The sequence below is a fragment of the Streptomyces sp. NPDC046870 genome, assembly GCF_040704595.1.
Classification (GTDB): domain Bacteria; phylum Actinomycetota; class Actinomycetes; order Streptomycetales; family Streptomycetaceae; genus Streptomyces; species Streptomyces argyrophylli.
In genome coordinates, this window is sequence record NZ_JBEYXM010000031.1 from 1 (window position 1) to 57,671 (window position 57,671).

Below are 57,671 nucleotides of genomic sequence, written 5' to 3' on the forward strand. Positions count from 1 at the left end.
CCAATGTGCGCCGGGTGCTCGCACGGGCGGTGACCGGGGTGCAGTACCCGCCGAACGCGACCACGGCCGCCGAGCGGCGCCTGGCGCGGCACCTTGGCAGGGGTCCCCACGTTGATCATTCGCGGAGGACGGTCCGGCTCAGAACCTGTGCGGGTGACCGGCGCTGGAGGATGGCCGGAGCTGTACCTGAGGGTTGAGGAGGAAGGGAAGGGTGATGATTGACTTTCGCTCTTTTGAGGAACAGTGCGCAGACGACGCGGCACGCCTGGCGCACCTCAAGGAGGTCGTGCGGACAGACCCCATTTCCGGTGCGGCCGAGGTGACGAAGGCACTCGCCTGGAACTGTCTCCTGGGCCGAGAGGCCTACGAGCCGGACATCGACGATCTGCTGAACGAGATCGTCCTTCCTCGCGGAGGACGCCTGCTGAGCCTGGCCACCTGGCTTGCGGAGCATGTGGAACACGACCATGGCGGTCACCAGTTGTGGGGTGCGCTCTCCCGTGCAGGTGTCCCTCTGCGGCCGCCCGGCCTGGCCCGCGTGCCGGACGACATCGACCAGCTGGCAGAGGTGCTCGTCGGGTGTACCGGAATGCCGATGCAGATCCGTCTGAGAGCGGCACTCCAGGTGCTGACGCAAGGTGGGGATGATGCAGCCGACCTGGTCAGGTCGTACATGGGCTACTTCGAGGTGAGCCATCTATGGACGGGAAACGCCGACGCTGACCACCTTGAGTCGTTTGCTGATGATGTGTCGACTCTCGTGAAAGTAATTGCTGCAACGCCTGGATGGCCGCTGAAAGAGAGAGTGGAAGCTGTCGTTCACCTCTGGAACGACGGGACGGCTGACGACCTTCCGGCGGAACTCCTGGCACAGACGGAGCAGGGCAGTGAAGAACGACGGATGCTCCTCGAACTCCTCCAAGCAGACGAGAGCGAGTACGGCGAAATGGAAACGCAGCCTCCCTCTTGTTCTGATGGGTGTCGCGGCGCGCTGTTCACAGTGGAAGCGGCGGAGAAGGCATGGGGGGTGGGCGCTGTGGATCCGTACCTGACGGCCGCCGTCCGCCGGCAGTTGACCGAGTCCCGCGGACCGAGCGCCTTTGAGGAGACGGACAGCCAGATCGCCGACAGCGCCCTGGTGACGGCTCGGCTCGGCGTCGCCTACGGTGAACTGCGGAAGTCGCTGCTGCGGGACAGTGAGCAGACCGATGACGAGCCCCCGTGGCGCGCGCTCCGGGGCGGGGACATCGCCGTTCGCATCCGTAGGCGTCTTCGGCATTGTGTGGCGCTCGTACTGGCCCCGGACGGCGATGACCGCTCCTCGCCGCCGCAACGATGGGTTTTCACCGTCCTTTCGCGCCCATTCGATTCGGATAGTCGAGCAACACGCTACGGAGTCACTCTCCATCAGAGGCGCGACGGTACCGAGAGCGATCGGTACCGCATGGACGCCGAACGGGAGCTGCTGGCTGATGAGGAGCTGGCCCAGCAGGCGCTTTACGGGTTCTCATCCTTGGGGCTGAACCTTGACTCGGAGGTGGGGAGGCAGTGCCCGGGCGTGGGGCAGCGGGGAAGGACGATCTTCCTGGAGCCAAGTGATGAATGGCATGTCCAGTGTCATGTGTGCGGGGTGAGATGGGCCGGGGGGAGTGACATCCTCTCGGAGCACGAGGACCGACGGTACGGCTTCTATTAGACCGCCCGGTGGTGTTCCGCAACCACTGATCAGGCACGGGCCGTCCGGCGGTCAACGCCGCAACCCTCTGACCGACCGCCCGGCGGTGGTCGGCCGCGGGACGGCGGCCCTGTTCCGGGCCACCGTGGCCACCCTGTACTCGGCCCAGACCGTCTTGCCGGACCCGTCCGGGCGCGGGGCGCGGCCCCAACGGTCGGCGAGCGCCTCGACGACGAGCAAGCCGCGCCCGCTGGTAAGCGCGGAGTCGGCGGCGGGATCGGTGGCAGGGGCGGGGGCAGGCTCGGGGAGCCTGTCACCCCGCGTGTCGGTGACCTCGACGCGGACGGTGAGGGAGTCGGCGGCAGGCGCGGAGTGGGCGAGGAGGTGGACGCGGAAGTCGCGGCCGGTCACATGGCCGTGGGTGACGGCGTTGGTGGCGAGTTCGGAGACGAGCAGGCTCAGCACGTCGTGCCCCTCGCTGCCGTACGGCACGCCCCAGGAGTCGAGCCGTTCCCCGCAGAGCCGACGGGCCAGGCGCGCGCCTCGGGGCGTGGAGCTGAAGCGGAGGGTGAAGCAGGAGTGGACGGGGGTCGCCGGTGCGGGTTGTTCCGTTCGGTTCATGCACGCAGCGTTTCCGGGTGTGGCATACGGTGACCAGGGGTGATGCGCCGACGCGGTGGGGAGTACCCGCGGGCGCACATCGAGTACGGGGTGGTACGGCCGTGTGAGCGGGAAGTGGGTGTGGGGTGCTGGACAATAGGGAGAGCGGCGTCGACGCCGAGGTGCCGGGGCAACGGCGCACCGAGGAGGAGTCCGCCAAGGGCCTGGTCGGGGCGTTCGGGCGGCAGTTGAAGCTGCTGCGGACGCGGGCGGGCATGGAGCGGGCCGAACTCGGCCGACTGGTCGGGTACTCGGCGGACACCATCGCCTCGTACGAACAGGGACGGAGGGTTCCGCAGCCCCGCTTCATCGAGCGGGCGGACGAGGTGCTGGGCGCGGGTGGACTGTTGGTGGCCATGAAGGGAGAGGTCGGTCGAGCGCGGTATCCGGCCTTCTTCCGGGATATGGCCCAGCTTGAGGCCGAGGCTGCTGTGCGCCTATGACACGGTGGTGATCAACGGTCTCTTGCAGACCGAGGAGTACATGCGGGCAGTACTGGCCATGCGTCGGCCATTGCTGGACGAGGCAACCATCGAACTGCGTGTATCCGCTCGGCTGGACCGACAGGAAATTTTCAACCGCTGGCCGGCTCCGTTGCTCAGCCTCGTGATGGAGGAGTCCGTACTGCGCAAGCCCTTGGGCGGCAAGGCGGTGCTGCGAGGACAGCTTGAGCATCTCCTGCTCGTTGGCCGCCGACGAAACGTAGAGATCCAAGTGATGCCACTGGACCGCGAGGACAACGCAGGAATCGATGGACCCTTCACAGTGGTCAGACGCAAAGGCGGAGAGCAGGTCGTCTATGCGGAGGTGCAGGGACGCAGCACCCTGGTGACGGAGAACGACGAGACGGCTCTGGCCGCTGCCCGCTATGGAATCATCAGGAGCCAGGCTCTTACTCCGCAGCAGAGCCTGGAACTCATCGAGGAGTTGCTGAGGGAGCTATGAAGACGGCAGAGAACGCTACTTCAGGGGCCGGACTCGCCTGGTGCAAGAGCAGCTACAGCGGAGCCGAGGGTGGCCAGTGCGTCGAGGTCGCTGCCGCTCCCAATGCTGTCCTGGTCCGGGACTCGAAAGACTCCGCCGGGCCCGTCCTGTCGGTCGGGCCGAAGGCCTGGGCCGAGTTCGTGAAGCGGGCCGCGCGCGGCTGAGGCGGGCAGGCGCGTCCTGGAGGCACCGGCGTCCACGCGGCGCCGGGCCCCAGGCGCTGTCAGAAGTCATCCAGCCCTTCTTGAAGGCGGATCTTCCGCCATACCACGCATGGCTCGTTGCCGTGGCACGTCTCAGACGTCAAGGCGTTCCGCGCACGGCTGGCGGACAAGGCGCGCGCTACGGCACCCCCGTGCCTATTCTTGTTCGGCCTGCTCATCGTGCAGTGCTCGTGCGAGATCAGAGAGGGTGGCGTTACCGTCCAACGTCCACCGTGCCGGCCCTTGTACTGCCACGGGTGCCTCCTGCCAGCCGGCGAGTTCGTAGAGGTTCAGGACCAAGCGAGTCGGCGAGTAGGCCTTCCCATCGACCGCCCACACGAGGCACCGCGTCCGGTCGTTCACCCAGGTGGCTTCACCGCGTCGGGGATCCTCTGCAAGCCAAGGGGTGAGCGCTTCGATCTCGGGCTTGTTCCACAGGCGTAGTCGGACTGGGGTGCCGTTCTTGATCCTTCCGCTGTCTACAAGAGTGGGCACAGCGTTGGGGCGGCGTGGCTTGCGTTTACTCCCGTTAGTGGCCTTGTAGATCGCCGGCAGGTCGGGGATGACGCCTTCGCGTTGGGCGTCACGCAAAACCAACTCCGCGAGCTGCTTGCAACGCCCCGCGTCAGTGAGCGTTCCACTGAGGAAGGAGGTGGGCCCGTACTCCGTGTCGATGTGGTGGATCAACCAGGACAGGACCCGATTGGTGAGCGCAGGCACTTCTTGCAGTACCGCGTCCCAGTCATACTCCGGATCATCGATGCGATCCTGGTCGAGAAGCTGAAAGACCAAGTGGGTGATGAGTAGGTCACCTCGCTGGCTCACGTCGGCGGCGCGCTTCTGGAACCGCTTGCGTTCTTCATTGAGAGCGGTGCCCACAGCGCGGTGCACAAGCACCGAACGCCAGATCTGGAAGGCGGTGGGACGCTCTTCGAAGAGGCGAGGGTAGGCGCCCTTGCTGCCACGCTCCCAGAGGAGGTCTGTGTCCCGCTTTGCCCGTACGGCGAGTTCGGTATTGCGGTGCGCACAAGCCAGGGCGATGGCGGCGTGCACAACAGAGCAACCTTCGTCCGGTGCCGGGTCGGGCTCCCCACGCTTGAATACGTAGGACTTCTGAAGGGACAGCATGAAGTCTTCACGGATCATCGCCTGTACCTCGTCCAAGGCAATGAAGTCGCGCTGCTCCACGTGGTTTTGTGTATTGGTTGTCTCGGTAATGCGCTGCGCGAGATCCAGCATGCTCTTGTCAACGACGATCACCTTGACCGTTACCTCAGCGTCTTCCACCGTTTCGGGAGACGCCTCCATGGCGCGATGTGCCGCCGCGACGGTTTGTGCGCCGTTTACGACGCTGACTCCTGAGATATGCAAATGCACAGGCTCGTCTGGTCGGCGGCGCCCTGGCCACTCCTCTTCAAGCTCATCGCACAGCACGGTCACGCCATTGTTGAAAAGCCAGAAGTTCTCCGGCTCATTCGCCAGAGTGCTGAGCATGCCGGAATTAACTCGGGTAGTGCCGAGTGACTGGCGCAAGTTCTGCTCATACAGTCGGCTTCCGTGCGCCAGGTACCACTCGGCAAGGTTGCTGGCCGGAACCGTGCCCTGGTAAGCGGTGAGCGGAGTGTTCCGTCGGAGCCAGTTTGTCATCCGAACGGTTACCTGTACCGGCTCGGGTGCGAGATCCTCACGGATCTGTCGGAGGATGTCCGCAGCGTGGACTACGCGATACTCAAGGACCGGCCCAAGGCCGTTGAACTCGCTCCGGGCGTCTTCCAGGATGTTGGTGGTTTCCTTGCTGAGTGTTCCCACACCCATGACAGCGATGACCAGAGTTACCTTCAGTCGGGCATCGTGCATCGCTGCGTTGACACGAGCGGCGATTGGCTCCAGACGGTCGTTGAAGCGGTCGAAACTTCGCTGCTCGATGAGACGGAGACCAGCGATGAGCTTATGCGCCGCATTGGTGTCGAGCTTGCCCTTGCCCTCGTCACTCCACTTGGCCTGAACAAGCCAGACCTCCTGTGTGCCCTCAGTGACTGCCACGCCGTCGATGCCTTGATCGTCTTCGCCGTCGATGACAGAAGCGCCGGCGGTCTTGTGGTCACAGCCGGTCACCTCGCGTACTGCGGCCGCCGTTAATGCGCGGGAGAGGAACCGCTGTTCATAGCCGTTCTGGTCGTATCCCTTGAGGTCCTCGTCGTAGATGAGTCCCTTGTACTGCTGCAGAAGTGCAGTGCGGATCTGGTGGATATGGATAGGTGCCGTCGCGGCCTTGCGTTCTGTCTCGTCCAACTTAACTTTGCCCCCAATACCACCAGCTGCGTCTCCCTGACGCAGTGTAGCGTTGATCTTTCGCGACTATCGGCCGACGGAGTAGGCGGATGCTTCATGTGCTGTCGGTCGGGCGTGGGCAGCTCCGCGGCGTGAGCGGTGCCTCGGGGATGCGACGGATCCCACTGGTCAAGGCGTTGAGTGCCGTCGCAGGGCGGCGACTCCGCTGAGCATGGAACCTGGCGCAGCCTGCAAGCCCGTTCATGCTCGACAGGCGCGTCCTGGTGCACCGGCACCGAGCGGGTGCCGGTGCACCAGGCGCTGTCAGAAGTCGTCCAGCCCCTCCTCCTGGCGGATCATCCGCCAGGCCGCGCGGCGGGCGCTGCGGTCGAGGTTGGACTTGAAGTCCCGGTCCGTTCCGAAGTACCGCTTGCCGAGCGTGTCGATCGTGGAGACATGGTCCATCATGTTCTCCTCGAACTTCTTGTCGAAGACGACGCCGAAGTTCTCCTCGTCGTTGACGAGGGCGGCGGCCCGGACCTTCGGGTCCTTCTTCGTGGCGTTGAAGGCCGGGAGGACGTCCTCCTCGGTGAACTCCGTGCCGAACTTGGCGTTGAACCTCTCGATCAGCTCCGACAGCAGGGACTTCTCGGCGTCCTTGCCGCCGCCGATCCCGTCACCGAACCCCTTGAGTTCGGCCGGGCCATCGGACACGAGGGACTTGTCGTACTCGCCGGTCTTCTCGACGCGCAGGTGGCTGAGGTCGACCTCGCCTATGTCGACGCCGCCGTCCGCGAGGCGGGGCAGCCGGTTGAGCAGGTAACGCCCGTACAGGTACAGCCGCTCCAGGTCGGCGTCCTGGTAGGGGACGATCTGCGCGAGGAAGCCGTACTTGCGCACGTAGTCGTTGAGGTGGGCCCGAAACTCCTCGGCCGTCTCGACGTCGTCCTCCTCCTCGCTTTCCAGGAGGGCGCTGAAGCGGGTGACGGCAGGGGAGAGGAGCCGGTAGAGCTCGGCGTGCAGCTTCTCCCACTTGGCCTGGGAGCCGCCGGCCTTCTCCTGCGCCTCGAAGTACGCGGCGACGAACTCGTCCATGTCCTGCTCCGAGATGATCGGCGCGGACATGACGCGGCTCTGGGCCGTGTAGAGCAGGTTCGGGTCGGAGGGCAGGGTATGCGCCTCCTCGAAGTACGGGCGGAACGCGTCCTGGATGTCCTCGGCCTCGTTGACGAAGTCCAGGACGGCCAGGTCGGCCTGCGACTTGCGGTCGGCGGTGCGGTTGAGGCGCGAGAGCGTCTGCACGGCGGCGATGCCGGTCAGCGTCTTGTTGACGTACATCGTCGTGAGCAGCGGCTGGTCGAAGCCGGTCTGGTACTTCTCGGCGACGACCAGGATCCGGTACTCCTGCTGCCCCTTGCCGCCGGCCTTCGCGGCCTTGTCGTCGGCGCGGGTGTAACCGAACGCCTTCGGTAGTGCGCTCTCCGGCAGACCGCCGTTCTCCTTGCTCTCGGTGGTCTCCTCGCCGTCGATGGTGAGGGAGCCGGAGAAGGCGACCAGGACGCCGAGGTCCGGGTACTTCGTGTCGTACTCGCGGTCGGCGATGTAGCTCTTGATGGCACGGGCCATCTGTACGGCGGACTGGCGGGACGCCGTGACCACCATGGCCTTGGCCCGGCCGCCGAGTCGGCCGCGGGTGTGGGCCACGAAGTGCTCCACGATCACCTGGGCGTGCTGGGACACCGTGTGCTCGTGCATGAGCGCGAACCGGGCGAGCAGGCTGTTCGCCTTGGAGGGGTCGACCTCCTTCTCGTCGCGGTTGAGGTTCGCGAGCTTCCAGTAGGTGTTGTAGGTGACGTAGTTGCGCAGGGGGTCGAGGATGAAGCCCTCCTCGATGGCCTGGCGCATGGAGTAGGTGTGGAAGGGGCGGTAGACGGTCTTGCCGTTCTCCACCGTTTCCGTGCCGAAGAGTTCGAGCGTCTTGGCCTTGGGGGTGGCGGTGAAGGCGAAGTAGGAGAGGTTGGAGGCGTGCGACCGCTCGACCGCCTTCGCCTTCAGCTTGTCCTCCACGGTCACCGTGGTTGCGCCCTCGTCGTCCGAGTCGGCGTCCAGGCCGAGGTCGCGCAGCGCCGACTTCACGGCGGTCGCAGCGTCGCCCGACTGGGAGGAGTGCGCCTCGTCGACGATGATCGCGAAGCGGGTGCCCTTGATCTCGGTGGGGTTGCGCTTGATGTAGTCCAGCAGCGCGGGGAACGAGTGCAGGGTGACGGTGACGATCTTGCCGGTGTCCCGGGAGAGGGCACGGGCGAGCTGCTCACTCTTCGCCCCGTGCTTCTCGTCGATCTTCACAACCAGGCCGTCGGTCTGCGAGAAGCTGCCGACGGTCGCCGAGAGCTGGGCGTCCAGGGCGCGGCGGTCGGTGATGACGATGACCTTGTCGAAGACGGGCTCGCCGGGCTTGATACGGCCGTCGGCGAGTGCGTCGGGTCGCAGAATGGCGGGATCCCGGCGGGCGTGCAGGTCGCTGAGGCGGTGGGCCAGCCAGCCGATGGTGTTCGACTTGCCGGAGCCGGCGGAGGCCATGATCAGGTAGTTCTGGCCGGCGCCGTGGACCGACGCGTGCGCGGTGAGCTTGCGGACCACGTCCCACTGGTGGAAGCGGGGGAAGATCGTCGACTTGGTGGTGCCGCCGCCGGGCGTCTTCTCCTTCTGCTGGTGCACGAACCGCTGGAGGAGGTCCAACCAGTTGTCCCGCTGCCAGACCTCTTCCCAGAGGTACGACGTGGCGTACTTGCCGGGGGCGGTCGGGGCCGGGTTGCCGGCGCCGCCGGGCTGGCCGGGGCCGTTCGAGCCGGTGTTGAACGGCAGGAAGCGGGTGCTCTTGCCGCGCAGTTGGGTGGTGACGAAGACCAGGTCCGGGTCGACCGCGAAGTTCGCGATGACTCGGCGCGTGAAGATCAGCTCGGTCGGGTCGCGGTCGGTCCGGTACTGCTCCTTGGCCTGCTCGACGCCCTGACCCGTGAGCGGGTTCTTCAACTCGGCCGTGGCGACCGGGATGCCGTTGAGGAACAGGGTCAGGTCGAGGCGGTGTCCCCAGTCGGCCTGCTTGGTGGCGTAGGGGAGTTCCCGGACGACGGTGAGGCGGTTGGCCCGGTAGCCGTCGAGGACCGAGTCCGCGGAGATGAGGTTGGGCTTGAAGTAGGCGACGCGGAGGCGAACTCCACGGTCCTTCACGCCGTTGCGGAGGACGTGGAGCAGCCCGTCATCGGCGATGGCCCGGTCGAGGCGCTGCGCGAAGCCGCGCTGCGCCTCGTTGGGGTTGCCGCCGTAGACGGTGAGGAGTTCGTCCCACTCGTCGGGCTGGGTAGCCCCGATGAAGGTGAACAGCTCGTTGGTGTCGAGGCCGAGATCGGCCCGGTAATCCTCGGGATTCGCCTCCTGCCAGCCTCGCTCGCAGAGGGCGGCGACGATGGCGGAACCGAAGGAGGACTCGTCGTGCACGGGGCTCATGCGGAGACTCCTTCGGTGACGTTGCGGCCACTGGCGGTGGAGACGTCGAACTGGCCGGTTACGGCGGCGGTGATGAGGGCTTGGCGGCGTTCGGCGAGCAGCTGTCCGAGTTTCTCGATGCGCTCGTGCGTAGCTTGGAACTTAGCCATGTCAGAGTTAAGAGTGTGGCACGCCGACTCCTGGAGTGAAGATGGCAGGACTGCTACTTGCAATCTGTGGAGGTCGTTGCGATTGACTCCCGGGATCGCTGACTTGGCTTGCTCCATTTCGAATGGCAAGCTTCGCAGAAGGTGATAGCAGTAACGGCGGTTGTTTCCGTTGAAGTTTTTTACGTAGAGTGTCGTGTTGTGGGGCCAGAAATCGCGGTCAACCCAGTGCACGTTGCCTCGCGAGCCGTATCTGCGGATAACTACGCCGGGGCCATCGACGATTGCCCGATTGTGCCAGCCACTTAGGCCAGCCGTGGTGACGACCGGGACTGTGCCGTCGACACGTTCGCTCTCTGCGAGGTCAACGCCACGTTGAAGTTGCAGCACCCTCGCCAATGGAACTACTTCTGCTTTTGGATGCATCAGGGGCATCCAAGGCACACCCGTCCTTACTGGTTGTGGGTGCAACAGTGCTCCAGCAACCGTGAGAGGGATTGACGCTTCCTCTCTTTCGGTGACCAACTTGCGCTGGCTCTGCAGCTTACCCAAGAGGTGATCGATGCGGCGGGTCTCGGCGTCGAGGAAGTCGGCGATGCGGCGCTGCTCCTCCAATGGCGGAAGCGGAACCAGCAGATCGCGTAGGAATTCGTCCGGCACACGCTGCTGGCCAGCCACGCCGTACATTTCCGCCTTCCCGAGCTTCAAGAAGCTGTGGGTGTTGACGGTGTAGAGAAGGAACCTCGGATCGATTTCCTTGCCGGGGCGCACCACGTGAAGTTCGGTGGTCCCGGCGCCGACGCCTCCGTGCAGTCCTTGAATCAGAACCGCACGGCCAGCCTCGAATGTGGGGGTGATTTTCGGAACTAGGACGTCGCCATCTTGAAAACGTGTATAGCCGGTCGAAACGGCTTTCTTGGTGCGGCGTTGTGAGATGTCCAGGCGGCTGCCCGGCCACACTGCCTCCATGGGAAGAAAGGTCAACTCGTCGTCGTCCTGCAACGCGTCGAAGGCAGGAGTGCTGGGGTTGATTTGCGCGAGGTGGCGCAGTCGAACGGCGTTGTTCATTCCGTAACCTCCCCCAGAAGCCCCTGAATCTCCGCCTCCAGCGCCTTCAACTCCGCGTCGATCTCCGCCAACGGCCGCGGCGGCTCATACACATAGAAATGCCGCGTGAACGGAATCTCGTACCCGATCTTCGTCTTGCTGTGGTCGATCCACGCATCCGGCACATGCGGGTGCACCTCCCGCGCCAGGTACTCCTCGACGTCCTCGCCCAGCGGAACGTTCTCGTAGTCCCGTAGCTCCGCGTCCGGCTCGGGCTGGCCCTTGACGCGCTGGACCTCGCCCTCCGGATCCCGCACCCCGATGACCTCCCGCAGCGCCTTGTTGAACGGCGCCCCCGTCGGCCACGTCCCGCCGGCCTGCACCACCGCGTCCTTCAGCGCGAGCCAAGCCTCCTGTTTCGTGCCCCAACTCGAGCCCATCAGAGACTTGAAGGCGTCCGCCAGGAACGGAGCCTGCGGCAACTTCTGGATGGCCTTCGACGCTTCCAGCGCCGCCAGCGTCTCCTCCGTGATCTCGAACCGCAGCTTCAGCGGGCGTTCCACCGTGATCCGCTGGTATCCGAAGTCCTCGTTCCAGAAGACCTTCACCTTGCCGTGCAGCGGGTGCTCCGCGTCCCCCGCGACCGCCAGGGCCTCGCCGTACAGCTTGACCACCGTGGCGATGTGGTCCTTGCCCAGCTCCTTGCGCTTGTCGCCCAGCGACTTGCGCATCTTCTGCCACTGGTCGCGGGCGTCCAGCAGCACGACCTTGCCCTTGTGGTCGGGGCTCTTTCGGTTCGTCAGGATCCAGAAGTACGTCGAGATGCCGGTGTTGTAGAAGAGCTGGTCCGGCAGGGCGACGATGCCCTCAAGCCAGTCGTTCTCCAGGATCCAGCGGCGGATCTCCGACTCGCCCGAGCCGGCCGCGCCCGTGAAGAGAGGCGAGCCGTTGAAGACGATCGCGATGCGTGAGCCGCCCCCGCCATCGACGTCGACCGGCTTCATCTTGTCGATCATGTGCTGGAGGAACAGCAGCGAACCGTCGTTGATGCGCGGCAGGCCCGCGCCGAAGCGGCCGGCGTCACCGAGCTGCCTGTGCTCGGCCTCGACCTCGTCCTTGACCTTCTTCCACTCCACACCGAACGGCGGGTTGGCCAGCATGTAGTCGAAGGTCTTGCGCTTGTGGCCGTCGTCGGAGAAGGAATTACCGAAGGCGATGTTTTCCGGATCCTGGCCCTTGATCATGAGGTCGGACCGGCAGATCGCCCAGGATTCGGGGTTGAGCTCCTGCCCGTACACCTCCACCGTGGCGTCCGGGTTCAGCTCCGTGATCAGGTCGTCCATCGCGGAGAGCATGCCGCCCGTGCCGCAGGCCGGGTCGAGGACCGTGCGCACCGCGCCCGGGAGCTGGAGCGCGTCGCCGTCGGGGGCGACGAGCAGCCGCACCATGAGCTGGATGACCTCACGCGGCGTGAAGTGCTCACCGGCCGTCTCGTTGGACTGCTCCGCGAAGCGGCGGATGAGTTCCTCGAAGATGTAGCCCATGTTGTGGTTGGGCACGACCTCGGGACGCAGGTCCAGGTCGGTGAACTTGCCGATGACCTGGTAGAGCAGCCCGGCGCTGTCCAGCCGCTTGATCTGCTGGGCGAACTCGAAGCGGTCCAGCACGTCCCGCGCGTTGTCGGAGAAGGCCCCCACGTACACCGCGAGGTTCTTCGCCGCGTTCTGCGGGTCCGCGGCGATCCTCTTGAGGGTGAGGCGGGAGCGGTTGTAGAAGGAGTGGCCCGAGGCCCGGCGCAGGAAGCGGTCCGGGTCGATGTCGCTGCCCTCGTGCTGCTCCGCGATCTCCGCGACCTTGTCGCGGGTCGGCCCCAGCACGCACTCCAGTCGCCGCAGCACCGTGAACGGCAGGATGACCTTGCCGTAGTCGGACTGCTTGTAGTCCCCCCGCAGGAGGTCGGCGACGGACCACGCATGGTTCGCCAACTCCGTGTGCTTGCTGCTGTTCAAGACTTCTTCCGCTTCCCTTCCGGGGCTGATACGGATGACTGTGGGTGCGGCGGGACGGAGACGATGGGTCCTCATCCATCCGCATCTGGAGTGGGGGTAATGCCAGAGCCTAGGTGGGTTCCGGCACCAGCTGCCCGCCCGTGAGCCCCCCGCTCACGAGCCGCGCCGTCTCCTCGGCCAAGTCCCGTGCGCGCCGCGCCTGTTCGCGCAACGCCTCCACGTGCCGGAAGGCCTCACCGTACCGGCGCTGCTCCTCCAGCGGCAGCAGCGGTACACGCAGTCGTCCTGGCGTGAGGTGGAGTGTGGAGCTGCCGGTCGAGGCGCCGGCCAGGTTGGCCTCGGAGCTGAGGAAACCGAGGAGGAACCAGGGGTCCAGTCGCGCCGGGTCCGGGCGGAACAGGTGGACGCCCGCCCCCAGCAGGGCACCGGCTTCCGCCTCGCCCGCGACCCGGGCCACGGGGCCGGTGCCGCCGACGAGGTTGCGGACCAGGACGTCGCCCGCGGCGATCTCCGGCATCTGCTCGGCCTGCATGTCCGAGGCCTGCCCTGTCGGTCCGGTGCCGCCCGCGATGTCACCGCCCGTCAGAACAGGGCGACGCTCGTTGTCGTGGGCGCCCGCCTCCACTTCCTCCGCCTCGGCGGCCACCGCCCGGGGCGAGACCGGAACCGCACGCAGCACCTTCAGCGCCCCGCCCCGGGCCAGGTCCGACACCGTGGCCGTGCGCCAGTCGCGGGCCGAAGCCCCCGCGGCGTCCCACGCCGTGGTGCCGGCCAGCTCGGACACCGTCCGCACCGCCGTCGCCAGCCCCTCGCGGGCCGTCGCCGCCTCGTGGGCCAGTTCCCGTGGGTCGACCTCCGCCTGCGAGGCACGCACCTGTCGGGCCGGGGTCACATCGACCACCTCGTCCAGCAAGTCGACCACGCTCACCGCCCGCGCCACACCGGCCTGCGTCTCGAACCCGTCCGGGTCCGCGGCGTACGCCGTCCACGCGGAGAGGATCTGCTCCGTCACCCGCGCCCAGTCCACCGAACCCGAACGGGTTGCGCCGCGTCCTGGCGCTGACGGCTCACTCACTGTGTCGACGAAGAGAACCGTCTGGTAGGCCTGCCGCGTCGGCTCCGGGCGCTGCAGCACCCACACCTGCAAGCCGATGTGGAGGGGGATCGCCGCCCCCGGTGGCAGGGCCGCCACCGCCCGCAGCGCGCCGCTGCGGATCAGTTCGGCGCGGATGCGGCGGCCGGAGGAACGGGACGCCGTGGCCGGCGGAAGGAGGAGCACGGCGTGGCCGCCCGGTTCGAGGTGGGCCAGCGCGTGCTGGACCCAGGCCAGTTCGGACTCGGCGCGGGGCGGGAAGCCGTACGCCCAGCGTGAGTCGTAGGCCAGTTCGTCGTGGCCCCAGTCCCGGTCGCCGTAGGGCGGGTTGCACAGCACGGCGTCGACGGTGAGGTCCGGGAAGGCGTCGGCGCGCAGGCTGTCGCCCGTGCGTACGGTGACGTCCGCGCCCTCCCCGGCCGTCAGAGTCAGGCCGACCGCGGTGCGCCGGGCCTGGACGGGAAGGCTGTCCTGTCCGTACAGCTCGCGCGCGCCACGCGCGGCGGCGGCCGTCAGCAGGGTGCCGCTGCCGCAGGCGGGATCGAGGACACGGGCGGGGGAGCCCGGGATCAGGCGGGCCAGCAGGTCGGCGAGCGGGGCCGGGGTCCGGTAGGCGCCGCTAGCGGCGCTGTCCTCCAGTTCCCGCTCCGCCAGGACGCCCAGCGCAGTCTGCGCGCCCTCGTCGCGGACGCAGAGCAGCAGGGCGCGCAGCACCGTGGTGTCGGCGGTGGTGAAGCGGACTGGTTCTGTGTCCGGCACCACGTCCGCGACCTCGACCGCCGCGTCGTTCGCCTGCTTCACCAGGTCGTCGTCGGGCAGCGCGAGCAGACCGGTGAGGTCGTCGGCGGGGCGACGGGCCGCCGCGAGGACCAGCAGGAGCAGGTCGGAGGTACCGGCGTCGGCCCGCTCACGCAGGCGCAGGGTGGTGCGCAGTTCGCCGCTGGGCGTGGCCGCCGTGTGCTGTCCGCGGGAGGCGAGCCAAGCGCGGACCTCCTCCAGGTCGTACAACGGGCTGCTGTCCGTGCCGCCCGAGGGCGCCGGGAAGTCGTCGTGCCGGCGTCGCCAGTTGCTGACGGTGGCGCGCGTGACCCCCGCGATGCGGGAGATCTCGGCGGCTGTCACCTGGGCGGATGGTGCGGGTGGCTGCGGCATGGGTGTGGTCCTGGTTCCGATGGTCGGCGTGGTCATACCCTACAGCACCAGTCAACTCCTGCAAGCTGTTGGACAATGCTTTCACGGTCATGCTTACATGTCATTGCTTCCGCCGGTGAGCGTGGCTCCACGGCGTGAAGCGTCACTTGCCTTGCCACAGCCATGTCCTTGCGCGGGCGGCGGCTGATCGACCACTTCCCAGGGGGGATCCATGCGCCTGACCATGCCGAGCGGCGTCCCGGAAGGAATCCCGCTCACCGTCATGCCGTTCCGCGAGGACGCGGTCATCGGCACCATGTCCCTCGCGACGCTGGTGCGCCTCGTGCCGTCACCGCGTCAGGAGGAGGACCCGCGTGCCCTCAAGACCGCGTCCGGGCACGACCGGCGCCACGCCGAGCTGCGCGCGACCGTGCAGCGGACCCTGAAGTCCCAGAAGGGCAGGAACATCCCGGACTACGCCGAGTACATCGCCGCAGGCATCCTCGGCAAGCACGGCTCCGCCTGGTCCACGCCCCCGATCACGCTCTGGCACGCGAGCGAGATCGCCGCGATGAGCGACGAGCTGATCCCCGGCTCGGGCCTGCGAACGCTGACCGTCGCCCCGGACGCCATGGTGATCGCCATCGACGGCGAGACCCAGACCACCGCCTGGCACGACATCTACCAGGACCCGGAGTCCTTCGGCCTGACCTACACCGAGCTCGGCCGACGGGTCCGCATCCCCTTCGAGCTCTACCTGGGGATCTCCCCGGCGGACGCGCGGCAGATCTTCTACGACCGGAACGTCAAGGGCGTCGACGTGGCCAAGAACCTGGCCATGTCCATGGACCAGCGCGACCTCGCCACCCGCCTCTCCCACATCGTCGGCCAGAAGCTCGAGGTCGAGTCGGGCGGACAGCGGATGCCGTTCGCCCGACTGGTCAACGCCGGAAAGCGTCAGCTCACCAGGACCGACAAGGAGGTCGTGACGCTGTCCGCGCTGCGGGCGCTGATTCTCACCACCGTCTTCGGGAGCAAGGGTGTGGAGTACTCGGCGGCCAACGTCCATGAGGGCGATCTGCCGTCCCACACCGACGCCGACGAGGTCGAGACGGTCGTCGTGCGTCTGGTGTCCCGGCTGATCGGGGACCGTTTCCCGGACTTCGCCCGGCGCAGCGCGATCACCGCCCCGGCCGTGATGGCCGGGCTCGGCATGCTGCTGCACCGCGCCACCCCCTGGTGCGCCCCCGTCGACGCCATGAGCTACGAGACGGTGGAGCGCCTGCTCGCCGACGTCCGGTGGGAGCGCGAGCCCGCCTACTGGGACGGCGTCTGCGCCAGCGTCGGCTCCACCGGCCGGCTCAACTTCAGCGGCGGCGTGAAGGACTCCGCCGGCCGCGTCGCGGTTGCGCTCCTCGACCCGCACAGCGAGCCGGGCCGGAAGATCCGTGGGGCGCGGAGCTGAACAGGTCCGCCCCGCGGGTTCTTCGACACCGAGACCTCCTCAGCCGAACGCCTCTCCCCGGGTGACGTTCCACCTGCGGCGATGGCCCACGGCTCGCGTATCCGTGGCATCCAGTCCGCGACGCCGCGCCTGGGCCCGGTCCGGGCTCGGCGGGGCGACTCGGCTTCCGCCAGCAGCCGCGTCCTCTCCGCCTTGCACCGTTCGTCCCCTTCCCTCCCGTTCCCTTTGCTTCCCTCCGCATCGACACAAGGAATGACCTCATGGGCCACCCGACCACCTCCGGATTCACCGCGCTGATCGCAGCGCCCCTGACTCGCCCGCGCAGGATCGTCCTCGCCGTGGCCGCGACCCTCGCCGGCTGCTCCCTGTCCGCCTGCTCCGACATCGGTGGCAGCCAGACCGACACCGCGACGCCGGACGCCACCGTCAGCGCCTCGCAGGACACCCGGAGCGCCGGGGACGCGCAGGACACCCAGGACGACTCCGCCGGAGACACCTTCACCGTTGCGCTGGACAAGACCGCCACGTGGAACAACGGCGTCAAGACGCACCTGAGCGGCTTCGGCCGGGGCACCTCCGGCGAGTACGCCAGCCCGTCCGGCAAGGCCTATCTGGCCTTCTCCGTCACCGTGCAGAACGGCTCCAAGTCCGCGATCGACCTGAGCATGATCAGCCTCTCCTGCCCGGACGGCGCCGACCAGATCTTCGACACGGACGCAGGCTTCGCGGGCACACCGGACACGCACCTGTTGCCGGGCAAGTCGCAGACCTGGAAGGCGGCTTGCGCGTTCCCCAAGACGGCCAGAAGCGTCCAGATCGAGATCACGCCGACCGACACCTCCGGCAGCGGCTGGTATCGCACCGCGATCTTCACCGGCCAGGTGCAGTAGCCCGGGCCTCGGCCGAGTCCCCGCCGGGTGTGCCGTCGCCGTCCGCGCACGGAGGCGCCTCAAGCACCGCCGGCCCCGGACGCACCCGATGCCGGGCCCACGGGCTCGCTCACGCCCGTTCGCACACTCTGTGCGCCCACCGCTCACCCCACCCGCGACCTGCCTGGGAGGACACCGTGAAGACCACAGAGCACACCGAGCTGATCCGTCGCTTCGCCGACGACTTCACCACCTTGCAGGAGGCCGTGCTCTCCCAGGTGAACGGGGTCTGCGCTCCGGAGACCGCCGCGGCCCTGGAGCACGCCTCGCTCGCCGGTCCCGTCACCGTCGTTCTCGCCCACGCCGACGTCCTCGCCCGCGGAGCCGTACGGCGTGCGGAACTCTCGGTGCAGCCCCCCGAGCGGCTGCGACAGCTGCGCGCGCACGCGCGCAGGGTGCGGCGCGCCCGGTCTCAGGCGGAGACCCGGTACAAGGAAGAGCGTGCCCGACGGCTCGGGCGCCGCTCGCGACCGGTCGACCCGCTGGAGTGGAGAGTGGCGCGGACGGCCTTCACGTCGGCCTCCCACGAGGCACTGCGACAGGAACTGCGCGACAGGGGACTGCCGGACGGCACGCCGCAGGCGCCGGAGAGCGACCTCGCCCAGTGGGCCTGGGACCGAAGGACGGCCGGCGGCGAACTGCCGGCCCCGGTACGCGCACTGCGGGACTGCGACGAAGACGCCTTCGTGGAGGCCCTCCTGCGCGACGCCCGGGAAGAGGAGAACCCCTACCTCCCGCACGACGCGGTGGTCGAACGGTGGAGCCGCCACGCCCGCGCCGCGCAGGCCTGGGGCCGCTACGCGATCGGCCGGGCCGAACAGGACCTGCTCGCCTGCCCCCTCTCCGCGCGGCGCACCCGGCTCGACGCCCTGGACGACGCCTACCAGGACACCGCAGTCCTCGCCGCCCGCTCCCGCGAAGCCCTGCTCCGGGTCACGGACCTCCACGACCGGATGCAGGCCGACGTCACCACGGGACCCTTCGCGGAGCTCGTGCGGGAGTGCCGTGCGGCAGCCCTGGCACGCTTCGCCGACGCCGAGCCCGCGGCGTGGCGCGGCGTGCGCGAGCTGGTCGCGAGGCACCGGGCGGACTGTCCCGAACAGACCGACGGCTGCCCGCACTGCCACCACGCGCTCGCCGCCGTCCTCGCCGACACCCCTCCCGCCGACACGGACGAGTACGGCGAACACTCGGCGGCGGTCCCGGCCGACGCGGACCGCTACGCCCTGCTCACCGACCTCCCCGACACCGCCGTCGTGGCCGTGGCCGACGCCGCAGTAGGCGACGAGTCCGCACTGAGCGGCTACGGCTGGGCGGCCGAAGACGGAACCACCGGACACGGCGACTCTTTCGCTTCCAGCAGTGGTGAAGCCGAAGTCATCGGCGTCTGTGCGGCCGCCTTGAGCCTCCTGGAGCGCCACGAACACGCACCCGTGATCGTTCTGTGCGACAGCACCGAGGCGGTGGGCGTGGTCGACGCGGCCCTGCGCACCGGCGATCGGGCGGCCGGTCACCGCACCCTTCTTTTCCCGGAGAGCAGGCAGCTGATGGACAGCCTGATGCGTCACCGCCACCGCGTCCAGGTCCGCTGGCTCAAGGGCCACATCGGACACGACCTCAACGAGACCGCCGACGCCCTCGCCCGTCTCGCCCTGCGTCGCGCCACCGGCCGCATTCCTCTTTCCGCCGCTCGGAAGGAGGAGACGCGGATCGTCCGCTCGCTCGGCTCCGGGGCCGGCCGTCTCCCGGTCGCTGCCTGAGGCCATGCCGACTGTGGCAGCCCCCACCATGGGCACCGCTCCTCCCCTCCCGGACAGGAGGCGACCGACGACCTTCATGGCCCGTCTCGTCGCGATACCTGCGCGATTTCACCACCCCCATGCAAAGACCTGACGGGCAACCTCCCTATGGGACAAGCAGATTGAAGCGTGACATGGAGTGAGCAACCCAAGAGCGCCACCCGAACAGCAGTCCAATAGGCGGCCTTCAATGCCGTTGCTGTCACAGACGCCGATAATATTTGGCTGTAGGTTGCATTGACTGATGCGCCGAGCTGTCGCGATGGGGATCGTGACTGGTACGGATGCATTGCAGTGGTCGGTGCAATTGCCGCGGGGGGGGGTCTTGTGGCATCGAATGGGGGGTTGAGTGGGGCATCGCCGTGAAGTGCGTGCCGTCGGGTTACTACGGGCGGCGTACATGGCAGGCGGAGCCTGAGGGGGCGTTCCGTAGCGACCCGCTGAGTGGCGGGTCCAACGTGACGCGGAAGACCGTTCCATGCCGGGGATATGACGAAGAGGGCATTGGAACATCTCTTTTGGGGACAGGGTGGATCATTCTTATCAACAGTGGCAGGACGTGCTGGCCGAGGAGTTCTTCGGACGGCAGCACGCCGGCCACCCCACGCTGTTCTACGTCGACGACGACGTGGAGCAGGAGCTCAGGCTCGGATACGGCCTGGACGAGCCCCTCGCCCGGTGCGTGGGCAGGTTCCTGCGGCTGGGGACCGCGGAACCGTACAGCGCTATGGAGGACTACCGCTGGCGCAGGCGGCAGCAGGACAAGGACGGCGTGCCCGCCTTCCTGCCGCTGCTGGCCTGCTCGGTGATGGCCGCGTCCCGGATGGTGAACGACCGGAACCACCGGGCCACCGCCTACCACGCCCGATTCTCCGAGCTGCTGACCGGTGACGAGAGACAACTCGGCAGCCACCACTACGAGCCCATCGCCCGCATGTGGCAGGTTCTGGCCTCCTGGCAGCACAGCCAGAAGGGCGCGCGGGGCCTGTGCACCCTTCCCGCCCCCGCCGACCTGCCCTCCAACCGCAGCATGATCGGGTACGCGCAGTCCCAGGCGCTCCTCAGCGGCGCGGACCGCTCCTTCATGCCGAAGTTCTTCCGGTCGTTGCGGGAGTACGGCACGACCTGGCCGCTCCCGGGGGAGACGCTGTTGGCCCAGATCGAGATCCGGGGCATGGAGCAGCACTTCTCCAAGGGCTTTCGCAACGCTCTGCAGGAGGAGGAGTTCCGCCCCTTCCTCGCCAAGCTGGTCGGAAACTACGCGGCGTCCTGGGACGGTTCGGACGAGCTGGTGCCCACCGGCGTCACCCGGGCCGAACTCCTGGTGCGGCTCGACGCGGGGCGGCTCAGCTGGGTGGCGCGCCTGCGGTCCGCGGAGCAGGAGAAGCACATCGAGCTCAAGGGTGGCGTCGTCCTCGAACAGCTCGGCGACACCGCCTACTACGGGGTGACGGGCCTGCCCGCCCCGAGCGCCGACACCCTCGCCAGAGGCATTCGCCGGGATGGGGACAAACTGGTGCTCAGCCGGCCCTCCTGCTCCGTCCTGGTGCTCGCGCGGGACGACGTGCTCGGCGTCTGGACCACCACCGACGCCTTCCGCCCCGCAGAGGCACACGTGGTGCTCGCCGCCCCGACCGCGCAGCGGGATGTGCAGCGGCTGCTGGACAAGGCCGCGACCACGGGCCGGAGTGCCGACACGAGCAAGCTGGCCTGGGTGCCGCAGGGCTGGTCGATGCACAAGCCCGTCACCTTCGACGACGCGGTCACCCTGCGTCGGGCGCTCCAGGAGGTCCAGGGCGCGGTCGGCCTTCTTCAGCCCCCGGCCCAGTTCAAGCTCCGCCTTGAGGGTGGGCTGAAGCTCGCACCCTCGCTCGATCCCCACTTGTATCTGCGAGGAGGCGAGCCTCATGTGATCCTCCCGGATGCCATGGAGCGCACGGGAACACTGCGGGTCGACGGAAAGGAGCGGCCCGAGCTCGGGAAGGCGATCGCCGCGGGCCGCCCCGTCCCCTTGGCGGCGCTCCGGCTGGAGCCCGGCCGCCACACGGTGAGCTATGCGGACACGCAGATCGACTTCGCCACAGCGGACCAAGCCGTCGTCGAGCCGAAGATGCCCAAGGTCTGCGGCTTCACCGTCCTGGACGGCAAGGCGTCGGAATCACCCTCCCTCCTCGGCGAGCAGGCCCTGCCGACCGGCATCACCGGCGCCGACTGCACGAGCGCCACGCCCCGGCGCGCGGCAGCCGTCATGGAGCTGTGCCGTCGGGACGCGGACGAGGTGCTGTTCGCGGCGGCCGACGGACGGCTGTGGACGATGGAGGTGCCGGAGCAGCCGGGCTGGTGGACGGAGCGTCTCCCCGACACCCCCGCCCCGCTCCGCTTCGAGGCCGAGTTCCAGGGCATCGGCGGCTGGCTCCTGGAACGCCGTAGCGGACGCTGGAAGGGCCGCCCGGTGAACCCCGGAACACCGAAGCCGAAGAGTGCCGGCAACCCGCGGGCGTGGGCCCGCGCCGTCCTCAACGCCCACCAGGCGTCCGTCGAGCCCTCGTGGGCCGAGTACGTGCAGGCCGCGAAGGAACTGGACCGATGACGGGACTGACGAGCAGCACCGAGTTCGGTGGGATCCTCCTGCGCTGGCTGAGCGAGAGCCGCAGCGGCAAGGCGTCCGCACTGCGTGACGGGGTCCGCAGCCAGGCCCAAGCATGGGGCCTGGACCTGAAGGAGTACGCCGACTGGGACTGGATGCGCAAGGCTGCCGCCCTGGGCTTCATCGACGTGGACCTGCGCGCCGACCGCTGGTCGGTGGCCCCGCCGGTGCTGACCCGGCTGCCGCACGCCGACGGCCTCGCTCTGCTGACCGGTGCGCGCACCGCGCAGATCAGCACGCGCGTCGAGGAAGCGGCACAGGAATGGATGGAGCTGATCACCGTGCCTCACCGGCCGGAGGCCGGTGAGGCACCACTGCCCGACACCCTTCTCGTTCAGTACGAGGACCTGCGGACCCTACAGGTGACCGCGCAGTTCCTCGGGGCGCGTTATGTGCCGTGTGCCGCCCAGCAGCTGACGGAGCTGATCCCGCGGGCGGAGCTGGGCCCCGAGGCCGCACCGCCCGGTGGGAGCACCACCAACACGCTGGAGAAGTACGACCTGCGGCTCCAGCGGTTCGTCCCCGTGGACAGGGATGACGAGGACGGCCTGTACCGGTGGCGCGGAGCCGACTACGCACGCCTGACCCGCGTCCGCCGCAACGGCGTCTTCCACGCGGTGGAACGCGAGACGAGCATCTACCTCGAACTCGCCCGCCACCGTATCGGCGTGATGCGATGGCTGCCGGAATCCGGCAAGGGCCGTGCCGGCATCGGCCGGCTCCTCGTCGACCGCTACGCACCCCTGCCCGCACTGCACGAGCGCGCGGCCGTCCTGTGCAGCGGCTTCCCGCCCTCGGTGGGCAAGCAGACGCGGACCCGTGCATACGACAACGTGCCCAGGGCGCTCGCCGAGGCGCTAGCGGCCTCGCTGCATCAGAACCTGGAGATCGCGCCGCGACCGGTGGCGGCCACCGGCGGGAGGACCAAGTGAGCGTCGACCAGCAGACAGCGGCGATGACCAACGCTGACGTCCAGGACGTCATCGGTACGTTCGACGACCTGCGCAGCGCCCTCTTCCGGTACTACGACACCCCGTTCGGCGTCGATGATCGTTCCGTCATGGAGGAACGGCGCAACCTCCTGGACCGTGACAACGGGGCCTGGCGTGACCCGCTGATCGAGCTGCGCCCGCAGTACGCCTCCCGGGGCGTCGGCGTCGCGGACTCCTTCGCCGAAGCAGGGGCGCACCCCGATGCGGCCGAGTTCGCCCGGTTCACGCTCCCCGACGGCGTGACCAGCCTCTACCAGCATCAGCACGACGCTCTGGTCGCCGCCTGCGAGGGCAAGGACTTCGTGGTCACCGCAGGCACCGGTTCCGGCAAGACCGAGTCCTTCCTGCTGCCCGTCCTCGCCGACCTGGTCGCCGAGTCCGCCCACTGGCCGGGCACCCGTGCGGTGCAGCGGGAATGGTGGCAGGGAGACGGGGCATACATGCCCAGCCGACAGGACGAGCACGGGCATCCCGCCGCCATGCGGGTGCTGATTCTGTATCCCACCAACGCCCTCGCCGACGACCAACTGGTCCGGCTCCGGAAGTCGCTGGACAGTCGCGAGGCCCACGCATGGCTGGACCGCAAGCGCAACGGACACCGCTTCTACTTCGGCCGCTACACCGGAGCCACCCCTGTCTCCGGCAGCCCCGATTCCGAGCCGGCCAACTTCCGTCTCCGGCGGTACCTGCGGGAGGTCCAGGAACGGCAGCGCAAGGCCGACGAGAAGCTCGACGAGGAGCTGCGGCCCTTCATCCCGCGCCTTGGCGGAGCGGAGATGCATGTCCGCTGGGACATGCAGGCCGCGCCGCCGGACATCATGGTCACCAACTACTCGATGCTGAACATCATGCTGCTCCGCAAGCAGGAGGAGCACATCTTCCGCGCCACGAGGAAGTGGCTGGAGGAGACCCCGGACGCCCGCTTCACCCTGATCCTCGACGAGCTCCACATGTACCGCGGCACGGCCGGCACCGAGGTGGCCTACCTGTTGCGCAACCTCCGCCACCGCCTCGGCCTCGACAAGAGCCCCGAGAAGCTGCGTGTGCTCGCCGCCTCCGCCTCCCTGGAGGCCGGCCGGGACGACGAGTTCCTCGACGGGTTCTTCGCCCTGCCCGGCTCCCGGCGCGTGATCATTCCCGGAAAGACCAAGGAGATCCACGGCGAGGGCGACCTGGCCGCACACGCCGAACGCCTCGCGCAGGCCGCCGAGGGCCCCGTCACCCAGGACGAAGCCGTCGCCCTGGCCCGGGATACTGGCCTCGGCCCGGCACTCCAGCGCGCACTCACTCCGGGCGGCGAGCCCCGCGCCCTGCCCGTCCCCGACCTGGCGAAGAACCTCTTCCCGGACGTCCCCGAGGAACAGCGCAAGGACGCGCTCCACGGTGCTCTGCGCATACTCGGCTCGGCACAGGACCCCGAACTTCCCCAGCTCCGCGCCCACTTCTTCTTCCGCAACATCGAGGGCATCTGGGCCTGCTCCGACCCGAACTGTCCCGACATCCCCGTGGAGCACGGTTCCGAACGGCGGGTCGGCCGGCTCTTCGCCGAGCCCACCTCCCGCTGCACCTGCGGCGCCCGCGTACTGGAGCTTCTGTCCTGCCAGGCTTGTGGTGACCTCATGCTCGGCGGGTACGCGAGCCCCAAGGACACCCGGCGGCGCAAGTTCACCGGTGCCCTCCACACCGACTTCCCGGACCTGGACCTGCTCCCCGACGAGGCCAGTGGCGCCCCTACGGCGGCGAACTACGTCGTGTACTGGCCGCGCACCAAAAGCCTTGGCCTCGACGACCCCGGCTGGCACGCGGGCCTGTCCGACGGCGGCCCCCAGGTCGAGTTCGAGTTCCGCCGCAGCGCCTACCAGCCCGCCACCGGCCGACTGGAGAACCGGGACGTCCAGCACACCGGATGGTCGTTCCACATCTCCGTGCCCCTGGACAAGGAGGCCAGGAAGCCGGCCTACGACCCGGCCCGACTGCAGGCCTTCCCCACCCGTTGCCCCGCCTGCGGTGACGACTGGGAGATCAAGTACGACCGGGACGGCCGTTTCATCCCGCTGGAATCTCCCGACCGGCTGCGCAACGCGCCGGTCCGGCGGATGCGCACCGGTTTCTACAAGATCAACCAGGTGCTGGTGACCGAAGCCCTCGGCCACCTCCCCGACGGCCGGCGCAAGGCGATCGCCTTCTCCGACAGCCGTGACGACGCCTCCGAGCTCGCCAGCGGTCTTGCCCTGCGCCATTACCAGGACCTCCTGCGCCTGCTCAGCGCCCGGGCAGTCGAGAACCAGGGGGATCCGTTCGGAGACCTTCAACTGGTGAAGGCCCACTATGCCGGGGAAGCCGTCGACCGTGCCGGTGCCCGTTCCGCCATGGAACGGCTGCGGGACCGCAACCCGGTGGACTGGGGGCGCCTGAAGGCGATCCTCGCCGACGACCTCGACGCGGAACCGCAACTCCTGCCCGACCTGGAGCGGAAGTTCTCCGAACTGCCCTCCCTGGACGACCTCGCCTCCGACCTGGAGGGCATGCTGCTGAAGTACGGCACCAACCCCGCCGGTCCCGCGGCCTCGCTCCAGCAGACATCGGCCGGACAGCCCTGGACCGCCCTCTACAACTGGGAGCGTGACCGGGAAGCGGTGGTGGAGACCCAGGCGCAGGAGGAACTCCTCAACCGCATCCGTTCCCGTCTCCGCCTCGAGACCATCGGAAGCCTCTTTTCCGGCGGCGGCCGTGACTTCGAATCGCTCGGACTCGGCTGGCTCTGCCTGCGCGACGACCGCTCGCCGCTGGAGATCGATCCGGACAGCGATCAGGCCGTGGCGCGTGCCAGCCTGCGGGTTCTCGGCTTGATGCGGCGCTTCACCCGGATACGCGCCTCTCTGCAGAGGCCGCCTGCGCCACTGAAGCGCTTCTGGAAGCAGGTCGCCGAACGTCAGGGCACCGATGTGCAGACGATCGAGGACCGGGTGCTCGGCGTCTGGAAGGACGCCGTGGTCGACTACGTCATCAAGCCGGAGAAGGTGGCGCTCCGCCCCGGCGTGAACAAGACCTGGACGTGCCGTTCCTGCCATCGGCCCCACCTTCACCCGGGCGCGGGGCTGTGCACCAAATGCCTGATCCCGCTACCCGCCGTGCCCCAGCAGTACAGCGGAGTCCTCGAAGACGACTACTACGCGTGGAAGGCCGCCCATCGCACCGGTGACTTCCCGCTGCGCACCGCCGAGCTGACCGGCCAGACGGACCGGCTGGAGGCCCAGCGTCGGCAGAGCCTCTTCCAGGACGTCTTCCTCGGCGACAACGACGTCCCGCAGGCGGACGGCCTGGAGCTGCTCTCCGTCACCACGACCATGGAGGCCGGTGTCGACATCGGCCCCCTCAACACCGTGATCATGGCCAACATGCCGCCCACCCGCTTCAACTACCAGCAGCGCGTGGGGCGTGCGGGCCGACGCAACAGCCCCGTCGCCGTGGCTCTCACCGTCTGCCGCGGCCGCAGCCACGACGAGCACTACTTCGCCCGCCCGGAAGCCATCACCAACGATCCCACTCCGCCGCCCTACCTGGTCCTCGGCATGGCCTCGGTCTTCCGGCGGGTCCTGCTGGGAGAGGTGCTGCGCCAGGCTTTCGAGCCCCTGCAGCCGGAGGACCGCCGGAAGGGGCCGGACATGACGACCAACGTGCACGGACAGTTCGGCCTCGCCACCGACTGGCCGACGCATCGCGGTGCCGTCCGCCGCTGGACCGCCGAGCACCCGGACCGCATCAGAGCCGCTGCCGCCGCCCTCCGGGCCGGAACACCGCAAAGCATCGCCGCCATCGATCCGGTGGCCGCCATCGATGAACTCCTGGGCCAGGTCGACGAGGTGGCAGCCCGGACGGTCGGCCACTCCGACCTCAGCCAGCGTCTGGCAGAGGCGGGTCTCCTGCCCATGTTCGGCTTTCCGACGCGCTCCCGCCTTCTCTACCGCAGCATCCCGCAGAAGACCTTCCCCTGGCCGCCGGCCGACTCCGTCAACCGCGACCTGGCCGTCGCCCTCAGCAAGTTCGCACCGGGCAGCGAAACCCCGCAGGACGGCCGTCTGCTCCGTTCCATGGGAGTGGTCTCCCTCGTCCCGAGTGGTCGCGGAGTACAGACCGCCGAGGACCCGTTCGGACCGGAACAGCTGGTCGCCATGTGCCGGATCTGCTCCCATGTGGACCCCCAGGCTGTTGTCGACCCGGAAACCGGGAGCGCCGGCATCTGCCCCGCCTGCGGCGCGGAGAGTAAGTACTACAGGGCCGTCCCCTTCCGGGAGCCCGCAGGTTTTCGGGCTGCCCGCGAGGCACGGGACTACGACGGCTACCGGGAGCTCGGCTCCAACGCCACGAGCGCACGGACCGCCACCGACCTGGAAAAGACCGCTCCGCGCATCCACCGCGCCGCTGACGACTGGATGGTCGTCCACACCGGCAGCGGCGACCGCTACATCGTCAACACCAATGCCGGAAAGCTCTTCCGCTTCGTCAAGAACACCGGCCCGTGGGGCGGCTATGTCGCTCTGGACCATCCCAAGGCGGAATCCGACCTGGAGATCGCCCTGGGTGCCACCCAGCACACCGACATGCTCTTCATCGGGGCCAAGGGCGCCCTCGACACGCACCGGGGCCTCCGCTTCGACATCTCGAAGTCCCAGCAGATCGACGGCTTTCCCGAGGCCTACCACGGCCGGCGCGCCGCCTGGTACTCACTGGCGGCCCTGCTGCGCCGCGCCGCCGCCCCGCACTTGGACGTGCAACCCGAGGAACTCCTCAGCGGCATCCACGGCTCGGACGCGCCGGTGGCCGCTCCCGTCATGGCCTACCTTGCCGACAGCCTCGACAACGGTGCAGGCTTCAGCACCCACCTCGGTTCGGAGGAACACATCGAGGAATTCCTCCAGGCGGTCGACCGGTACGTGCGCGACCTGGAGGCCGACCAGCACGCGCACAACTGCCGTAGCTCCTGCTACGCCTGCCTGCGTGACTACTCCAACATGCGCCTGCACCCCCTCTACGACTGGCGGCTCGCCCGCGATCTGGTCGAGGCCCTGCGCGGCCGGAAACTACGGATCGATCCGGACGAGCACGCCGTCCTGCTCAGGGGTTGGGCGGATGAGGAACCCACCGTCAGCCTCAAGGAGACGGCTGCCGGACCGGTGGCGCTCTTCACCTCGGACTTCACCGGCGAGCCCGTCGCGGTCGCCGTCAAGCATCCGCTGGAGTCCGCCGTCGACGCGTGCGCGAACGAACGGCTCCAGGCCCTGCGTGACGAGGTCCGTGCCGGTGGACTCGCCCCCAGGATCGCCTTCGCCGACTCCTACAGCCTGGACCGGACCCCTGCCGCGGTGATCGAGCAGGTGCACATCTTCGCGGAGGAAGTCCAGTGACGGCAGGAATCCCGCTGGGCGCGGGCCAGGACGAGCAGGGGCGTCTGGAGGAGCTGCGGCAGCGCGAGATCGCCCGCCGCCTCGCGCTCCGCCAGGCCCGCGCCCAGGGCCGGATCGGCGGCAAGGCCCCGCAGGGCGCGGAAACCACCGGCGGCCCCGCTCCTGTCGTTCCGGCGCAGAAGCAGCCGGAGCCGGAACCGGCCATGCCCCAGCCGTTCCCGGAGGGCTTCACCGACCGGCATGCCTGGGAGCGCGCCCGCACCTTCGCCGAACTCACGCTGCCCGACGCGCTGAAGGAGGGGACTGGGACGCTCTCCGCTCGGAAGCTGGCGCGGGCCGCGGCCGATGCGGCGTCCCGCCAGGACGACCCGGTCAAGGGTGTCTCGCTGCTCGTCATGGCACAGGACCACGGGCTGGACGTCTTCGACGGTCGGCTCGATGACCGCGCCCGCGCTCTGCTGGCGGACAAGCCGCTGCCACTCCTGGGGGAGCCGGGCAGCATGTGGGAGATCTACCAGGACGATCGTCGCCTGATGGAGACCAACCTGCCGGCCCAAAGGCAGAGGGCGCTTCTGGCGAAGCTTCCCCGGCCGCTTCTCGACGACTACATCGACGAGGAGTGGATCGGCGCGGTCCCCGAACGCGACGGCACCTCCCGTGCCGCCTACTTCCGCGCCCGCCTGGACCCGGCGTCCCTCACCGACGAGGAGATGGACCTGTTGGCCTGGCCCCTGGAACGGGAGCGCCGGGAGGCCGGCCCGGGAACCGAACCCGGCCGTGACTGGCCGCAGGACTGGCGTCTGCTGGTGAGGCTGCAGGCCAACGATGCCAAGGCCATCGCCGAGGAGTGGACCGATCTCCTGCCACAGACGCAGAAGCTCCTGGACGCGCTGCGTGAGGTGCGACGGACCGCAGAGGCCCCGGACGACCTCGTCGCCGACGAGCGGCTGTGGGTTCTCCTGGAGCGGATTCACCCTCGCGTGCACAGCGCGAACAACAAGAGGTTCAACGGCTGGATCGGCGTGCGGACCCTGATCAGGGCCGTGCGGCAGATGCACCGTGCCCTCCTCCATGGGGACGACGAGACAGCGGAGCAGCGGAGGAAGGCGGCGCTCACCATGGCCGCGAAGCTCCGGTACCACTCGCAGCCGGTGCGCTGGGAGGCTCAGAACGTTCAGGCCTACCTGCGCGCCGGCCGGGAAATGGCGGAGTCCCTCAAACTCCTGGAGCAGGACGCCGAAGGCCGTCCCCCGGTGCGGGACCAGCTCGGCGGAAGTGCCGTGGCCACGCTGCGGAAGAACCGGGACTTCCTGGAAGACCGGGCTCTCGGAGAACGCGACCAGCCGCTCAACCCCTATCTGGTGCTTGGTGTGCCCGACGAGGCGGCCGACTGGAAGAAGGCCTGGCGAGCCCTGAGGAAGGAACTCGACGACACCGGCCGCGTCCGGATCAACCGAGCCAAGGACGTGATCGAGAAGGCTGAGCGGGAGCAGCAGGAAGTACCCTCGTTCGCCGTCCCGCTCGCCCCGCACCGCTGGAAGGATCCCACCGGCACGAGCCACCGGCTGGAACTCCCGCCCGAGCCTCTGCGGAGGCTCACCGAGCCGGCTTCGTACAGTGACCGTGCGTGGTCCCGCAGCGAGGCGGCCCGAGAAATAATCACCAAGGCGGCAGAACGCCTCTCGTCGGCTGCTGAAGACACCGCAGCCCTTGAAAACCCAGAGAGCAGCACATCGTGAGCAACAGCGCCGGTAAAGGCGACAGTGGTTCCGGCCCCCGTGAGGGATCCCGGCAGAACCGGGGGCGTGGGCCGAACAGCGGAAGCGTGCGGAGTCGTGGTGAGCGCAGGGCGGCCGAGACTGCTCCCTGGCGATTCACCGAGAGTCACTTGCCCGAGTTCACGCCGGGGACCCTGGACGCCGCCGCGATCCTGAAGTCGGTCAACGACACGCTCCTGCCCGTGGTGGAAAGGGAGCTGGAGGAAGCGACGGAAAAACTGGGCGCTGCGCTGGCCGACAAGGAGACTCAGACCGATCTGGTCTCCGCGTTCCGAGCCGAGCTCATGCGGCGAGTGCTTCCTCAGTTCACCGAAGCGGTACGCAAGGGCGTGCTGGAGAGCATCCGCACGCGTCAGATGCACCTGGCCCAGCTGGCCGTCCTGCACCGGCAGGCGCTGGACGCGAAGACCTTGAGGGCGATGCTGACCCGCCTCGACCACGAGGCGGCCAAGGCCGGTCTGCAGATCGTCGGTGACACCGGCGATCAGTCGCTGTTCAACGTCGTGGAGGACCAGCCAGGTGTGGCGCAGAAAGGCCCGGTCACCTTCGAACTCGTCGCGCCGGCCTACATCGACAAGGAGTCCGGGAAGCTTGTCGAACGTGGCTGGCTGCGGGCCGTTGCCAAGGTCCCAGCCGAGGAGATGACGCGTCGGCAGAGGCGCAGAGCCACCCACGGCGAAGCTGAGAAGAAGCAGCCGGAGAAGGAGGCTCCTGCACAGCAGGAGAGGAAGAAGCACCACCGGGGTCAGGAGCCCCAGAAGCAGCAGCAGGGGGGCAACGGGCGGCGGAACGACGGGCCACGTTCCCGCACTGGAGGAAACGGGGACCGCCGAACGAAGCAAAGGGGAACGCGATGACTTTCGGTATCGACTTCGGCACCAGCAACTCGGTGGTGGCCCATTGGAACGGGCACACCACCGAAGTGCTGCCGGTCGACGGCGACAACGTGCCCGCCCAGTGGCAGATGTCGGAGTTCGAGCAGCTCTTCCCCTCCGTGCTGTCCGTCCGCGACCTCCAGCGCACCCTCTGCTTCGGCTGGGAGGCGAAGACCGGCACCAGTGAACCGCTCGACGCCGTGAAGCGCATGCTCGGCACCCGCTCCGGTGCCGAGAAGGACGGCGACGTCGACGGCCTCGAGGTCGCAGCCCAGCTGGAGGAACACCACGTCTGGGTGGGCTCGGAGAAGTTCCACAGTACGGTCGCGGCCGCCTCCCTCTTCAGCCGGATGAAGGAAGGCGTCTCCGCCCAGCTGCTCGACCTCTCCGACGCGGTCGTCACCGTCCCCGCCAACGCCACGGGCGGCGCCCGCTACCGCACCCGCGCCGCAGCGGCGCTCGGCGGAGTGAAGGTCCGGGCCCTGCTCAACGAGCCCACCGCGGCGGCTATCTCGTACGCCCACGACGTCCCGATCCCGGGCCGTTTCCTCGTCTTCGACTGGGGCGGTGGCACCATCGACGTCACCGTGCTCGAATACGACGACGGCCTCTTCGAGGAGCAGACCTCCCGCGGCATCACCGCTCTCGGAGGCCTGGAATTCGACAACGCGCTGGCCCAGCTGATCCAGCAGAAGATCGGCCTGACCGCGGGCCGGCTCACCAAGGCCGAACGACGCCGGTGGCGCCGGGCGGTCGAGCTGACGAAGATCGCCCTGTCCTCCGTGGCGACGGACGGCGCGATCTTCTTCGACCTCCCGGTCGGCCTCGCACCCTCGATCTCGAGGCGTGAGGTCAGGATCACCGCGGCCGAGTACACCGAGGCGATCACCCCGCTCGTCACCCGCGCCCTGGAGCCGGTCCAGCAGGCCCTGGCAGACCTGGCCATCACACCGGAGGACATCGACTCCGTCCTGATGATCGGCGGCACCTCGCAGATCCCCCAGGTGCGTCACGCCCTGGGGGAGCTCCTCGGTCATGACCGCATCGTCGACAGCGGCCTCTGCCGGCCCATGACCGCCGTCGCCCGAGGCGCAGCCATCTACGCGGCCTCCCTCGACGGTGAACTCGGCGACGACAGCGACTTCTCCCTGGTGACCAGCTACGACCTGGGCACGGCCGTGAGCGCGGGGGAACAGAAGGGCTTCCGCGCCATCATCCGACGCAACGCCACCCTGCCCGCGGAGGGTTCGGCCAACTTCTACCCGGACACGCCGGGCGCCTCCTTCGTGCGCGTGCCGGTGATCGAGGGGGAGGTCGGCTACCCGGCCGACAGCGACCGTGCCTTCCCGCTGGCCAACATCGAGGTGGATCTCCCGACCCGCGAACAGGACATCCGCCGGAACAAGATCGAGATCAAGTTCCGCTACAACGAGAGCGGCATTCTGCGGTTCACCGCCACCCACGCAGCCACCGGCAAGCAACTCGTCGAGCGTGAGATCGACTCCTTCGGTCCCGACGGCACCCCTCTGCAGCACGGCCTCGAGGATGAACTGACGCGCCTCTTGGCCCACACCGTCCGCCCGTTCGCCGACGGCTCCTCCAACGTCCGACAGCTCTCGGCAGCCGAGTCAGCCAACGCCCGCCCGGCACCGATCGACATGTCTGTGCGGATGGTGGAGGCCGATCCGGCCGTAACGGTCAACGGCGAGCCGCAGGGCGTGGTGACGGGGGGACTTTGACCAGCCTCTGAGCTCTGACGGCCAATTCGCGGGTGCGTCGGTAACTCGTTCCACCGCTGCGGTAGGTGTCGGCAACCGATGGGTCTCGTCCATGGCCGCCGACACCTGGGTGCCAGTCACACCTTGTCCGTCTGGCTGGTCCACCAGTGCCCGGCCGGGCTGGATGCCGCGTCGTTGCGCGTTCGGATCAGCGACTCAGCGGTGAGCGGGTGAGCGCTGGATCGGTGCCGTCCGGCGTCTCGCGGTGGAAGGCGGTGTGGGGCCGGCCCGACGACTTCGGTGAGGGCGAGGTTCCATGGATCGTTGCCCCCGCCTGCCCTGTGGCGGAGGGAACCGCCATCGGCGCGGCCATGATTACCGGACCCAGCCGAAGGAGACACCACGGACTGGTACGCCGGCCTGCCGGGCATGTGGCGTAGGGCCACGCCGGTCACCCGCCCAACGGTGTAGGCCGAATCAACGGCTGTTCCTCACATAGTCGACGCAGCGATGTCCGGCACCGCCGGCCGGACCCCCGCGTGGGCCGGCCGACGGTAACTGGTCCGTGCTGGTTCAGCTCCCCGCGCAGTAGGCCATCAGCGTGTCGTGGTTGGCCTTGAACTGGTCGTAGATCGCCGCGTTGTCGATCTTCAGCAGCGTCTCGTCGTTGGCCCGCAGGGCGGAGTAGGTGTAGTTGTGGCTTCCGGTCCACACCAGCTTGCGGTTGGCGACCCCGTCGTACGTTCCCTGGATCAGCAGGTACTTGGAGTGCACCCCGATCTTGTAGGTGCCGTCGGGGCTGTTCTCGTAGCACTCCACCCGCTTGGTCAGCTTGCCGTAGAGGGTGTCCGTCACGGTCTGGCTCATGGAACCCGGCGCGCCGTCGGCCGCGAGGTAGACCGAGCACCCCGAGTTCACCAGGCTGACCAGCTTCTTGGCGACCTCGTCACGGCTGAAGAGGTTCATGCCGACGCGGATCTGGGTGCCTCCGGAGCAGCTGACGTTGTCCAGGATCAGCTTGACGGTGTCGGTGCTCGCGTCGTTGTTCCACGACGTGCCGGACGCCTCGTGGCGCGGGAAGAAGTACGCCTTGTACGGGCCGGTGGAGCTGGCCGGCGTCTTGTAGTAGTCGCTGTTGCCCGACGAGGAGGAGCCGTAGGACAGCAGGTCCGAGAAGTACGACTGGTAGATGCCGTACAGGCCGGAGTCCGGGATCGTCACGGCGTTGTTGAAGTAGGTGGTGCGCTGCGACGTGGTCATGTTGTGCGAGGTCTGCACCACCACGTTGCCGGCGCCGCCCACGTTGGAGAACAGCCAGAACTTGTTGTGGTTGATCGCCGGATCGCCGGAGGTGAGCTCCCGGGTCCCGATGCAGCCGCGGGCGCTGGGGCAGGCCATCACCCACGACGACTGGGTGCGGTCGGTGCCCAGGCCGTCTCTCAGGGTGGCGTACTCGCCCCCGCTCATGGTGGTGGTGGTGTCGTCCACGATGATGCGGACCTTGACGCCTCGCGCCTTCGCGTTCACCAGCGCCTGGGCGGCCGTGTCGTCGGTGAACGTGTAGGCCGCGGCCGTGATCGACTCCCCGGCGGGGGTGGCGTTGATCAGGCTGACGATGTAGTCGCGGATCCGGTTCTGGTCGGCGGTGGTGCCCGAGGGGTCGTTGAAGACGGCCGAGGTGGTGACCGTGACGGCGGCGTGGGCCGGGCTGGAGCAGATCAGGACGGTCGCGGGGAGCAGGACGGCCGTCAGGACCGCCCTCCACATCTTCGTCAGTCGACGCACAACGATCCCTTCGCGTGACGGGCCGGGACTGAGCGTATGTCAGGAGCCTGCGACAGGTTGCCCGTTCACCGCTGTCCATGGCAACAGTCCGCACGTGAACTCCGCCCCGCGCGTGTACCGCACCTGGTCGTCCGCCGCGGTGAAGGGCTGTGCGCGCCTCTTCCGCCCGGCCCGTTTGTTCTGTCGAATCCCTTGACGATCGCTTCTCCGGCCGGTTAACTCACGTCCTAAATTAAGTCATGAGTGCAATCCCCGAAGGGACCCGGGAGCCATGCGCAGCATCCGAGCCGCGGCCGTAGGCGCCGTCACCCTGTCTCTCGCCCTCGCGGCCACGGCCTGCGGAGGCGGATCGTCCACCAACGGCGGGTCGAACGACTCACCCAAGACGCTGACGTACTGGGCTTCCAACCAGGGCGCCAGTGTCGCCGTGGACAAGAAGGTCCTCCAGCCGGAGCTCGACAAGTTCGAGAAGCAGACCGGCATCAAGGTGAAGCTGGAGGTCGTGCCCTGGTCGGATCTGCTCAACCGGATCCTGACCGCGACCACCTCCGGCCAGGGCCCGGACGTGCTGAACATCGGCAACACCTGGAGCGCCTCCCTCCAGGCGACCGGCGGGCTGCTGTCGTGGGACGAGAAGAACTTCGCCAAGATAGGCGGCAAGGAGCGCTTCTCCGACACCGCTCTGGGCTCGACCGGCGCCCAGGGCAAGGACCCGGCCGCCGTCCCCCTGTACTCGATGGCGTACGCCCTCTACTACAACAAGAAGATCTTCGCCGACGCCGGGATCAGCAAGCCCCCGGCCACCTGGGACGAGCTGATCGCCGACGGCAAGAAGATCAACGCCAAGGGCAAGTCCGTGCTCGGCGCCGAGGGCGCGAACCTGTCGGAGAACGTCCACCACGTCTTCGTCTTCGCCAAGCAGCACGGCGCCGACTTCTTCACCGCCGACGGCAAGCCCGACTTCACCAACCCCAAGGTCGTCGAGGCGGTGAAGAGCTACGTCGACCTGATGGCCAAGGACAAGGTCATCCCGGCCGGCGACGCCGAGTACGCGCAGAACCAGTCCGTCAGCGACTTCGCCAAGGGCAAGCAGGCGATGCTGCTGTGGCAGTCCGCCACCGCCAACCTCAAGTCCCAGGGAATGAGCGAGGACACCTACGGCGTCGCGCCGGTACCGGTGATCTCCGGGACGCCCGGCGCCGGCACCCAGGTCAACTCGGCGGTCATGGGCATCAACATCGCCGTCTTCAAGAACACGCACAACGTCGACGGTGCCACGAAGTTCGTGAAGTTCATGACCTCCGACGCCGAGCAGAAGATCCTGAACACGGCGTACAGCTCCATCCCGCCGGTCAAGGCCGCCCAGGGCGACGCGGCGTTCAACGCGCCGGGCACCGCCGTGCTGAAGGACACCCTCGCCAAGAGCGCCGCCGCGCTGCCGCAGGTGGCGTCCGAGTCGCAGTTCGAGACGGCGGTCGGTACGGCCGTCAAGGAGCTGTTCGCCGACGCCGCCGCCGGACGCGCCGTCACCACCGACTCGGTCAAGGCGAAGCTGGAGAAGGCCCAGCAGCAGATGCCGGCGGCGTGACCACGATGACCTCCACCGCCCTGAAGGAACCGGTGCGTGAGACCTCCCCCGGTGCGGCGCGCGAACCCCGCCGCCGCACCGGGCGGATCAGACGCGTCTCGCTGCCGTACCTGCTCCTGCTCCCCGCCCTGCTCCTCGAACTCCTCGTCCACCTGGTGCCGATGGCGATCGGCATCGTGATGAGCTTCAAGCAGCTCACCCAGTTCTACATCCGCGACTGGGGCACCGCCCCCTGGAACGGCTTCGACAACTACAAGGTGTCGGTCGACTTCGACGCCCCCGTCGGCAAGGCACTGCTCCAGTCCTTCGGCATCACCGTCGGCTTCACCGTGCTGTCGGTGGGCCTGTGCTGGCTGATCGGCACGGCCGCCGCCGTCTACATGCAGGGCACCTTCCGGGGCCGCGGCCTGCTGCGCGCCCTGTTCCTGGTGCCGTACGCGCTGCCCGTCTACGCGGCCGTCATCACCTGGGTGTTCATGTTCCAGCACGACAACGGCCTGGTGAACCACGTGCTGCACGACCAGCTGCACCTCACCGACAAGCCGTCCTTCTGGCTCATCGGCGACAACAGCTTCTACGCCCTGCTCACCGTGTCCGTGTGGAAGGGCTGGCCGTTCGCGTTCCTCATCGTGACGGCCGGGCTGCAGAACATCCCCCGGGAGCTGTACGAGGCCGCCGCGCTGGACGGCGCGGGGGTGTGGCAGCAGATCCGCCGCATCACCCTGCCGTCGCTGCGTCCGGTCAACCAGGTGTTGATCCTGGTGCTGTTCCTGTGGACGTTCAACGACTTCAACACGCCCTACGTGCTGTTCGGCAAGGCCGCTCCCGAGGCCGCCGACCTCATCTCGGTGCACATCTACCAGTCCTCCTTCGTCGCCTGGAACTTCGGCACCGGCTCGGCCATGTCCGTCCTGCTGCTGCTGTTCCTGCTCGTCGTGACGGGCGGATACCTGCTGCTGACCTCGCGCGGGCGGAGGGCCTCCCATGCGTGACCTGTCGCTCGTGCCCCCGCGCACCTCGCCGATGGCGCCCCCGCGTTCCTTCGTGTGGTCGCGCCGGGTGTTCCTCACCCTGCTCGCCGGGTTCGTGCTGCTCCCGGTGTACGTGATGATCTCCAGCTCGCTGAAGCCGCTCTCCGACGTCACCGGCAAGTTCCGCTGGCTGCCCAGCGAGCTGACCATCCGGCCGTACATCGACATCTGGTCGACCGTGCCGCTCGCGAAGTACTTCATGAACTCGCTGATCGTGGCGGGCGCGGCCACGGTCTGCTCGGTGGTCATCGCCGTGTTCGCGGCCTACGCCGTCAGCCGCTACGAATTCCGCGGCAAGCGCGTGTTCACGGTCACCGTGCTGTCCACGCAGATGCTCCCGGGCATCCTCTTCCTGCTCCCGCTGTTCCTGATCTACGTCAACATCGGCAACGCCACCGGCATCGCCCTGTTCGGCTCCCGCGGCGGGCTGATCCTGACCTACCTCACCTTCTCGCTGCCGTTCTCCATCTGGATGCTGATCGGCTACTTCGACTCGGTGCCGCGCGACCTGGACGAGGCGGCGCTCGTGGACGGCTGCGGCCCGTTCGGCGCGCTGTTCCGGATCGTCGTGCCGGCCGCGATCCCGGGCATCGTCGCGGTCGCCGTCTACGCCTTCATGACCGCCTGGGGAGAGGTGCTCTTCGCCTCGGTCATGACCAACGACAACACCCGCACCCTCGCCGTCGGCCTCCAGGGCTACTCCACCCTGTACGACGTCTACTGGAACCAGATCATGGCCGCCTCGCTGGTCGTCAGCGTGCCCGTGGTGGCCGGCTTCCTGCTGCTGCAGCGCTATCTCGTCGCGGGTCTGACGGCAGGCGCCGTCAAGTGACCCCCACCCCTGATCCCGAAGGGACTTCCGTGTCCGAAGCCATCGACCTCGCAGCCCTCCCGCACGACTTCCTGTGGGGAACGGCCACAGCGGCGTACCAGATCGAGGGGGCCGTCGCCGAGGACGGCCGTTCGCCCTCGATCTGGGACACCTTCTCGCACACCCCGGGGAAGATCGCGAACGGTGACAACGGCGACGTCGCCTGCGACCACTACCACCGCTGGCGCGGGGACATCGGTCTCATGCGGCAACTCGGCGTCAACGCCTACCGGTTGTCCGTGGCCTGGCCCCGGGTGGTGCCCGGCGGCACCGGCGCGGTGAACCCGAAGGGACTCGCCTTCTACGACGAGCTGGTGGACGCGCTGCTGGAGGCGGGCATCACCCCGTCCGTCACGCTCTACCACTGGGACCTGCCGCAGGCGCTCCAGGACCGTGGCGGCTGGCCCGAGCGGGACACCGCCCTGGCGTTCGCGGAGTACGCCTCCGTCGTCGCCGAACGCCTCGGCGACCGCGTCAAGCTCTGGGCCACCCTCAACGAGCCGTCCTGCTCGGCCTGGATCGGCCATCTCGAGGGCACGATGGCGCCGGGCTGGACCGACCTCACCGCCGCCGTCCGCGCCTCCTGCCACCTGCTCCTCGGCCATGGCCTCGCCACCCAGGCGATCCGTGCCGCCGCCCCCGGCGCGCAGGTCGGCATCGTCAACAACCTCTCCACCGTGTACCCGGCCGGCGACCGCCCCGAGGACCTGGCGGCGGCCCGCCGGCACGACGGCCACGTCAACCGCTGGTGGCTCGACCCGGTGCACGGCCGCGGCTTCCCCGCCGACATGGTGGAGACCTACGGCGTCGAACTCCCGGTCGACGACGCTGACTTGGCCACCATCGCGGCCCCGCTCGACTGGCTCGGCCTGAACTACTACTTCCCCGCGTACGTCGCCGACGACCCCGAGGGGCCCGCTCCGTACGCCCGTTCCGTCCGCCGTGAGGGTGTCCCGCGCACCGGTATGGACTGGGAGATCGACGCCTCCGGCATCGAGACGCTGCTGCTGAGGCTCACCGAGGAGTACGGAGCCCGGAAGATCTACGTCACCGAGAACGGCTCCGCCTTCCCGGACGTGGTCCGCCCCGACGGCAGCGTCGACGACCCGGAGCGCCAGGACTACCTGGAGCGCCACCTCGCCGCCTGCGCCTCCGCCGCCCGCAAGGGCGCCCCGCTGGCCGGCTACTTCGCCTGGTCGCTGCTGGACAACTTCGAGTGGGCGTACGGCTACGACAAGCGGTTCGGCCTGGTCCACGTCGACTACCGCACCCAGGTCCGCACCATCAAGGGCAGCGGCCGCCGGTACGCGGACATCGTCCGCGTCCACCGCGGCCAGACACGCCGGGCCGCCTGAGCCCCGGCCCGGACGGCCGGTGGACACGACTGGGGAGTTCGTGTCCGCCGGCCGGCCCCCCTCCGAGTGTGTCATGTACGTGACATGAATCAGGAAGCGCACCTCCACCCCACAAGGAGAGCCGCATGCCCCGCCGCATCCCCCGCACCCTGCTCGCCGCCCTGGCCACCACGGCCCTGCTCTGTTCCGGCCCGCTCCTGGCCGAGCCCGCCGCCGCGGCCCCCGCCGCCGCCGGCTGGGACACCGACCGCGCGGCCGCCGCCTACGCGGTGAACCCCGCGGCCGTCACCGCCTCCGGCAGCGAGAACGCCGGCACCGCTCCCGGCCTCGCCTTCGACGGCAACGGCGCCACCCGCTGGTCCAGCAACTTCGCCGACGACGCCTGGATCCGCGTCGACCTCGGCTCGGTGATCCGGGTCGACCGCGTCGTCCTCGACTGGGAAGCCGCCTACGGCAAGCGCTACGTGCTGGAGGCGTCCCGCAACGGCACCGACTGGACGCCCTTCTACACCGAGACCGCGGGCACCGGCGGCTCGGTCACCGCGCACACCTACCCCCAGGAGGTCACCGGCCGCTACATCCGCCTGCGCGGCCTCGAACGCGCCACGCCGTACGGCTACTCGCTGTGGGACTTCAAGGTCTACGGCGGCGAACCCGCGCCCGCGTCCACCACCCGCACCAACCTCGCCCTGAACCACCCCGCGTACTCCAACTTCTACCAGCACGCCGGGAACTCGCCCGCGTTCGTCACCGACGGCGGCTGGCCCGCCAACCTCAAGGACGACGCGACCCGCTGGTCCAGCGACTGGAACGCGGACCGCTGGGTCTCGGTCGACCTGGGCGCCCCCTCGGTCATCTCCTCCGTCGACCTCTACTGGGAGGCGGCCTACGCGGTCGACTACCAGCTCCAGGTCTCCGACGACAACCGCACCTGGCGGACGGTGTACCAGCCATCGGCCGCCGACGTGGCCGCCCGCCGCGCCAACGTGAAGTCCCCGGCCGAGGCCGTGGGCCTGCACGACACCGTCACCCTGCCCGCACCGGTCACCGGCCGCTACGTCCGCATGCTCGGCAAGGAGCGCCGCTCCTTCTACAACCCCGCCCCCGCCACGGCCCAGTTCGGCTACTCGCTGTACGAGTTCCAGGTCTGGGGCACCGGCGGCAGCGCCTCCGCCGCGTACCCGGCCCTGCCCGCCGACCAGCCCGGCACCTACCGCACCACCTTCTTCGACGACTTCACGACCGCCTCGCTCGACCGCTCGAAGTGGCGCGTGGTGCGCACCGGCACCGAGATGGGCCCGGTCAACGGGGAGTCCCAGGCGTACGTCGACTCCCCGGACAACATCCGCACCGAGAACGGCGAGCTGATCCTCCGGGCGAAGTACTGCAAGGGCTGCACCCGGGCGGGCGGCGGCACCTACGACTTCACCTCCGGCCGCATCGACACCAACACCCACTTCGACTTCACCTACGGCAGGGTCAGCGCCCGGATGAAACTGCCCGTCGGCGACGGGTTCTGGCCGGCGTTCTGGCTGCTCGGCAGCAACGTGGACGACCCGTCCGTCTCCTGGCCGGCCTCCGGCGAGACCGACATCATGGAGAACATCGGCTACCCCGACTGGACCAGCACCGCCCTGCACGGCCCCGGCTACTCGGCCGACGGCAACATCGGCGCCCGCCAGACCTACCCCGGCGGCGGCACGGCCGACCAGTGGCACACCTACGCGGTGGAGTGGACCCCGACGGCGATGCGGTTCTTCGTCGACGACCGCCTGGTCCAGGAGACGACCCGCAACAAGGTCGAGTCCACCCGGGGCCAGTGGGTCTACGACCACAACCAGTACGTCATCCTGAACCTCGCCCTCGGCGGCGCCTACCCGGCCGGCTGGAACAAGGTCACCACCCCGTACTGGGGCCTGCCGCAGTCCAGCGTGGACCGGATCGCGGGCGGGGGAGTGCAGGCGGAGGTGGACTGGGTGCGGGTGGAGCAGAAGGGGTGACCGGACACACCCAGGACTGCGGCATCCTGAGGTGACGAGCCGAGCAGGACCGGGGGCTGGCGATGGATCTGGTACTCGACCCGCCGCGCGGAGTGGCGCCGGTCCTGCTGGGCATGACGCTCGACGAGGCGCTCGCCGCGGTGCCGGACTGGGGCGAACCCCGTGTGCTGCGACGCCCCAGCCGAAACTCGGCCAAGGCGTCCTGGACCCTCGACCACGTCGGCGTACAGGCCCTGGTCGAGGGCGGGACCCTCGTCACCGCGATCGAGCTGTGGTGGCCTGGTCAGGGCCGCACCTCCCGCACGCGCGTCCTGCTCCACGGGGACGAGGTCTTCACCACCCCGGCCGTTGACCTCTTCCGCCGTGCCGCCGACCGGGGCTGGACGGTCGACACGTCGCATCCGGAGCACCCGGTGATCGCCGGTGTGTCGCTCGGCTTCACCCGCCAGACCTCACAGGAGGTCGAGCGGGACGCCGACGGTCTCCCGAGGTACGTCACCTCCGTCCTGGTGGGCGGTGAGGACTACTACGGCCACCGCTGTCCAGAGCGCCGTTGACCTCGCACGCCCGCCTCCGCGAGGAACCAGCTGGGCTTGCCGGACCAGGAGACGTACGGGCTGTCGCGGGCCCGGGTGCAGGCGACGAAGAGCAGGCAGCGTTCGGACATCAGGTCCGTCCCGTGCTGCCTGGCGTCCACCTCCGGCGGGGTGACCGCCTTGGGGAACGGCAACGCCTCCTCATGGGCGCCGGAGGGCACGCAGGCGAGGTCTCGGAAACAGGGCAGCGACCGGTGAGCCGGCGGTACCGGCCCACAGGCGTCACCGTTACGCGTCGCCGCCGTGTTCCGCCCCGGTCGGCTGGGACGCCCGTGCGTCGGCTGTCTCCAGCAGCCGCATCGCGGGTGTGTTGACGGCCTGGGGCGTCCCTTGTCGGTCGTACTGGAAGAGGGCGATGCCGTGCTTCGAGGCCCAGGCAACGGCCGGCGGGGTGTAGCCGGCCATGGAGAAGAACAAGGCCTCCCTCTCCTTGGCGGTGGCGACGCCGTGGAGCTGCTGGACGGTCGGGCGCGTAGTGGGGCTGCCCTCCATCTTCACCTGCGCCAGGCCCCGTTCGGAGATGACGTCGATTCCCTCGTCGGCGCCGACGGGCGTGGCCACGGCATCGGTGAAGCCCAAGTACCGCATCCAGTCGACGGCGACGAGTTCGGATTCTCGCGCGGTGCGGATCAGCCGTGGCTCGGGACGGCCGGCCGGGAGCGAGGCCGGTGCGGGGAGGGCCGCGGCCTCTTCCCGGGCCGCGAGGGCGATCGGCAACTGGGGGTTGTCCAGGAAGGAGAAGAGCAACTCTCCGACCTGCAGTCCCCAGCCCTCGGTCACATCACCAGGATCGGGGTCGTACCGGTAGGACGTGCCCTTGTCCGACACGGCCGCTGAGCGGTCGGTGAGGATCAGCAGTGCCCGGCGCGTTCCGGTGCCGGTGGTCACCGCCAGGGCGATGCACAGGATGCGCTCGTCGACGGCGAGATGCCGTCGCGCGAGCCGTTCCGCCTCGGCCCGGACGCGTGGGTCGCGTGCCGCGCTCGTTCTCGACAAGCAGTACGCGATCGCCTCCTCCTGTGGCGCCCCACGCTCCGGCAGGCCGTCGAGCAGTTGACGTACCGCGCGCCGCAGTGCCCGGGCCGACTCGGCCGCCTCGCGTGCGAGAGTGTCCTGCCGCTCCTGCTCGCGCTTCTGCTCGGCACGTGCTGCCTTCCTCTCGCGGATTTCGGTCTGTCGGGCCGTTTCAGCCTCGTTCCGTGCGGTGTTGCGCCGGCCCGCCGGGGTGGCGTCGAGGATCCACACGGTGATGGCCGCGACGGCGGCAACGGCCAGTGCGATCAGGGCGAAGACATCGGAGAAGAAGAGCCCGACGAGTGCGACGAGGAACGCGACGGCGCCCAGGGCGGAGATGAGCATCTGAGTCGTCTCCACCCTGGCATCCACCGGTGGGCGCCGCACCTTCTTCTCGTTGCCACCGGTGGTCGGGGCGTCGCTGGTAGTGGCGCCGGTGGTCGGGGCGTCGTTCTCCGGGGGGAGCGGGACCGCAGGCGCCCGGCCGGATCCCGGACAGCTCTGCCCTCCCACCTTGTGGGAGGCGATGAGTCCCTTGCCGATGGGCAGTGTCAGCCGACAAACCGAGCATGTGCCGAGTTGCACCGCTTCCCCCCGTACCCCTTGCCGCGAAATGAGCAGACTGTAACCGATGCGCCGGCGCCTCGGGTCGGGCGGGGCGGCCGGGCCCATCGCCGTCTGGCTGCGGTCATGTCTCCAGCGTGGCGTCCTGTGGCTTGGCGTGACCAGTGGTGACGCGCTGACACTGGTGTCGCTCACACCGCGGGGGACATCGGGATACGGCGCTCCGCGGTCACCTGCCGACCGACGCGCCCCCGCACGGCACCGGTCCCGAGAGGTCCGGGTCGCCGAACTCCGCCCGCAGCGCCTGGAACGCCGTGACCTTGTCCTCGCCGAAGCGGCGGACGTGGGTGGCGTACTCGGCGGCGGTGAGGAACGCCGACGGGCGGGACTTGGTGTGGAACTTGTCCGCGTACATCACCAGCCGCTCCTCCTCCGTCACCGCCAGGTAGTCGGCGGGGGGCAGCGGGAGGCCCTGGCTGAGGATGTCGTGGCGGGTGAGGCCGACGCCTGTGTGGTGGGAGCAGAAACGGCGCAGCGGCTCGGGGTAACCCTCCTGCTCCAGGATCTCGTGGCCGAGCAGTCCGTGCCGGATGTACCGCGCGTGGTCCAGCCGTCCGTCGGCGTCGTAGAGGCGGTAGACGCCGATGTCGTGGAGGAGGCAGCCGGCGCGGACCAGGTCGGCGTCGAGGTGGCTCAGGCGCGGGGCGGACAGGAGCTGCCGGGCGACGCCCCAGACGATCTCGCAGTGCGTGTGGACGAGGGCGAACGCCTCGGCGGTGGGCGCGTACTTCTCGTGCAGCGCACGGATCTCGTCGGGTCCCGGAATGCTCATCCGGCGAGCGTAACAACCGTCCTGGGCCGGCCCGGGCCCGGCCCCGTGCGGACCGGGCCGGCTCCGGTCATCCGATCGAGCACTCCTTCGCACTGAGCGGCTTGGTGCTGCCGGCCGGTCTGCTGCACAGCACCTTGGTCTCCGAGGTGCCCCGGGGGGTCCTGCGGACCCGCTTGATCACGATGCTGTGGCCGCGCCGTTCGCCGTACAGCGGCGCGTCGGTGAAGTCGATCGTCCCGGTGGCCATCCCGTCGAGCTTCACGCCCCTGAGGTTCACCCAGGTCGCCGCGCGGCTCTGGCGCACGTCGCCGAGGCTGGCCGCCCAGTAGAGCGCACGGGTGGCGTCGTGGGCGAGCGCCGTCTGGCCGCTGGCGAAGTCGGCGGAGTCGTACGTGACCTCCTTGCCCTCCAGCCAGGGGAGGTACTTGGAGGCTTCCTGGTAGAAGGCGGTGGCGGACGCCGCCTCCTTCAGCTCGGCCAGCGCGGCGTGGTAGAGCGTGATCCGCGGGGCCACGCCGTCACGGCCGCCCGTGCCGGAGAACCTGGCCTTGCTCAGGTCGTCGCCGGTGAGGATGGAGATCTCCCGGTCCGCGCAGCCCGGTTCGGTGCCCAGCTGGGTCATCAGCGGACCGATGTCCTCGACCCGTCCGGCGAAGTAGATCACCGAGGGGACGTTCCCGGCCCGGCAGATGCTCTCCGCGCGCTGCCTCAGTTCGGGCTTGCCGTTCGCCACCCGGTAGCGCTGCTCGGGCAGCATCCGGAACCTTTCCTTGGACAGCATCTTCCCGCCGTAGGCCGCCTGTTCGCCGGTGTAGCGGTCCTGCGAGTCCTTGGTGTCGCGGGCCAGCACCAGCGCGTACGGGTCCTTCTGCCGGGCGCGCAGCTGCCGGGCGACGTAGCCGAGCGCCTCCGCCTGGTGCTCGTCGGGAGCCGCGAGGCTGAACCAGTTGGAGAACCGCTTCGGCAGGTAGGTCGCCGAGTTGGTGCCGGAGACGATGGGCAGTCCCACCGTGTGCAGCCGGCTCGTGACGTAGGTGCTGCTCTGCAGGTCACGTCCGAAGCCGACCACCCCGACGACGGTCGGGTCCCGGTCGGCGTACCGGGCGATCGCGTCCGCCGTCACCCGCTGCTGTCCCATGTCCACACCAGCGTTGGCGAGCAGCACCCTGAGTTTCACCGTGTAGTTCTCGTTGACCACGCGCTGGGCGAGGTACACGCCGGCCAGCTCCTCGGCGCCCTTGACGAGGGAGGAGTCCGTCGCGGAGGAGCTCAGCGGTCCCGCGTAGACGACGGTGACGTACGTGCCGGGGTGGTGCTGCAGCACGTCGGCGTTCTCGGCGCGCACCAGGTCCTCCAGCTCACGCATCCGCTTGCCGTCCCCGTCGGCCCCGCCCGTGAGGTACGCGCCGAACCGGACGTCCCCGGTGGCTATGCCGACGCACTCCGTACCGCCGCCGGGCGCGGGACGCCGTACGGTGTCGCGATCGGCGCTCAGCAGGCCCGCCGAGCAGTACGCACGGTGCAGGTCCAGGGAGTGCACGACACCCGCGGTGCCGACGAGGACGAGCACGAGGACCAGGCTGTACGCCGACCACACCACGCGGGCCAGGGGCGGACGGTGTCTGGCACGCACGCACCGCCAGTCCGTCTGCCGCAGCTGCACCAGCTCGTCGCCGGGCAGCGGCACCCTCAGCACCCAGGGCAGGGCGTTCGTCCGGCTCGGCGACTGGTCGGCGCGGAGGTTCCCCGCCCACTCGTCGTACCAGTGCCGCAACCGCTGCTGGAGGCGCCAGGGCGGGGGCTGCGGCCGGCCGGCCGGTGGCTCCGCGTCCGTGCCGCGGTCGAGCAGCGCCGCGTCGCCCGTCGCCACGCCCGCCACGATCAGCAGCGGGTCCAGCTCGCTGCGCCGGCTGCGGACGTCGCTGACCGCCCTGATCAGTTCGACGCCGCCGTTCTCCCGGCTGATCCGGCGCAGGAACAGCACGGGTGGACGCGTCCGCTTGAGCCCCCGCAGGTCCCAGCTGCCGCGCCGGTGGTTGTCCCGCAGGTCCTCGAACAGCGCCAGCACGTACAGCTGGAGCGGGAACGGGCCGCCCTCCCGCATCGCCTCGGCCACGTCGTAGGCGCGGGCGGCTATCGCCCTCCAGGAGTTGACGGGGCGCAGCAGCCGCACGCTGGTCGACCGGCGGCGGGCGGCGGACTGGAGGAACGTCGTGGTCAGGAACCACCGGCTCTCCCTGCGCAGCCACAGGAAGAGGGGAGCGCGTCCGGGTACGTGGTTGAGGCCGGCGAGCAGGATCATCAGCCCGATGCCCGCCAGGGCGGCGACGTACCACTCGGGGCGGGTGAGCAGCGCGGTGAAGGCGCCCAGGATGCCCATGGGCAGGAACTGCTGCACGTCGTTGAGGAGCAACTGCCGGTGCCAGCGCGAGGGCCTGCGGGGCCGCCAGCGCTGCCGGGCCAGGATGCGCAGCAGGTGCGTCTGGGCCTGCTCCCGCTGCGCGTTGCCGTCCGGTGTGCCGGTGGGCGCGGTCGGCCAGTGCTCGCGCATCTCCGGGGCGTCGGTGGCCTCCTGGAGGGCGCGGACGAGGTTGAGGCGCGGAAAGGAGTAGGGCCGGTAGGCGGCGGACCGGCCGCCCCACTTGCGGGAGTCGCCGAGGTCCCACAGCAGCCGCGTGGCCCTGGCCAGGGGGTCGACGTCCCCCGGCTGGGGCTCGGTCGGGGCGACGGCCAGGCGCGTCCCGTGGCGCTGCTGCCCCTCGCGCAGCTCGTCGATGAGTTCGGTCACGCGGTCGTCGTCCGCGGGGTCCTCGGCGTGCAGCACGATGACCGGCATCGGGCGGTCGCCGGTCCGGAAGTCCTGGATCAGGGACTCCAGCTGCCGCTGGACGTCGATTCCCGCCTCGGTCGACATGCCCGGGTGATCACCCGGGCAGTCCTGTGGGAAGCCGTGATCACGGCCTTGCATGGACACCCCCCGTGGTCTGAAGACACATGTGTCACAAGCGCTCTTGAGGATATCGCCCGGCGCTGACAATTCGTTCCCGGCGGAATGCTGCGCGGGCGGTGGCGCGGGGGGCTGTGCCTCTTCAGCGGGGGAGGGGTGCGCTCTTCTTACGGGTGATCAGAAGCCGCTGCCCCATGGATGCGGGTGCCGGGCGCTTGCCTGAGCGGGGGTGTGCCCGGAGCACGTCGGGGTGAGCGGTCGGGGGTCGGGGGGGGGCGGGGAGAGCGGTGGTTCCGGCCGATGTCCGGCCTGCGGGGGTGTCGGGGGCCCGGTGGGGGCGGTTCCGGGCAGGTGGCGACCGTTCCTGGCGGAAGCCCGGGGGCCTCTTCCGCCGGGGAGGGGTGCGCTTTCTTACGAGGGGTCAGGAGCCGCTGCCCCATGGACGCTGGTGCCGGGCGCCTGTCCGGGGGAGCCGTGGGATCGGGGGAGACCGTTGGCCCCGGCCGGTGTCGTCGGCCTGCGCGGGTGCCGGGTGCCGTCAGCGGCCCGGCTGGGTCGGTACCCGGCGGGTGACGACCGCGCCTGACGGAACACCGGGGGCCGTGCCTCCTCGGTGAGGGGAGAGGCCCTCGGCGGTACCGCCGGTCAGCGGCCCGACGCAACCAGTTCCCGTGCCGGCCGCGTCGGTGCCGGACACGTGGTCCGCGAGTTGCGCCACAGCCACAGCACGTCCCGTCCGAAGGACCACACCAGCGAACCCAGCGCGAGCAGGACGACGGCGAGGCTGGCCGCGGCCGGCAGCAGCCGCGCGCCCGCGACCAGCAGGCAGATGCCCTGGATCGCCGCGACGGTCTTGCGGGCGAACGACGGCGGCAGCGGGGCCGTCAGCCAGGGCGCGAGCCGGGCCGCGGCGACGAACGCGTACCGCATGCCGCCGATCAGCAGGACCCACGGGCCGAGCTGCGTGGACACGTACACGCTCAGCACCAGGATGAGGAACGCGTCGACCTCCATGTCGAAGCGCGCCCCGAGCGCGGAGCAGGTGCCGGTGCGGCGGGCGACCTTGCCGTCCACGCCGTCCAGCAGCAGGGCCACGGCGGTCAGCGCGACCAGCAGCGTCACCGGCGGCGCGCTCTCGAAGGAGTCCGCGACCAGCGCGGTCACCCCGCCGACCAGGGTGGCCCGGCCCAGCGTCACCCGGTTCGCCGGGCCGAAGGAGCGCAGCCGGGAGCGGTGCACGGCGCGGGAGAGGACCGCCCAGGTGGCGATCGCGAAGGCGAGCCCCGTCAGCCAGCCCACCGGCCCCATGCCGATCGCCGGGCCGAGCAGGGCCAGCAGCAGGATCTGCGCTCCCGCTCCCAGAGCGGTCTCCTGCTGGAGCCTCGCGTCGTACGTGTTGTTCAGGGCCACCGCACATCCTCCGGCCGAGTGACAGAGTCGATCAACGCCGCGTACTGTGCGCGGCCTGTGCACAACTCGGTACGTGAACAACTTCCCGATCGTTCAGGAGGATGCCGATGAACCGTTCGGCACGCGCGTTCTGGCTCCGCTCGCCCGGCCACGGAGAGCTGCGCGAAGTCACCCTCGCGGAGCCCGCCGAGGACGAGGTCCTGGTACGGGCGCTGTACTCCGGGGTCAGCCGGGGCACGGAGACCCTCGTCTTCCGCGGCGGCGTGCCTCAGAGCCAGCACACCGTGATGCGGGCGCCGTTCCAGGAGGGCGACTTCCCGGCACCGGTGAAGTACGGCTACCTCAGCGTCGGTGTGGTCGAGGAGGGACCGGCCGCGCTGACCGGCCGTACCGTCTTCTGCCTCTACCCGCACCAGAGCCGTTACGTCGTCCCGGTGAGCGCCGTCACCGTGGTGCCCGAGCGGGTGCCCGCCGGGCGGGCCGTGCTCGCCGGGACCGTCGAGACCGCCGTCAACGCCGTGTGGGACGCCACCCCGCTGCTCGGCGACCGGATCGCGGTCGTCGGCGGCGGCATGGTCGGCTGCTCGGTCGCCGCGCTGCTCGCCCGCTTCCCGGGCGTACGCCTCCAACTGGTCGACGCCGACCCGGCCCGCGCCAGGACCGCCGAGGCCCTCGGCGTCGACTTCGCCGCACCGGCCGACGCCCTCGGCGACTGCGACCTCGTCGTCCACGCCAGCGCCACCGAGGCCGGCCTCACCCGGGCCCTGCAACTCCTCGCTCCCGAGGGCACGGTCGTGGAACTGAGCTGGTACGGCGACCGGCGCGTGAGCCTGCCGCTCGGCGAGGCCTTCCACTCCCGCCGGCTCACCGTGCGCGGCAGCCAGGTCGGCACCGTCTCCCCGGCCGCCCGCTCCGGCCGCACCTACGCCGACCGGATGGCGCTCGCCCTGGACCTGCTCGCCGACCCGGCGCTGGACGCGCTCATCACCGGGGAGAGCGCCTTCGAGGAACTCCCGGACGTGATGCCCAAGCTGGTCTCCGGTGAGATTCCCGCCCTGTGCCACCGGGTCAGGTACACGGAGACGGCCTGACCTGAGAAAAGAGTGAGCGACGGCTGAACAGGGGGCAGCGGGGAGCCGTACTACACGGCATCCCCCGGCGGGCAGGGCGGGGGACCAGACGCGCCGCACCTGGAGGGTCGTCCGTTGTTCAGCATCACCGTCCGCGATCACATCATGATCGCCCACAGCTTCCACGGCGAGGTCTTCGGACCCGCGCAGCGCCTGCACGGCGCCACGTTCCTCGTGGACGCGACGTTCCGCCGCGAGCAGCTGGACGAGGACAACATCGTGGTCGACATCGGCCTGGCCACGCAGGAACTGCGTGCCATCACCGCGGAGCTGAACTACCGCAACCTGGACGACGAACCCGAGTTCGCCGGCGTCAACACCTCCACCGAGTTCCTGGCCAGGGTCGTCGCCGACCGGCTCGCCGAACGGATCGCGAAGGGCGCGCTCGGCGAGGGCGCCAAGGGCCTCGCCGGGATCACCGTCACGCTCCACGAGTCGCACATCGCCTGGGCGAGTTACGAGCGTGGCCTGTGACCGACCTGACCGTGGAGCGGGCCCGGCTCACGTACGTGCCCGCGCAGCCCACCGCCGCCCCGAACGCCGGAATCATCCCCATGTCCCTGCGCAGTGTGCACTTCGTGATGCCGGGCGGCGTCGACGACCCGGCCGCGCCCAGCGGCGGCAACGCCTACGACCGCCGGGTCTGCCTGGACCTGCCCGGTTTCGGCTGGCAGGTCACCCGGCACGCCGTGCCCGGCACCTGGCCGCGCCCGGACGCCGGCGCCCGCGAAGCGCTCGCCCGCACGCTCCGGAGCCTCCCGGACGACTCCGTCGTCCTCCTGGACGGCCTGGTCGCCTGCGGAGTCCCGGAGACCGTCGTCCCCGAGGCGGGGCGCCTGCGCCTCGCGGTCCTCGTCCACCTCCCCCTCGGTGACGAGACCGGCCTGGACCCGGCCGTCGCCGCCGGCCTGGACGCGCGCGAGCGGACGGTGCTGCGGGCGGTCCCCGCGGTCATCGCCACCAGCGACTGGGCGGTCCGCCGGCTCGTCTCCCACCACGGACTCGCCCCCGACCGGGTGCACGTGGCCGCGCCCGGCGCCGACATCGCGCCTCTCGCCCCCGGCACCGACGGCGTCTCCCGGCTGCTGTGCGTGGCCGCCGTGACCCCGCGCAAGGGCCAGCACCGGCTGGTGGAGGCGCTCGCGGCGGTCCGGGACCTGCCGTGGACCTGCGAGTGCGTCGGCGGCCTCGGCCACGACCCCGCGTACGTGGCCCGCCTGCGGGAGCTGATCGACGGGTACGGTCTCACCGACCGCCTGCGCCTCACCGGCCCCCGCTCCGGCGCCGACCTGGACGCCTCCTACGCCGCCGCCGACCTGATGGTCCTCACCTCCTACGCCGAGACCTACGGCATGGCGGTCACCGAGGCCCTCGCCCGGGGCATCCCCGTCCTCGCCACCGACGTCGGCGGACTGCCCGAGGCGGTCGGCCGCGCACCGGACGGCGGGGTGCCCGGCATCCTCGTCCCGCCGGAGGACCCCGCCGCGCTCGCCGCCGAACTGCGCGGCTGGTTCGGCGAACCCGACGTGCGCCGCCGCCTCAAGGCCGCGGCCCGCGGCCGCCGCGCCGCGCTCGACGGCTGGGCCGCCACCGCCCGCAGCCTGGCGGCGGTCCTCGGCCGCCTCCCGGAAGCACCGCGGAGGACGGCGTGAGCGGGCACCGGGACGCGGGCGGGGAGAGGGTGCCGGTCCGGAGGGAGACGAGTGGGCCGGGTGACGGAGAAGTGGCCGTCCGACCGGGTGCGGACGGCCTGATCCCGGCTCAGCCCGGATCCCGGGCCGGGGAGTTCGTACGGGGAGCCGCGCGTGCGCGGAGCGAGGAGGTACCGGGCGTGGAGACCGTGGGCACGCAGGTGGACGCGCAGGCGCGCGCCGAAGACCCCGCCGGTCAGGGGGCGCCCGGCGCCGCCGGTCCGGTCATCCCCGGTGCCGGGCCCGTGGCCGGCACCGGCGAGCAGGCCACCGTACGGCTGCGGGACGGCGACCCGGAGGAGCCCGCGCGGTACGCGCCCGAGTGGCTGAGGCTGCGGGAAGGCGCCGACGCCGCGGCCCGCGCGCAGGAACTGCTCGATCCGCTGCGGATCCGGCTGGCCAACCTGCCGCGCCGCTCCGGCGGACTCGTCGTGCACGACCTGGGCTGCGGCACCGGTTCGATGGGCCGCTGGCTCGCACCCCGGCTCGACGGCGCCCAGCACTGGATCCTGCACGACCGCGATCCCTACCTGCTGCACTTCGCCGCCGTGGCCTCCCCGCGCGTCGCCGCCGACGGCAGCCGCGTCACGGTCGAGACCCGGCGCGGTGACGTCGCCCGGCTCACCCCGGACGCGCTGGCCGGGGCCTCGCTGGTGACCGCGTCCGCGTTGCTCGACGTGCTCACCCGGGAGGAGATCGAGGCCCTGGCGGACGCCTGCACGGGCGCCGGCTGCCCGGCGCTGCTCACCCTCTCCGTCGCGGGACGCGTCGAACTGGCACCCGAGGACCCGCTGGACGCCGAGATCGCCGAGGCGTTCAACGCCCACCAGCGGCGCGCCGGGCTGCTCGGCCCGGACGCGGTCACCTTCGCCTGCGAGGCGTTCGCCGAGCGCGGGGCCACGGTCCGGGTGCACGCGAGCCCGTGGCGGCTCGGTGCCGAGGAGACCGCGCTGACCGAGCAGTGGCTGCGCGGCTGGGTGGGCGCCGCCGTCGAACAGCGGCCGGAACTGGGCGACCGGGCCGAGGCGTACCTGAACACCCGGCTCGCCGCCTGCGCGGCCGGCGCGCTACGGGTCACCGTCCACCACACCGACCTGCTGGCCCTGCCCCGGCCGAGGGGCGCGGCGACGTGAACGGGCGGACGACGGCCGCGGGCACGAGGGCGCCGGCGGGGGAGGAGGTCACCGCCACGGACGCGCGTACGGCGACGGCGGGCGAGGACATCGGTACGCGCGCGCGTACGGCACCGCCGGAACCGGCGTGCGCGGCCCCCGATCCGGCACCGGCGCCACAGGCGTGCGCGGTCCCCGCGCGCCCGCGCGTGCCGCAGGGGCGGGTGCGTGGCGCGGACGCGGCGGCCCCGGACCCGGTGGCCACGCGGCCGGGCCCGGCACCGGCGGAGCCCCACGCACCCTCCGCCCCCCGGCGCCGTGACTCCCGGGCCCTGCGTACCCACGTCGGCACCCTCGTCGGGGCCGGCATCCTCGGCGCGCTGTTGTGGCGGCTCGGCACCGGTGCCCTGCTGGACGGGCTGCGGCGGATCGACACCGTCTCGGTGCTGGCGGCCCTGGCCATCGGCGGGGTCACCACCGTGTGCAGCGCGTGGCGTTGGCAACTGGTGGCCCGGGGCCTGCGGCTGCGGCTGCCGCTGGGACCGGCCGTGGCCGACTACTACCGGGCGCTGTTCCTGAACGCGGCGCTGCCCGGCGGGATCCTGGGCGATGTGCACCGGGCGGTCCGGCACGGGCAGAGCGCGGGCGACGTACGGCGCGGGGTGAAGGCGGTCGTCCTGGAGCGGGTCGCCGGGCAGATCGCGCTGGCCGTGGCGGGCGCGGCGGTGCTGCTGACCCTGCCGTCGCCGGTACGCGCCGAGGTCCGTGCCTTCGCCCCGCTCGCGGTGGCGGCCGCGGTCGGCGCGCTGGCCGTCGTCCTCGCCGTCCGGATGAACCGCCCGCCGGCCCGCCGGCACGGCGCGCTGCGGCGGACCCTCGGCGAGGCCCGCCGGGGACTGGCGTCCCGGCGGAGCGGGCCGGGTGTGGCGCTGTCCTCCGCGGTGGTCCTGGCCGGGCACCTGGTGATGTTCGTCGTGGCGGCCCGGGTGGCCGGCTCGGCCGCTCCGGTCGCGGTGCTGCTGCCGCTCGCGGTGCTGGCGCTGCTGGCCATGGGACTGCCGCTGAACGTCGGCGGTTTCGGCCCCCGCGAGGGCGTCACCGCGTGGGCGTTCGGCGCCGCGGCGCTCGGCGCGGACACCGGTGTCGCGGTCGCCGTCGTCTACGGCGTACTGAGCTTCGTGGCGAGCCTGCCCGGCGCCGTCGTCCTCGTCCTGCGCTGGTACGAGACCCTGCGCACCGGGCCGGCCGCGCCGGTGCCCGCACCGTCCGCCACCGGTACCCCCGACGACCGCCCGCCGACCGGGGCCGCCCCCACGGGTCCCGGTCGGCAGGCGGCCGCCGGCCGGGCTCAGTCCCGGTCCGGGGCCGGGGTGAGCAGTCGGAAACACGGGCCGAAGGATTCCGCCAGGCTCGCCAGCAGTTCCTTCCCCTTTTCCGCCGAACCCAGGGAAGGACGGCCGATGACACCCGATTCGGTATAGGCGGACATTCCCACGGTGAGCAGATGACGACGGTCGTCGGCGACGAAATCGGCGGACTCGTGACCAGGGCGGACGAATTCGGGGTGAGCGTGCAGCAGAATCGAGGTCTCGATTTCTCCCGCGTGCATGTCGGTGAGCAGCGAGGTGACCACCCCGGCCCGTTCCCGCGCCGCCTCCCAGTCCTCGGCGGCCGGGAACAGCGCCATCCGCTCACCGCGCGCGGAGGCCTCCTGGACGACGTTGCCCAGCACGTAGTTGCCGCCGTGCCCGTTGACGACGACCAGCGCGTCGACACCGGAGCGGCGCAGCGACGCCGCGATGTCCGTGACCACCGCGTGGAGGGTCACGGCGGAGATGCTGACGGTCCCCGGCCAGGCCGCGTGCTCGTGCGAGCAGGAGACCGTCACCGGAGGGAGGAGGTGCACCGGGTACGCGGCGGCGATCTCCCGCGCCACGGCGCAGGCGACCAGCGTGTCGGTCGCCAGCGGAAGGAACGGACCGTGCTGTTCGAAGCTCCCGACGGGAAGGACGGCGACCTGTGCTGACACGCCCGCCCCCCGGGTCCGTACGTCCTCGGTGGTGTCCGTCGGCAGCACGCCGCTCACCACCCCGTACGCCGCCGTCCGCGCACCCGAACCACTCATCTTTTCACGGCCTTTCGTCTCTGTTGAGGAATCAGATCATGACAGAAAACACCGGCGTCAACATCGGCGTACTGGGCAAGAAGTCCCCGCGGCGTTCCGGCGCGGAACGCGTCGTGAATGCACCGCTGCCCACCGTGTACGGGAATTTCCAGGCGGTCGGTTACCTGGACCACGACCGCGGTGACGAGCAAGTGGCCCTGGTGTACGGCGAGATCGGCACCGAGAACGTGCTGACCCGGCTGCACTCGGAATGCCTGACCGGGGACGCGTTCGGCTCCCGGCACTGCGAGTGCGGGGACCAGCTGGAGGCCGCCCTGCGCGCGGTGGCCGCCGAAGGCAGCGGCATCGTCGTCTACTTGAGGGGACACGAGGGCCGCGGCATCGGTCTGCTCGCCAAGCTGCGCGCGATGGCGCTCCAGGCGGAGGGCCTGGACACGGTGGAGGCGAACCTCGCGCTGGGCCTGCCGGTCGACGCCCGCGACTACGGCGTGGCCGCGGAGATCCTGCGTGACCTCGGGGTCCGCTCGGTACGGCTGATGTCCAACAACCCGCGCAAGCGGGAGGCGCTGGTCCGGCACGGCGTCCAGGTCGCCGAGCAGGTGCCGCTGCTGATCGAACCGTGCGAGAGCAACATCACGTACCTGCGGACCAAGCGGGAGCGGATGGACCACCACCTGCCCCATCTGGACGCCGTCGCCCACGGCTCCTGAACGCCCGGTCGCCGGTTCGGCGGGCCGGGTTCCGGAAAGGATCAGACGACGGACGTGCGGCGCGGCGGAGGAGGCGGCGGCGTGGACCTTCGGGCCGAGGTGGTCATCGTCGGCGGCGGGGTGATGGGCACGAGCATCGCCTGGCACCTGGCGCGTGCCGGAGTCCGCGACGTCGTCCTCGTCGAACGGGACGAACTCGCCGCCGGCTCCACCTCGAAGGCAGCGGGCGGGGTGCGGGCGCAGTTCTCCGACGAGCTGAACATCCGGCTGGGGGCGCGCAGCCTGGAGGCGTTCGGCCGGTTCGAGCAGGAGGTCGGACAGGACATCGGGCTGCACCGGGCCGGCTACCTGTTCCTGCTCTCCACGCCCGGGCAGGTGGCCTCCTTCGAGGCGGGGGTGCGGCTGCAGAACTCCCTCGGGGTGCCCAGCCGCCTGCTCACCCCCGAGGAGGCCCGCCGGCTCTCCCCGCTGGTCCGCACCGACGGCCTGCTGGCCGCCGCGTACTCACCGGACGACGGCCACTGCACCCCCGAGGCGGTCGTCCACGGCTACGCGACCGCCGCCCGCGCCCACGGCGCCCGCGTCCTGCGGCACACCGAGGTCACCGGCATCGAACTGCGCGGCGACACCGTCACCGCGGTCGCCACGACCCTCGGCCGGATCGCGACCGGCACCGTGATCTGCGCGGCCGGCGCCTGGTCCCGCGCGGTCGGCGCCATGGTGGGCGTGGAGCTGCCGGTACGGCCGCTGCGCCGGCAGATCGCCGTCACCGGACCGGTGCCGGGCCTGCCGCCCACGCTGCCCATGACCATCGACTTCACCACCAGCCTGTACTTCCACCGCGAGGGCCCCGGCCTGCTGCTCGGCATGTCCGACCCCGACGAGCGGCCCGGCTTCGCCACCGACACCCACGAGCGGTGGATCCCGCGACTCGCCGAGGCGATGCGGCAGCGCGCCCCCGCCCTCCTCGACGCGCCCCGCACGGGCGGCTGGGCGGGCCTGTACGAGAACACCCCCGACCACAACGCCCTGATCGGCGAGGCGCCGCACGTGTCCCGGTTCCTGTACGCGACCGGCTTCTCCGGGCACGGCTTCCTCCAGGGGCCCGCCGTCGGCGAGGTGATCCGCGACCTGTACCTCGGCCGCGTACCCTTCCTGGACATCAGCCCGCTGAGCGCCGGCCGGTTCGCGGCCGACGCCCCGCGCCCGGAGGCCAACCTGGTATGACCGAGCTCCACCTGTGGCTGCGCCACGAGCCCCGTACGACCGAACGGCGCACGCCCGTCGTCCCCGCCGACGCCCGCCGCCTGGTCGACAGCGGGGTCACGCTCACCGTCGAGGAGTCCCCGCAGCGCATCTTCCCCACCGAGGAGTACGAGGCGGCCGGCTGCCGCCGCGCCCCGGCGGGCTCCTGGGCGGCGGCACCCCGCGACGCCGTGATCCTCGGCCTCAAGGAACTCCCCGACGAACCGGACGGGTTGGTCCACCGGCACGTCTTCTTCGGGCACGCCTACAAACACCAGCCGGGCGCCGCCGGGCTGCTGCGCCGGTTCGCGGCCGGCGGCGGGGCGCTGCTCGACCTGGAGTACCTGGTGGACGACGAGGGCCGCCGGCTCGCCGCCTTCGGCTACTGGGCGGGATATCTGGGCGCCGCGCTCGCCGTGCTCCAGCACCGCGGCCGGCTGGCGGCACCGCTCACCCCCACGACGAAGGACGACCTGGACGCCGTACTGCGCCCGGCGGCCGGGGACGCGGAGTTCACGGCGCTGGTGATCGGCGCCCTCGGGCGCAGCGGGCGCGGCGCGTCGGCGGCCTTCGGCACGGCGGGTGTCGAGGCGACGCGCTGGGACCTGGCGGAGACCCGCGACCTGGACCGGCGGGCCCTGCTCGGGCACGACGCGATGGTGAACGCGGTCCTCGCCACCAGCCTGGTCCCGCCGTTCCTGCGCGAGGAGGATCTGGACTCCCCGGACCGCCGGCTGCGCACCCTGTGCGACGTCACCTGTGACGTCGGCGGCCCGTTCAACGTCCTGCCGGTCTACGACCGCACGACCGACTGGGCCGAGCCCGTGCGCCGTCTGCGCGCGGAGCCGCCGCTGGACCTGATCGCCATCGACAACCTGCCGTCGCTGCTGCCCCGGGAGTCCAGCGTCGACTTCTCGGCGGCCCTGCTGCCGCAGCTGCTCGCCTTCGGCCCGGGCGGTGCCTGGGGCCGCTGTCTCGAACGGTTCCACCAGGCCTGCCGTGAACTCGGCGTCCACCAAGGGGAGTCGCGCCCATGACCGACCGTGTCCCGGCGAGCGGAACCGTCCACTGGATCGGCGCCGGACTGTCCACCGGCAGCGGGCTCGCCGCCCTGTGCCGTACGGCCGGCCGGGTGCTGCTGTGGCACCGCACCGAGGACCGCGCGGCCGGGGCGCTGGCCGGCCTGGGCCTGACGGGACGGGCCGAGCCCCGCGCCCTCACCGCCCCGGCCGCCCTCGCCGCCGCGCTGGAGCCCGGCGACGTCGTGGTGTCGATGCTGCCGGCGCCGGAGCACGCCGGGCTGCTGGCCGTCTGTGTGCGGGCCGGGGCGC

Annotated in this window: 37 protein-coding genes and 4 pseudogenes (1 of these 41 running past the window's edge); 28 read left to right on the top strand and 13 right to left on the bottom strand. The window is 70.1% G+C overall.

Going from position 1 to position 57,671, the window contains the following annotated elements; all coding sequences use genetic code 11:
• Together AB0946_RS37095 and AB0946_RS37100 are read left to right on the top strand one after the other, a co-directional pair.
• Nucleotides 1-95 (top strand): annotated as a pseudogene (locus tag AB0946_RS37095) (A/G-specific adenine glycosylase); the annotation flags it as partial.
• A 119-nt stretch (nt 96-214) separates the two neighbouring features.
• On the top strand, nt 215-1,696 hold the full coding sequence (locus AB0946_RS37100; RefSeq protein WP_366765130.1) for a hypothetical protein: 1,482 nt from the start codon (nt 215-217) through the stop codon (nt 1,694-1,696).
• Nucleotides 1,697-1,747: 51 nt separating this feature from the next.
• Here the strand turns inward: AB0946_RS37100 and AB0946_RS37105 are convergent, their stop codons facing one another.
• On the bottom strand, nt 1,748-2,296 hold the full coding sequence (locus AB0946_RS37105; RefSeq protein WP_366765131.1) for an ATP-binding protein: 549 nt from the start codon (nt 2,294-2,296) through the stop codon (nt 1,748-1,750).
• A gap of 161 nt (nt 2,297-2,457) precedes the next feature.
• Between AB0946_RS37105 and AB0946_RS37110 the strand changes: the two are divergent.
• A pseudogene (locus AB0946_RS37110) lies at nt 2,458-3,280 on the top strand (helix-turn-helix transcriptional regulator).
• Complete coding sequence (locus tag AB0946_RS37115; RefSeq protein ID WP_366765132.1) at nt 3,277-3,483, top strand: DUF397 domain-containing protein; 207 nt, start codon at nt 3,277-3,279, stop codon at nt 3,481-3,483. Before AB0946_RS37110 ends, AB0946_RS37115 begins: the two are co-directional and overlap by 4 nt.
• A gap of 195 nt (nt 3,484-3,678) precedes the next feature.
• Here AB0946_RS37115 and AB0946_RS37120 read toward each other — a convergent pair whose 3' ends face one another.
• The 5 genes from AB0946_RS37120 to AB0946_RS37140 form a co-directional block, all read right to left on the bottom strand.
• Complete coding sequence (locus AB0946_RS37120) at nt 3,679-5,814, bottom strand: AIPR family protein (protein ID WP_366765133.1); 2,136 nt, start codon at nt 5,812-5,814, stop codon at nt 3,679-3,681.
• A gap of 303 nt (nt 5,815-6,117) precedes the next feature.
• On the bottom strand, nt 6,118-9,300 hold the full coding sequence (locus AB0946_RS37125) for a type I restriction endonuclease (RefSeq protein ID WP_366765134.1): 3,183 nt from the start codon (nt 9,298-9,300) through the stop codon (nt 6,118-6,120).
• Entirely contained in the window at nt 9,297-10,514 is a 1,218-nt protein-coding gene (locus AB0946_RS37130; protein WP_366765135.1) for a restriction endonuclease subunit S, read from the bottom strand. The genes AB0946_RS37125 and AB0946_RS37130 overlap by 4 nt, the downstream gene beginning before the upstream one ends.
• A complete protein-coding gene (locus tag AB0946_RS37135; protein WP_366765136.1) occupies nt 10,511-12,502 on the bottom strand; it encodes a class I SAM-dependent DNA methyltransferase in 1,992 nt (663 codons plus the stop codon). The genes AB0946_RS37130 and AB0946_RS37135 overlap by 4 nt, the downstream gene beginning before the upstream one ends.
• 109 nt (nt 12,503-12,611) lie before the next feature.
• Nucleotides 12,612-14,717 (bottom strand): N-6 DNA methylase, encoded by a 2,106-nt coding sequence (locus tag AB0946_RS37140; RefSeq protein ID WP_366765137.1) that lies wholly within the window; start codon nt 14,715-14,717, stop codon nt 12,612-12,614.
• A 241-nt stretch (nt 14,718-14,958) separates the two neighbouring features.
• Between AB0946_RS37140 and AB0946_RS37145 the strand changes: the two genes are divergently transcribed.
• From AB0946_RS37145 to AB0946_RS37185, 9 genes are all read left to right on the top strand, one after another.
• On the top strand, nt 14,959-16,191 hold the full coding sequence (locus AB0946_RS37145; protein WP_366765138.1) for a DNA sulfur modification protein DndB: 1,233 nt from the start codon (nt 14,959-14,961) through the stop codon (nt 16,189-16,191).
• Nucleotides 16,192-16,451: 260 nt separating this feature from the next.
• Nucleotides 16,452-17,081: a hypothetical protein gene (locus AB0946_RS37150; RefSeq protein ID WP_366765139.1), complete on the top strand. Its 630-nt coding sequence runs from the start codon at nt 16,452-16,454 to the stop codon at nt 17,079-17,081.
• A gap of 176 nt (nt 17,082-17,257) precedes the next feature.
• On the top strand, nt 17,258-18,880 hold the full coding sequence (locus tag AB0946_RS37155; protein WP_366765140.1) for an RNase H family protein: 1,623 nt from the start codon (nt 17,258-17,260) through the stop codon (nt 18,878-18,880).
• Between the two features lie 568 nt (nt 18,881-19,448).
• Nucleotides 19,449-21,509 (top strand): hypothetical protein, encoded by a 2,061-nt coding sequence (locus tag AB0946_RS37160; RefSeq protein ID WP_366765141.1) that lies wholly within the window; start codon nt 19,449-19,451, stop codon nt 21,507-21,509.
• Nucleotides 21,506-22,498, top strand: a complete 993-nt coding sequence (locus AB0946_RS37165; protein ID WP_366765142.1) for a hypothetical protein — start codon at nt 21,506-21,508, stop codon at nt 22,496-22,498. The genes AB0946_RS37160 and AB0946_RS37165 overlap by 4 nt, the downstream gene beginning before the upstream one ends.
• The gene (locus tag AB0946_RS37170) at nt 22,495-27,963 is read left to right on the top strand and encodes a DEAD/DEAH box helicase (RefSeq protein ID WP_366765143.1); all 5,469 of its coding nucleotides are present in this window, start codon (nt 22,495-22,497) and stop codon (nt 27,961-27,963) included. Before AB0946_RS37165 ends, AB0946_RS37170 begins: the two co-directional genes overlap by 4 nt.
• On the top strand, nt 27,960-29,702 hold the full coding sequence (locus tag AB0946_RS37175) for a hypothetical protein (protein WP_366765144.1): 1,743 nt from the start codon (nt 27,960-27,962) through the stop codon (nt 29,700-29,702). The genes AB0946_RS37170 and AB0946_RS37175 overlap by 4 nt, the downstream gene beginning before the upstream one ends.
• Nucleotides 29,703-29,851: 149 nt before the next feature.
• Nucleotides 29,852-30,598 (top strand): hypothetical protein, encoded by a 747-nt coding sequence (locus tag AB0946_RS37180; protein WP_366765145.1) that lies wholly within the window; start codon nt 29,852-29,854, stop codon nt 30,596-30,598.
• Entirely contained in the window at nt 30,595-32,355 is a 1,761-nt protein-coding gene (locus AB0946_RS37185) for an Hsp70 family protein (RefSeq protein WP_366765146.1), read from the top strand. The genes AB0946_RS37180 and AB0946_RS37185 overlap by 4 nt, the downstream gene beginning before the upstream one ends.
• Nucleotides 32,356-32,907: 552 nt before the next feature.
• On the opposite strand, the gene AB0946_RS37190 is transcribed toward AB0946_RS37185, so the two are convergent.
• Nucleotides 32,908-34,119 (bottom strand): phospholipase D-like domain-containing protein, encoded by a 1,212-nt coding sequence (locus AB0946_RS37190; RefSeq protein WP_366765147.1) that lies wholly within the window; start codon nt 34,117-34,119, stop codon nt 32,908-32,910.
• A gap of 271 nt (nt 34,120-34,390) precedes the next feature.
• Here AB0946_RS37190 and AB0946_RS37195 point away from each other — a divergent pair, with 271 nt between their 5' ends.
• The 6 genes from AB0946_RS37195 to AB0946_RS37220 all read left to right on the top strand — a co-directional run bounded on the left by AB0946_RS37195 (nt 34,391) and on the right by AB0946_RS37220 (nt 41,521).
• Entirely contained in the window at nt 34,391-35,707 is a 1,317-nt protein-coding gene (locus tag AB0946_RS37195; protein WP_366765148.1) for a sugar ABC transporter substrate-binding protein, read from the top strand.
• 5 nt (nt 35,708-35,712) lie between these two features.
• Entirely contained in the window at nt 35,713-36,699 is a 987-nt protein-coding gene (locus AB0946_RS37200; protein ID WP_366765180.1) for a sugar ABC transporter permease, read from the top strand.
• A 31-nt stretch (nt 36,700-36,730) separates the two neighbouring features.
• Nucleotides 36,731-37,570: a carbohydrate ABC transporter permease gene (locus AB0946_RS37205; protein WP_366765181.1), complete on the top strand. Its 840-nt coding sequence runs from the start codon at nt 36,731-36,733 to the stop codon at nt 37,568-37,570.
• A gap of 29 nt (nt 37,571-37,599) precedes the next feature.
• Nucleotides 37,600-38,964, top strand: coding sequence for a GH1 family beta-glucosidase (locus AB0946_RS37210; RefSeq protein ID WP_366765149.1), 1,365 nt, complete (start codon nt 37,600-37,602; stop codon nt 38,962-38,964).
• 125 nt (nt 38,965-39,089) lie between these two features.
• Nucleotides 39,090-40,964, top strand: coding sequence for a discoidin domain-containing protein (locus AB0946_RS37215; protein WP_366765150.1), 1,875 nt, complete (start codon nt 39,090-39,092; stop codon nt 40,962-40,964).
• A 62-nt stretch (nt 40,965-41,026) separates the two neighbouring features.
• Complete coding sequence (locus AB0946_RS37220) at nt 41,027-41,521, top strand: hypothetical protein (protein ID WP_366765151.1); 495 nt, start codon at nt 41,027-41,029, stop codon at nt 41,519-41,521.
• Here the strand turns inward: AB0946_RS37220 and AB0946_RS37225 are convergent.
• The 5 genes and pseudogenes from AB0946_RS37225 to AB0946_RS37245 form a co-directional block, all read right to left on the bottom strand.
• A pseudogene (locus tag AB0946_RS37225) lies at nt 41,491-41,739 on the bottom strand (hypothetical protein); the annotation flags it as partial. The gene AB0946_RS37220 and the pseudogene AB0946_RS37225 overlap by 31 nt on opposite strands.
• Nucleotides 41,740-41,788: 49 nt before the next feature.
• Entirely contained in the window at nt 41,789-42,934 is a 1,146-nt protein-coding gene (locus AB0946_RS37230; protein WP_366765152.1) for a restriction endonuclease, read from the bottom strand.
• A 433-nt stretch (nt 42,935-43,367) separates the two neighbouring features.
• Entirely contained in the window at nt 43,368-43,970 is a 603-nt protein-coding gene (locus AB0946_RS37235) for an HD domain-containing protein (RefSeq protein WP_366765153.1), read from the bottom strand.
• A gap of 67 nt (nt 43,971-44,037) precedes the next feature.
• Nucleotides 44,038-46,884: an ABC transporter substrate-binding protein gene (locus AB0946_RS37240; RefSeq protein ID WP_366765154.1), complete on the bottom strand. Its 2,847-nt coding sequence runs from the start codon at nt 46,882-46,884 to the stop codon at nt 44,038-44,040.
• Nucleotides 46,885-47,562: 678 nt separating this feature from the next.
• Nucleotides 47,563-48,327 (bottom strand): CDP-alcohol phosphatidyltransferase family protein, encoded by a 765-nt coding sequence (locus tag AB0946_RS37245; RefSeq protein ID WP_366765155.1) that lies wholly within the window; start codon nt 48,325-48,327, stop codon nt 47,563-47,565.
• A gap of 107 nt (nt 48,328-48,434) precedes the next feature.
• Here AB0946_RS37245 and AB0946_RS37250 point away from each other — a divergent pair, with 107 nt between their 5' ends.
• The 5 genes and pseudogenes from AB0946_RS37250 to AB0946_RS37270 all read left to right on the top strand — a co-directional run.
• Nucleotides 48,435-49,418: a dehydrogenase gene (locus AB0946_RS37250; protein WP_366765156.1), complete on the top strand. Its 984-nt coding sequence runs from the start codon at nt 48,435-48,437 to the stop codon at nt 49,416-49,418.
• 114 nt (nt 49,419-49,532) lie between these two features.
• Nucleotides 49,533-49,931 (top strand): 6-carboxytetrahydropterin synthase, encoded by a 399-nt coding sequence (locus AB0946_RS37255; RefSeq protein WP_366765157.1) that lies wholly within the window; start codon nt 49,533-49,535, stop codon nt 49,929-49,931.
• A complete protein-coding gene (locus AB0946_RS37260; protein ID WP_366765158.1) occupies nt 49,928-51,109 on the top strand; it encodes a glycosyltransferase family 4 protein in 1,182 nt (393 codons plus the stop codon). The genes AB0946_RS37255 and AB0946_RS37260 overlap by 4 nt, the downstream gene beginning before the upstream one ends.
• 179 nt (nt 51,110-51,288) lie before the next feature.
• The gene (locus AB0946_RS37265; protein WP_366765159.1) at nt 51,289-52,281 is read left to right on the top strand and encodes a class I SAM-dependent methyltransferase; all 993 of its coding nucleotides are present in this window, start codon (nt 51,289-51,291) and stop codon (nt 52,279-52,281) included.
• A 236-nt stretch (nt 52,282-52,517) separates the two neighbouring features.
• Nucleotides 52,518-53,444 (top strand): annotated as a pseudogene (locus tag AB0946_RS37270) (lysylphosphatidylglycerol synthase transmembrane domain-containing protein); the annotation flags it as partial.
• Between the two features lie 164 nt (nt 53,445-53,608).
• On the opposite strand, the gene AB0946_RS37275 reads toward AB0946_RS37270, so the two are convergent.
• Nucleotides 53,609-54,385, bottom strand: coding sequence for a creatininase family protein (locus tag AB0946_RS37275; protein ID WP_366765160.1), 777 nt, complete (start codon nt 54,383-54,385; stop codon nt 53,609-53,611).
• A 38-nt stretch (nt 54,386-54,423) separates the two neighbouring features.
• On the opposite strand from AB0946_RS37275, the gene ribA reads away from it, so the two are divergent.
• The 4 genes from ribA to AB0946_RS37295 all read left to right on the top strand — a co-directional run.
• Nucleotides 54,424-55,095, top strand: coding sequence for a GTP cyclohydrolase II (gene ribA, locus AB0946_RS37280; protein ID WP_171150985.1), 672 nt, complete (start codon nt 54,424-54,426; stop codon nt 55,093-55,095).
• An 81-nt stretch (nt 55,096-55,176) separates the two neighbouring features.
• Nucleotides 55,177-56,322 carry an FAD-binding oxidoreductase gene (locus tag AB0946_RS37285; protein WP_366765161.1) on the top strand — a complete coding sequence of 382 codons (1,146 nt, stop codon included), beginning with the start codon at nt 55,177-55,179 and terminating at the stop codon, nt 56,320-56,322.
• A complete protein-coding gene (locus AB0946_RS37290; RefSeq protein WP_366765162.1) occupies nt 56,319-57,377 on the top strand; it encodes a saccharopine dehydrogenase in 1,059 nt (352 codons plus the stop codon). Before AB0946_RS37285 ends, AB0946_RS37290 begins: the two co-directional genes overlap by 4 nt.
• Nucleotides 57,374-57,671 carry the start of a saccharopine dehydrogenase C-terminal domain-containing protein gene (locus AB0946_RS37295; protein WP_366765163.1) on the top strand. The gene runs 860 nt beyond the window's last position, so 298 of the gene's 1,158 nt are visible here — the first part of the coding sequence; it begins with the start codon at nt 57,374-57,376; the stop codon falls past the right edge of the window. The genes AB0946_RS37290 and AB0946_RS37295 overlap by 4 nt, the downstream gene beginning before the upstream one ends.

Coding starts and splice junctions, on each gene's coding strand:
- AB0946_RS37100 (WP_366765130.1), top strand. CDS start 215: ATGATTGACTTTCGCTCTTTTGAGGAACAGTGCGCAGACGACGCGGCA.
- AB0946_RS37105 (WP_366765131.1), bottom strand. CDS start 2,296: ATGAACCGAACGGAACAACCCGCACCGGCGACCCCCGTCCACTCCTGC.
- AB0946_RS37115 (WP_366765132.1), top strand. CDS start 3,277: ATGAAGACGGCAGAGAACGCTACTTCAGGGGCCGGACTCGCCTGGTGC.
- AB0946_RS37125 (WP_366765134.1), bottom strand. CDS start 9,300: ATGAGCCCCGTGCACGACGAGTCCTCCTTCGGTTCCGCCATCGTCGCC.
- AB0946_RS37130 (WP_366765135.1), bottom strand. CDS start 10,514: ATGAACAACGCCGTTCGACTGCGCCACCTCGCGCAAATCAACCCCAGC.
- AB0946_RS37145 (WP_366765138.1), top strand. CDS start 14,959: ATGCGCCTGACCATGCCGAGCGGCGTCCCGGAAGGAATCCCGCTCACC.
- AB0946_RS37150 (WP_366765139.1), top strand. CDS start 16,452: ATGGGCCACCCGACCACCTCCGGATTCACCGCGCTGATCGCAGCGCCC.
- AB0946_RS37165 (WP_366765142.1), top strand. CDS start 21,506: ATGACGGGACTGACGAGCAGCACCGAGTTCGGTGGGATCCTCCTGCGC.
- AB0946_RS37185 (WP_366765146.1), top strand. CDS start 30,595: ATGACTTTCGGTATCGACTTCGGCACCAGCAACTCGGTGGTGGCCCAT.
- AB0946_RS37195 (WP_366765148.1), top strand. CDS start 34,391: ATGCGCAGCATCCGAGCCGCGGCCGTAGGCGCCGTCACCCTGTCTCTC.
- AB0946_RS37200 (WP_366765180.1), top strand. CDS start 35,713: ATGACCTCCACCGCCCTGAAGGAACCGGTGCGTGAGACCTCCCCCGGT.
- AB0946_RS37205 (WP_366765181.1), top strand. CDS start 36,731: ATGGCGCCCCCGCGTTCCTTCGTGTGGTCGCGCCGGGTGTTCCTCACC.
- AB0946_RS37215 (WP_366765150.1), top strand. CDS start 39,090: ATGCCCCGCCGCATCCCCCGCACCCTGCTCGCCGCCCTGGCCACCACG.
- AB0946_RS37220 (WP_366765151.1), top strand. CDS start 41,027: ATGGATCTGGTACTCGACCCGCCGCGCGGAGTGGCGCCGGTCCTGCTG.
- AB0946_RS37235 (WP_366765153.1), bottom strand. CDS start 43,970: ATGAGCATTCCGGGACCCGACGAGATCCGTGCGCTGCACGAGAAGTAC.
- AB0946_RS37240 (WP_366765154.1), bottom strand. CDS start 46,884: ATGTCGACCGAGGCGGGAATCGACGTCCAGCGGCAGCTGGAGTCCCTG.
- AB0946_RS37250 (WP_366765156.1), top strand. CDS start 48,435: ATGAACCGTTCGGCACGCGCGTTCTGGCTCCGCTCGCCCGGCCACGGA.
- AB0946_RS37275 (WP_366765160.1), bottom strand. CDS start 54,385: ATGAGTGGTTCGGGTGCGCGGACGGCGGCGTACGGGGTGGTGAGCGGC.
- ribA (WP_171150985.1), top strand. CDS start 54,424: ATGACAGAAAACACCGGCGTCAACATCGGCGTACTGGGCAAGAAGTCC.
- AB0946_RS37290 (WP_366765162.1), top strand. CDS start 56,319: ATGACCGAGCTCCACCTGTGGCTGCGCCACGAGCCCCGTACGACCGAA.